General features: G+C 39.6%; 45 protein-coding genes (1 of these 45 running past the window's edge). 33 read left to right on the top strand and 12 right to left on the bottom strand.

Annotated features, from left to right (window positions below):
* The 3 genes from H5232_RS07710 to H5232_RS07700 form a co-directional block, all read left to right on the top strand.
* Positions 1–2,753 carry the 3' portion of a hypothetical protein gene (locus tag H5232_RS07710; RefSeq protein WP_182830739.1) on the top strand. The gene continues 13 nt to the left of window position 1, outside the view, so the window shows 2,753 of its 2,766 coding nt (coding positions 14–2,766); its start codon lies off the left edge, out of view; its stop codon occupies positions 2,751–2,753.
* Positions 2,754–3,305: a hypothetical protein gene (locus H5232_RS07705; protein WP_182830738.1), complete on the top strand. Its 552-nt coding sequence runs from the start codon at positions 2,754–2,756 to the stop codon at positions 3,303–3,305.
* Between the two features lie 251 nt (positions 3,306–3,556).
* Positions 3,557–7,273 (top strand): ATP-binding protein, encoded by a 3,717-nt coding sequence (locus tag H5232_RS07700; RefSeq protein ID WP_182830737.1) that lies wholly within the window; start codon positions 3,557–3,559, stop codon positions 7,271–7,273.
* Between the two features lie 6 nt (positions 7,274–7,279).
* Here the strand turns inward: H5232_RS07700 and dinB (H5232_RS07695) are convergent, their stop codons facing one another.
* The 3 genes from dinB (H5232_RS07695) to H5232_RS07685 all read right to left on the bottom strand — a co-directional run bounded on the left by dinB (H5232_RS07695) (position 7,280) and on the right by H5232_RS07685 (position 10,359).
* Positions 7,280–8,338: a DNA polymerase IV gene (dinB, locus tag H5232_RS07695; RefSeq protein ID WP_182830736.1), complete on the bottom strand. Its 1,059-nt coding sequence runs from the start codon at positions 8,336–8,338 to the stop codon at positions 7,280–7,282.
* 66 nt (positions 8,339–8,404) lie between these two features.
* Positions 8,405–9,838, bottom strand: coding sequence for a DEAD/DEAH box helicase (locus H5232_RS07690; RefSeq protein WP_182830735.1), 1,434 nt, complete (start codon positions 9,836–9,838; stop codon positions 8,405–8,407).
* Positions 9,835–10,359, bottom strand: a complete 525-nt coding sequence (locus tag H5232_RS07685) for a hypothetical protein (RefSeq protein ID WP_064665407.1) — start codon at positions 10,357–10,359, stop codon at positions 9,835–9,837. The genes H5232_RS07690 and H5232_RS07685 overlap by 4 nt, the downstream gene beginning before the upstream one ends.
* 100 nt (positions 10,360–10,459) lie before the next feature.
* Between H5232_RS07685 and H5232_RS07680 the strand changes: the two genes are divergently transcribed.
* The 11 genes from H5232_RS07680 to H5232_RS07630 all read left to right on the top strand — a co-directional run bounded on the left by H5232_RS07680 (position 10,460) and on the right by H5232_RS07630 (position 22,658).
* Positions 10,460–10,696: a helix-turn-helix domain-containing protein gene (locus H5232_RS07680; RefSeq protein ID WP_064665408.1), complete on the top strand. Its 237-nt coding sequence runs from the start codon at positions 10,460–10,462 to the stop codon at positions 10,694–10,696.
* Between the two features lie 152 nt (positions 10,697–10,848).
* Complete coding sequence (locus H5232_RS07675) at positions 10,849–12,315, top strand: N-6 DNA methylase (protein ID WP_182830734.1); 1,467 nt, start codon at positions 10,849–10,851, stop codon at positions 12,313–12,315.
* A complete protein-coding gene (locus tag H5232_RS07670; protein ID WP_259400110.1) occupies positions 12,315–13,529 on the top strand; it encodes a restriction endonuclease subunit S in 1,215 nt (404 codons plus the stop codon). Before H5232_RS07675 ends, H5232_RS07670 begins: the two co-directional genes overlap by 1 nt.
* Positions 13,529–16,033, top strand: a complete 2,505-nt coding sequence (gene hsdR / locus H5232_RS07665; protein WP_182830732.1) for an EcoAI/FtnUII family type I restriction enzme subunit R — start codon at positions 13,529–13,531, stop codon at positions 16,031–16,033. Before H5232_RS07670 ends, hsdR begins: the two co-directional genes overlap by 1 nt.
* 57 nt (positions 16,034–16,090) lie before the next feature.
* Positions 16,091–17,176 carry an ATP-binding protein gene (locus H5232_RS07660; protein WP_182830731.1) on the top strand — a complete coding sequence of 362 codons (1,086 nt, stop codon included), beginning with the start codon at positions 16,091–16,093 and terminating at the stop codon, positions 17,174–17,176.
* A 45-nt stretch (positions 17,177–17,221) separates the two neighbouring features.
* Positions 17,222–17,758, top strand: coding sequence for a DNA-binding protein (locus H5232_RS07655; RefSeq protein ID WP_182830730.1), 537 nt, complete (start codon positions 17,222–17,224; stop codon positions 17,756–17,758).
* Positions 17,759–17,867: 109 nt separating this feature from the next.
* Positions 17,868–18,269, top strand: coding sequence for a TIR domain-containing protein (locus H5232_RS07650; protein ID WP_064665414.1), 402 nt, complete (start codon positions 17,868–17,870; stop codon positions 18,267–18,269).
* Positions 18,211–19,242, top strand: coding sequence for a caspase family protein (locus H5232_RS07645; protein ID WP_220496063.1), 1,032 nt, complete (start codon positions 18,211–18,213; stop codon positions 19,240–19,242). Before H5232_RS07650 ends, H5232_RS07645 begins: the two co-directional genes overlap by 59 nt.
* Positions 19,242–19,730, top strand: coding sequence for a toll/interleukin-1 receptor domain-containing protein (locus H5232_RS07640; RefSeq protein WP_182830729.1), 489 nt, complete (start codon positions 19,242–19,244; stop codon positions 19,728–19,730). Before H5232_RS07645 ends, H5232_RS07640 begins: the two co-directional genes overlap by 1 nt.
* Positions 19,731–19,957: 227 nt before the next feature.
* Entirely contained in the window at positions 19,958–20,959 is a 1,002-nt protein-coding gene (gene dinB / locus H5232_RS07635; protein ID WP_182830741.1) for a DNA polymerase IV, read from the top strand.
* A 175-nt stretch (positions 20,960–21,134) separates the two neighbouring features.
* A complete protein-coding gene (locus H5232_RS07630; RefSeq protein WP_182718306.1) occupies positions 21,135–22,658 on the top strand; it encodes a leucyl aminopeptidase family protein in 1,524 nt (507 codons plus the stop codon).
* A gap of 70 nt (positions 22,659–22,728) precedes the next feature.
* Here the strand turns inward: H5232_RS07630 and H5232_RS07625 are convergent, their stop codons facing one another.
* Complete coding sequence (locus tag H5232_RS07625; protein ID WP_182830728.1) at positions 22,729–24,366, bottom strand: methyl-accepting chemotaxis protein; 1,638 nt, start codon at positions 24,364–24,366, stop codon at positions 22,729–22,731.
* A gap of 188 nt (positions 24,367–24,554) precedes the next feature.
* A complete protein-coding gene (locus H5232_RS07620; RefSeq protein WP_182767647.1) occupies positions 24,555–26,780 on the bottom strand; it encodes a S9 family peptidase in 2,226 nt (741 codons plus the stop codon).
* Between the two features lie 116 nt (positions 26,781–26,896).
* Between H5232_RS07620 and H5232_RS07615 the strand changes: the two genes are divergently transcribed.
* Together H5232_RS07615 and H5232_RS07610 are read left to right on the top strand one after the other, a co-directional pair.
* Complete coding sequence (locus H5232_RS07615) at positions 26,897–27,292, top strand: HIT domain-containing protein (protein WP_182718309.1); 396 nt, start codon at positions 26,897–26,899, stop codon at positions 27,290–27,292.
* A gap of 135 nt (positions 27,293–27,427) precedes the next feature.
* Positions 27,428–28,171, top strand: coding sequence for an ABC transporter substrate-binding protein (locus H5232_RS07610; protein ID WP_182767646.1), 744 nt, complete (start codon positions 27,428–27,430; stop codon positions 28,169–28,171).
* A gap of 67 nt (positions 28,172–28,238) precedes the next feature.
* Here the strand turns inward: H5232_RS07610 and H5232_RS07605 are convergent, their stop codons facing one another.
* Positions 28,239–29,939: a dipeptidyl-peptidase 3 family protein gene (locus H5232_RS07605; RefSeq protein WP_182830727.1), complete on the bottom strand. Its 1,701-nt coding sequence runs from the start codon at positions 29,937–29,939 to the stop codon at positions 28,239–28,241.
* Between the two features lie 283 nt (positions 29,940–30,222).
* Between H5232_RS07605 and H5232_RS07600 the strand changes: the two genes are divergently transcribed.
* Positions 30,223–31,062: an HDOD domain-containing protein gene (locus H5232_RS07600; RefSeq protein ID WP_149981203.1), complete on the top strand. Its 840-nt coding sequence runs from the start codon at positions 30,223–30,225 to the stop codon at positions 31,060–31,062.
* A 66-nt stretch (positions 31,063–31,128) separates the two neighbouring features.
* Here H5232_RS07600 and rdgC read toward each other — a convergent pair whose 3' ends face one another.
* Positions 31,129–32,040 carry a recombination-associated protein RdgC gene (rdgC, locus tag H5232_RS07595; RefSeq protein ID WP_145241151.1) on the bottom strand — a complete coding sequence of 304 codons (912 nt, stop codon included), beginning with the start codon at positions 32,038–32,040 and terminating at the stop codon, positions 31,129–31,131.
* Positions 32,041–32,162: 122 nt separating this feature from the next.
* Entirely contained in the window at positions 32,163–33,926 is a 1,764-nt protein-coding gene (locus tag H5232_RS07590; RefSeq protein ID WP_182718311.1) for a HAMP domain-containing sensor histidine kinase, read from the bottom strand.
* Between the two features lie 281 nt (positions 33,927–34,207).
* Between H5232_RS07590 and H5232_RS07585 the strand changes: the two genes are divergently transcribed.
* The 14 genes from H5232_RS07585 (at position 34,208) to H5232_RS07520 (ending at position 50,564) form a co-directional block, all read left to right on the top strand.
* A complete protein-coding gene (locus H5232_RS07585; RefSeq protein WP_179959161.1) occupies positions 34,208–34,573 on the top strand; it encodes a response regulator in 366 nt (121 codons plus the stop codon).
* A gap of 230 nt (positions 34,574–34,803) precedes the next feature.
* The gene (gene thrA / locus H5232_RS07580; RefSeq protein ID WP_182739783.1) at positions 34,804–37,221 is read left to right on the top strand and encodes a bifunctional aspartate kinase/homoserine dehydrogenase I; all 2,418 of its coding nucleotides are present in this window, start codon (positions 34,804–34,806) and stop codon (positions 37,219–37,221) included.
* Positions 37,222–37,230: 9 nt separating this feature from the next.
* Complete coding sequence (gene thrB / locus H5232_RS07575; protein ID WP_182718313.1) at positions 37,231–38,157, top strand: homoserine kinase; 927 nt, start codon at positions 37,231–37,233, stop codon at positions 38,155–38,157.
* A gap of 18 nt (positions 38,158–38,175) precedes the next feature.
* A complete protein-coding gene (gene thrC / locus H5232_RS07570; protein WP_182718314.1) occupies positions 38,176–39,459 on the top strand; it encodes a threonine synthase in 1,284 nt (427 codons plus the stop codon).
* A gap of 735 nt (positions 39,460–40,194) precedes the next feature.
* On the top strand, positions 40,195–41,451 hold the full coding sequence (glyA, locus tag H5232_RS07565) for a serine hydroxymethyltransferase (protein ID WP_145241140.1): 1,257 nt from the start codon (positions 40,195–40,197) through the stop codon (positions 41,449–41,451).
* Between the two features lie 102 nt (positions 41,452–41,553).
* The gene (nrdR, locus tag H5232_RS07560; protein WP_016708083.1) at positions 41,554–42,003 is read left to right on the top strand and encodes a transcriptional regulator NrdR; all 450 of its coding nucleotides are present in this window, start codon (positions 41,554–41,556) and stop codon (positions 42,001–42,003) included.
* A 1-nt stretch (position 42,004) separates the two neighbouring features.
* A complete protein-coding gene (gene ribD / locus H5232_RS07555) occupies positions 42,005–43,147 on the top strand; it encodes a bifunctional diaminohydroxyphosphoribosylaminopyrimidine deaminase/5-amino-6-(5-phosphoribosylamino)uracil reductase RibD (RefSeq protein WP_182718315.1) in 1,143 nt (380 codons plus the stop codon).
* Between the two features lie 12 nt (positions 43,148–43,159).
* Positions 43,160–43,813 carry a riboflavin synthase gene (locus tag H5232_RS07550; protein ID WP_182718316.1) on the top strand — a complete coding sequence of 218 codons (654 nt, stop codon included), beginning with the start codon at positions 43,160–43,162 and terminating at the stop codon, positions 43,811–43,813.
* A gap of 29 nt (positions 43,814–43,842) precedes the next feature.
* Positions 43,843–44,955, top strand: a complete 1,113-nt coding sequence (gene ribBA / locus H5232_RS07545) for a bifunctional 3,4-dihydroxy-2-butanone-4-phosphate synthase/GTP cyclohydrolase II (protein ID WP_145241135.1) — start codon at positions 43,843–43,845, stop codon at positions 44,953–44,955.
* Between the two features lie 101 nt (positions 44,956–45,056).
* Positions 45,057–45,521: a 6,7-dimethyl-8-ribityllumazine synthase gene (gene ribE / locus H5232_RS07540; protein ID WP_145241133.1), complete on the top strand. Its 465-nt coding sequence runs from the start codon at positions 45,057–45,059 to the stop codon at positions 45,519–45,521.
* Positions 45,522–45,536: 15 nt separating this feature from the next.
* Positions 45,537–45,947 carry a transcription antitermination factor NusB gene (gene nusB / locus H5232_RS07535; protein WP_182830726.1) on the top strand — a complete coding sequence of 137 codons (411 nt, stop codon included), beginning with the start codon at positions 45,537–45,539 and terminating at the stop codon, positions 45,945–45,947.
* Positions 45,948–45,991: 44 nt separating this feature from the next.
* Positions 45,992–46,966 (top strand): thiamine-phosphate kinase, encoded by a 975-nt coding sequence (thiL, locus tag H5232_RS07530; RefSeq protein WP_149981196.1) that lies wholly within the window; start codon positions 45,992–45,994, stop codon positions 46,964–46,966.
* On the top strand, positions 46,963–47,448 hold the full coding sequence (locus tag H5232_RS07525) for a phosphatidylglycerophosphatase A (protein ID WP_145241127.1): 486 nt from the start codon (positions 46,963–46,965) through the stop codon (positions 47,446–47,448). Before thiL ends, H5232_RS07525 begins: the two co-directional genes overlap by 4 nt.
* Before the next feature lie 29 nt (positions 47,449–47,477).
* Positions 47,478–50,564 carry a ligand-binding sensor domain-containing diguanylate cyclase gene (locus H5232_RS07520; protein ID WP_149981195.1) on the top strand — a complete coding sequence of 1,029 codons (3,087 nt, stop codon included), beginning with the start codon at positions 47,478–47,480 and terminating at the stop codon, positions 50,562–50,564.
* 124 nt (positions 50,565–50,688) lie between these two features.
* Here H5232_RS07520 and H5232_RS07515 read toward each other — a convergent pair whose 3' ends face one another.
* The 4 genes from H5232_RS07515 to H5232_RS07500 form a co-directional block, all read right to left on the bottom strand.
* Positions 50,689–52,851, bottom strand: a complete 2,163-nt coding sequence (locus H5232_RS07515; protein WP_179959160.1) for a hypothetical protein — start codon at positions 52,849–52,851, stop codon at positions 50,689–50,691.
* Between the two features lie 396 nt (positions 52,852–53,247).
* The gene (gene dxs, locus H5232_RS07510; protein ID WP_145241123.1) at positions 53,248–55,113 is read right to left on the bottom strand and encodes a 1-deoxy-D-xylulose-5-phosphate synthase; all 1,866 of its coding nucleotides are present in this window, start codon (positions 55,111–55,113) and stop codon (positions 53,248–53,250) included.
* Positions 55,114–55,218: 105 nt separating this feature from the next.
* Entirely contained in the window at positions 55,219–56,106 is an 888-nt protein-coding gene (gene ispA / locus H5232_RS07505; RefSeq protein WP_182718318.1) for a (2E,6E)-farnesyl diphosphate synthase, read from the bottom strand.
* A 3-nt stretch (positions 56,107–56,109) separates the two neighbouring features.
* Positions 56,110–56,352, bottom strand: coding sequence for an exodeoxyribonuclease VII small subunit (locus H5232_RS07500; protein WP_145241119.1), 243 nt, complete (start codon positions 56,350–56,352; stop codon positions 56,110–56,112).
* Positions 56,353–56,653: 301 nt separating this feature from the next.
* Between H5232_RS07500 and pomA the strand changes: the two genes are divergently transcribed.
* Together pomA and H5232_RS07490 are read left to right on the top strand one after the other, a co-directional pair.
* Positions 56,654–57,421 carry a flagellar motor protein PomA gene (gene pomA / locus H5232_RS07495; RefSeq protein ID WP_145241117.1) on the top strand — a complete coding sequence of 256 codons (768 nt, stop codon included), beginning with the start codon at positions 56,654–56,656 and terminating at the stop codon, positions 57,419–57,421.
* 2 nt (positions 57,422–57,423) lie between these two features.
* Positions 57,424–57,671 (top strand): flagellar motor protein MotB (locus tag H5232_RS07490; RefSeq protein ID WP_310736865.1); only part of this gene is annotated, 248 nt, incomplete at its 3' end.

Here is a 57,671-nt window from a genome sequence, read left to right as displayed (position 1 = left end):
TTAGCACATTCGAGTTAAAAAGCTTTTGGGAAAACCAAAATGAAAAGCTAATGGCTCATCCCGATTTTTTGAAATCTGAAGGAGACCTTTTTGATTCAATTCTTGTTTTCAGGAATACCAAAGGCACAAGGCGATTAGATTTTTCAATATTTCATAAAGACCATACAAAGCTTGAGGAATCAGCTAAATTAACCTTAAAAGGTCAGTTCTACTCACTTACATCTGAAGAGTATGCAAAGTTATTCTTTTTACATGGCTTATCTACTAATTCATCCCAAGGAGCTTTTGCAATATATCAAATGGTGATACACCTTTTTGCTTTCTTAAACTTCAATGGATGTAAGAGTTTATCAGCCAGCAATATAGAAGATTTCCATACAAGCTTCTTGACCCAATCAGTGGGTGATAAAGGTTTTTTTAATCGCTTATCAGCGCCTTCCTATAAAGGGACATATAATAATGCGAATATTATAAATATAAGAAATAAACTGCAGTTAACAGGAATAACAGGACTGTTAAGTCATGATCTAACCCCTAAAGCATTTAGAGACTCTCTAGATGATGCTTGTAAATCACTTCTAAACATTAGTTTTAACCAATACAAACTAGGAGGAAGTTACAACTTTTTGGGCTTGGAAATGGGACAATATTATATTGACTATATGAGGCAAGTTTATGAAGAAGACTATTTTTATACTTTAATTTGCCATGAAGTCATAGACACAATTGCAGCTAAGTTCAAATTCAAAAATGCAGGGCATGGAACTAGAAGTTACTGGAGTCGCGTGATACTTGAGACAATTCAAGGCACATTTATACCTAATGTTCATGAAAAAGAAAGCCATTGGCGCACTAGAGGGAAGGTGCATATCGCAACAGCAGAAGAGCTATTTAAACAATATAACTTACATGTAGAAAGAGCCTTATCTTTAAGTGACAGTTGTATCAGTGCGTTGGTAAAGTCACTAGGGCTTGAATTACGATTTGATGCTGTAGAAATAATTCGCATTTTAATGCTTCAAAAGTTTTATCCTTTTCAATCCCATAAATCTCCTGCTCAAGTATGGGAGGGATATCTTCAATCATTAGATAAGACATTTATAGATAGTAAGCACTTATCAGATTTATTGGTTGAAGGTGTTTATCAGAAGATGGCTGAAATAGTCATCGCTCGTAAGCTCAATATAAGTGCATTTCAAAAGTCATTAAGATCTTGGGCCACAGAGTTAATGGGTGGATCTCTTGGGAAAAATATAACTGTTCTAACTGTTGAAATGGACCGCGTAACTCATGCAATGAGTACATTAGTTGTTTCATGGCTAGGTTACAGAGCAAGTGAATTTGGCTTCCCTTTAACAGCAATACATGTTGAACCTAATAACGATATATTGGATAACTCTCATGTTCCCTTTAGGTTTAAGTTAAAATGGGTTGTCCCTAAAACTCATGACAAGTTAAAAGTCGAAAGAGAAATTACATCTCAATGTTATCAGATAGCAGCTCAGCTTAACCATCTATTTAGACCATCTGCCAGTGAACCCTGCTTGTATAGGTTTACAGGCGGAAACCAAAGTTTGAATACTCCAAATGAATCTGAACATATTATTGAATATAGAGTCAAGGCTAATTGGGATAACTTTGTTCAAAGATACAAGCCATTCAAAGAGGTTACGCTCCTAGAAGAGTTATTAAGCAAACAATACCTGTCGGAAAAACAGGCAAAAGAATTAGAGGTGTTAATAAGTAAATATGATATTACAGGCTCAAAGGCGCAGAAATTATTAGAAACATATCGAGAAGTTAATAGAGATCTAACAAAGCTACAATGTAGTTCATTTGCCGGAAATAAACCCCAGAAAAGATTTAAAGAGTCGTTAATCGAGTTTAATAAAACTGGAAAAATATCAAACTTTGAACATAGTTTGGTAGTTGAAAAGTACCTTTCTGAAGAAACTAAAGAGTGGTTAAAAGCAGACTGTATTACTTTAGATCAAAAGGCAATGATGGATATCTCAAATGAATTAAAGCAAGATGTTAGATACCCAACAGCACATGCCTTTCGTCATATTTGGGCTGAAGCGGTTTTAACTCGTTATCAAGGGGACGTCGCTGCTGTTATTAGACATCAGTTTTGTCACTTAGATGAATCCTTTTTTATGGCTTACCTTCGTAACAAAGAACCCCAATTGTTGATGAAATCAGCTCGAATTAAAGTACTTAATTCTATTGTAGATACATTATTAATTGATTCGGAAAAGATCGGTAAGAGCTATTTAGGTGGCTTTTCAAGGTATGTAAGTAAAGCCAAAAGCTTAACAAAGGCAGTCTCACCTAGCGAGATTCTAGAGCTTAGGGAGCGAATAGCTGGGCGGATTATTTCTATTCAGTCATCACATTTCTCAACATGTATTCCCAGAGAGGGAGCAGAGAGTCGAGCAAAGTGTGCTGAATTTGGAGATATGGCACCTCATAATGCAAAACCTGAATTTTGCTTAAACTGTTCAAATGCGGTCATTACAAGCGAAAATTTAAGAGGGATTTGGTTAACTATACAGCCTTTTGTTAAAGAAGCTTTAGATGAAAATATTCCGGGGGTTGTGATAGAGCATCATATGCCCTTATTACGTTCAGGTTATAAAAGAATAAAACAACTTGAGAATTCAGATAACCAAAACAACGTATTGAAAATTTTAAATATGATAGAAAAGGCAATTTCTAATATTGAACAAAATGTTTATAAAATGGAGGTTTAGATGTCGAATGAATTAGATGAGCTGATGACTGATGACTTTCTTTCCGGCTTAGATAGCCCAAACAAAAATAATGAAGGATTGTTAGATAAGCCATCGTGGGTCAGAGGTGATACTGTACATACAACATTTAAAGCTTGGAGAGCGATTTTAGATCTCCAAGAGATAAAAGAAAAAAGTATTAAAAATTATGGAAAAGTAGCTGACAGAAAAACACCGAAGTCGTTATATCAAATAAAAAAATCGGAGGTTGCTGAGATAGTTGCCATAAAGTCACAAAGCTTATTTCGTACTTCAGGTTTTAGTGATGATATTCGAGCTTTTTTTGATGATGTTAACTCGGAACTACTAGACCTATTTGAAATAGAACAAAACAAGCAAAGATTACGAAGAAAAAGATCAGGTGTCCGGAGTAAATGTAAACCTGAGTTAGTTGATGATATGCAGGTATTAAGAGAAAAGGTTGAAGAGCTTGAAAGTCAAACAGTTAAGGACACGTTAGACCTTATGCTACAGAGAATGCCATTAGATCTTAGGCGAAGGTTGAGTATGTAATCTAAGTTAATCCGACCGCTCTATATTTACCATAATTATCCAATAACAATATATCTTGTTATTTAATCTAAAATCGGTAAGTCATAAATAACATTGCCTAAAGAAAGTTATTAAACAGAGGTACATAAGAAGTAACTCTATTAGCGAATTAAAATATATTAAATTCAAGAGGGTTGTGTAAAATGAGCTCATAGTCATATTGTTAAATGATCTACTATCATAGCTATTTCAGCTTGTATTAAGGACCAAGGATGTCAATTGAAATCATAGGACAAGAAAAGTATAACTTCCAAGACCTTGTTTGTGTATATATTTTGCTAATACATCAAGGCCTTCCAGTCGCTTCATTTTTGGTCGAGCCTGAAAATGGTGAAGATGCAGAAATTCACTTCCAAAATGGACTTAAGATAGAGGTACAAGTAAAAGGTGCTGAGCAACCTGTTACTCTAAAATCAATTGCACAAATGCTATCTCATTTTCAAAATAAGACAGATTTGAATTGTCTTTTAGAAAGAATACACAGTGAGAATAAAAATGTCTTATTTGTAATGACAGGTAGGTGTGATGATAAAGCTAAAGCCTTTCTTAAGCCTCTTCAAACTAATATTTGTGATTACACAGAAACTAAACTTCCTAAAAAATATCAAGACGAACTAAAAAAAAGTTTTTTTGAATTACCTTGGAAGGAAACCAACTTGTTTCAAAAGCGAAAGAAACGCTTTGAAGAGTTTGTAAATAAAGAGGGTTGCTTTAGCTCTGCTTTTGAGAGAATACATATTTGTGAAAACATAAAAATAGAGGAATTAAAGCACCTTATTACGAGTGAGCTGCAGTCTAATTTTTATGTTTCACCAGACAGAACTTACAATGCTATTAAAAGGCTGACTGATTTAGTCGTTAAAGGAAAAAGAAGTGGTTGTATTTTTAATAGTTTTTCTCGTGAGTTAGCTCACTTATCTGGCAATTCATTATTCCCAGATAATTATGTTAAAAGATCCGATGAGGCTTACCTCCTACAAGAAGTAAGAGATAAAAATGTTTTGTTGCTATCTGGCACTCCTCGCTCAGGAAAAACGACGACTGCAAAATATATAGCTTCCAAATTGCAGAGGATGGGTGTCGACTCTAAAATAGTTGCTTCTATCGTTGATGCTGAACGCTTGTTATTGGATCCCTCTAGCCACACTAAGTTAGTGATTCTTGATGACCCTTTTGAACAAACTCAAAACATTTCTCAAGACTGGCATAGGCTTTGTTTGTTGCTCGAAAAAGCTAATGGCAGTAGAAAGCTTATTGTGTCTCAGCCACAGGAAAAAATTCTTGAATATAACACGACGGACTCTTTAAAGCGTTGTTCAATAAGTGGGTATTGTTGGTATGATATTAGTGACTTGAAATTTGTTTTTTTAAAAGATCTTTGGTTACAACTATGCCTAAGGCACTCTATTAGTGAACAAATTAAAAGCATTATTTTAAACTACCTGAGTAAACATCTCATAGAACCTGGCTGTTTAACTCACTTAGCTTCAAACATTAATTCATTTTCTGGAGATATGAATGAAGATGATTTAATGAGATTTGCTAGGCAAGATGCTTCTAAATTTTATGGGATTTTAAAAAGTAAAGACTTAGATACGCTCACTTTTATTTTATCAATTTCTACAACTCCTCTAACAGGAATTACAGAACTTGATTTGGCTTTTTTATTAAGTAGTGATGAAGAGCTTCCCTCTCAGAATCAAACTTATGGTGAAGTTATATCACTTGGTGATGATGGTAAATTTGAACCGCCAAGATACTCTGTACATCATGAGGTTGTTGATTTATATGAGGGAAAAATCAACTCTCTCGACGAGATGAATGTGATCTTTATTGATGAGGAGGATGTCTTTAACTTTTCACACTCATTCTATCGAAGCGCTGCAGAGCAGTACATCTTCTCTTTTAAAAAAAGAAAGGCTAAAAAAGTCTTGAATTACATCAATAAAGGATTGTTTTGCGCAAACCCCAGAGTTGCTAGCTCTGTAGCGAGTAACCTAGGTTGGATAATAAGCGAACTAAGTAAGCTTGGTTTTAGTAAAGAGATCTTTCAGTTAACTTATGAAGGTCTTGGTTCCCGATATCCTGCTGTCCAAGATATATGCTTTGCTCATTTAGTTGATAATATCAAATCTCTCCCCGAAGAACTCGGTGAACTACAAACATTGGTTAGTAAAGTAACTTATGAAGATTACAATCAGCTCTACTGGCAGGAGGAGCATGCGGTTTGGGGACCTTATCGATTTATGCAACATCATCGTTTGGTTGACAATATAGAAGACTTCGCACACAGTTTTAGCGAAAAAGAAGACGTATATTATCCACCGGAAATTATATTTTCGATTATAGATTATTTCAGCACGGACCCAAAAAAGTATAATTTAAATTCACTTCATAAGTTTATGACATATCCTGAGGCAATTATTCGTTCAAAAGCAATTTCTGTTTGGATGAGAACCAAGGATATTTGTCAAAAATCATCACAATTGATTTTTTCTCACAAGCACCCTAGAACTAGTGTTGAGATATTAAAGGGGGCTTTTGGAATATGGAAAAATCTCAAGGAAGATGAGAAGTCAGTATTAACTAATGGTCTATCTCAAGTAGCCTCAACTCCTGAATCTGCAATAAGCATGCTGAGTATTTTAGCAAAGGCTTATAGATATGATTCATCTGATACTTCTTCTTGGGAGTTATTTTCCAAAGTGTTACCTAGCGTTTTGGTGCACTTGCCAACGGAAGCAAGACTTAATGGTTCAAGTCTCTACACATCGATTAGTGACTCAATAGGAAAGGTTGATGGAATTTATAGTATTAATATATGCAAGGCATGGTTAAATCAGCTTGAAAGGCGTCTTTCTATTGGTATGTTGCCTGGAGACTACGAATTAGGTGTTGCAGACATCATCATTCAAGCAACGGTTCAAGAACCTCAGTTACGAGAAGGTTTGGTACAAGATATTTTTGAAATTAATAGCTTGCCATTACAATTAGTTTCTTTCAAAGACTTAATTTACTCTTGGAAAGTACTTAGTAAAAATGAGAAGAACCTTCTTTTAAATTTGGCTTTAGAGTCAGAGAAAAAAGATTGGTTTGTATCCACGCTACTCACTTTCAAAGACATGCCTTCAGAATATTATGATTTGATTGAAACTGTAAAATTTTTTAGTGACAACTCAGTTAAAGAAATAAAGAATAATTTACCTTTTGCTATTTTACAAAAAGCGGTTCAAATCCATTGTGGAGATCCTCAGCCATTATGGGGGATAGGGTTGCATCATCACGACTCTAAAAAAATGAACAGTCTTATCTGGGAAATTGCTAGTGATTTAGAGCATCCTTTATGCGATATTTGTTGGCAAGAAATAACCTTAAGCGGTTCAAGGGATGATGAGATTGCGATGTTGATCTCCACTAAATCTGTAGAGGATATTGATGTTATATTGAATCTTTTACTTAAAAAAAAGCTGAATTGTGTTGGGGACTTCATGCCACAATCATGGGCAGCATTATTTTCTCTGGCTAAAAGTGAAGAAAAGAAGGAAACTATAGTAGATAAGCTGGACGAATTCTTACCTATTATTTTAGAGGATATATCAGACCTCTCGCTTTGGATTGAGGATAAAGAATTATGGCCACTATTCCTTACAAAGTTAAAACTAGATTATCAATATATACATCTATTGAAATATTCAAAAGATATTGAACAAGAAAATATAATACAGTTTTTTCAAATTTTATGTGGTGATGCTCTTCCTAGGTTGCATGGTACATGCGGTCGATTAATTGAATATTTTAATAGGTTAGGGCTGGAAGAACCGAATGCTTTGATTGACTTGTTGCAGGAGCACAGAGAAAAAATAATATACTCGAAGTCTCATGACATGAGCTTTTCAATCCCTGCATTAGAAAATTGGTCAGATTCATAGTGTACTCTACCAATCAAATGAAATTTGCTCTGTTTCACTTTTATTAGGTGTAAGCCCTATGTGGATACCAAGTAGGCGTACTTTTTTGCCATTTCCTCGCGCAAAGGCTTCAACTAATAATTCAGATAAAATGGCCAAGTTAATTTTATCTGTTGAAAACTCTTTAGTTGTTTGATGGAAATCAGAGAACTTAACTTTAACGCCAATCTTGCTGATACCTCTATCTAACAAGTGTTTTTCGGCTCTTTTTTGAAGCTCTGGGAGTAATTTATTTTTGAGAATATCATCAAGAATAGATAGGTCTAATATATCTTCAGGGAAAGTTCTTTCAACGCCTACCGACTTTCTTTCTCTACTGACCATAATTGGTCTATCGTCACTTCCACTGCATCGGTCCCATAACAATCGACCAAGCTTTCCATATTTAGAAGTTAAATACTCTAAGCTAGATGCTTTCACGTCTCTACCAAACTTAAGGTTATTAAGAAGTAGCTTTTCATTAGTTACTTTACCAACACCAGGGATTTTTTTTAACTCCATATTATCGATAAAAGAATCTACATCTTTAGGGGGAATGACATAAACACCATTTGGTTTATTTAAGTCAGAGGCTACTTTAGCTAAAAACTTTATTGGTGCAACGCCAGCAGAAGCTGTGAGATTTAATTCTTTATGGATAGAGCGACATATATCTTGTGCGATTAGCGTGGCTGAACCGCTAAAGAGCTTACAATCAGTAACGTCCAAGTATGCTTCATCTAAGCTTAGGGGCTCAATAATGTCTGTATATCGTTCGAAAATCTCTCTAATTTGAGAGCTTACCGATTTATATACTTCCATTCTGCCCGGAACCAAAATTAAGTCAGGGCATTTTCGCAGTGCTACACTTGTCGGCATTGCACTTCTTACACCATATCGCCTCGCTATATAATTACTAGTAGAGAGCACGCCTCTAGAGCTCCTGCTACCACCAACTGCAACGGGCTTATTCGCTAGCTTTGGGTTGTCTCTAATTTCTACAGACACATAAAATGCGTCCATATCTACATGAATTATTTTTCGCATATTTAATAATAAAAAATGAAGCCTGTATAAAAATACAGTGTTTTTTTGCAGAGATCAATTAACAGTCTATCTCAATTCACTTAACCCCAAAGCAATAGCCTCTTGCTGAAAGCGGCCTGATATATTAATTATTCGCTCATAGGCACCGGTTAAAAAATGCTCCTCAGTCGCTTCAGGCCTATTGCTCATAACTGGCTGATCAAAAAAGTCAGCAAAGTTATCTAAATCAAACTGAGCTTTGGAAGGTTTTTTATTTTTCTTATTAAAAGTCATTTTACTTAAATCTTTACCTTCTGTAGGCTCTTTAGCAGTAGCTTTCATCTTTTCAAACTTAACTACATCAGCTTCAAAAGGAACATCTTGATTAACTCTATACGCATACTCTAAAAGCTTAGGTTCGGCGGGCATGTACATAATAGCTTCTTGGTTTTTAGAGTTTGTTACCCTCAGTATACGGCCCAATATTTGCCTAAAATTCATTTCTGTTTTTATGTTTGTAAGGTGGCAGCAAACCTGCAAGCGAGGGATGTTTGTGCCTTCGCTAATCATACCAACAGAAATAATCCACTTAGTTTGTGCATACCTAAACTGCTGAATAATACTTGTAGGTTCATTTTCTCGGTAGGTTACAACAATGCTATCCTCTTCAAAGTAAGTTTGCATTAACATAGAGATTTGATGGGCGTGCTCAACAGACGATGCAACAATCAACCCCGCTGCATCGGGGTTTTTCACTCTTATTGAAGTCAGCTTTTTTTGAGCTGAAGAAATCATGTATTTTATTACCGCTTCATTTTCAATAATTTCTTGATAAGAAACGCCAGAGTCGTTTAATAACGTTTTAAAGCAGTTAAATGTTTTGGTTTCAGCGTCATCTACAACTGTAATGCGGCTATTATCAACAGCTACTATTTGTGGAACCCGACAAACATTATCTCCAATAGCCTCAGAAAGCCCATAAACGTAATCACACGCTATTTTATTGTTAGGCTGTTGATACGATGAAAGAACAATAGGAGCAGCATCAGAGCGCCAAGGAGTGCCTGTTAAGGCTAATGTGTACTGTGCTTTATTTTGAATGTTAAGTATTATCTGCTCACCCCATGCATTGGCATTGTCAATATTAGAGCCTGCACAATGATGAATTTCATCAAATATTACAAAAACACGATATCGTTCAAATAGTTGCCAAAAGTGCACATCTAAATACTGTAAGCTTTGATAGGTTAAAGCTCTACCTTTAGCGCCAATAAACCCATCAAATCGTTCATTCGTTTTTAGCTGTAAGCTTTCCTTAAAGTCTTGGGAAACAATAGACGACGGTGAAAAACAAATGATTAAATCGACCATATTGCTTTTTAATAACTGGTTAGCTAATTCTGAAGCCATCAAAGTTTTACCCGCCCCAGGAGTTGCCAAGGCTAAAAAGTGGCTATTGCCGTTCTGATATTGTGTAAGCGCAAAATTAATACATTCGGCTTGCCATAGTCTTAGTTTCATATTTTTTCTAATGCTTCGTTTTGCTTCAGTAAGCCTTCAATCGCTCTAATCTTGCCAAGTATTCTGGTATTGTTGTCTCTTGCTTTGTTGTATTGTGGCTGTAGTTCATCTACCAGTTCGGGTGACTCCAAATAGAGCTCTTTATACGCCTCTGATTCCCCCATATTCAATAATAACTCGGCTTTGTAATGGTTTAACTTACTAAGTAACAGCGCATGTTTATCATTTTCTTTTTCTGTGATTGAAATAGGTATTGAACTAGCTAAGTGAGTAATTACCTCAACATCAAAGCTCTCTGTTTTATTGAATCGCGTAAATCCTTTTTTATTTGATACCACTTTTTTCAGCCAGCCTTTTTTAACAAGCTTGAGCAGTTCTGCGTATATACTTCGCCTAACTGCGGTAGGTATCAACGAAGCATCACTTTTTAATGTTAAGTACGCCGAGCGTACATCACTTGTTGTAAAGTTATCAAAATTTGGTGCAACAATAATTTGAGCTACGAGAGGGTCAAATTTCAAAGTAAATCCTAATGAACTTCTTATAATAATGGGTATTATAGGGCGTGGTAGTTAAGCGCTCAACATGAAAATCTAATCATTTTGCCTTGAGGAAAATCAGGTGAGTGATTTAGTTAAAAATTTTGGTGAAAAACTACGAGAAAAACGTAAAGAAGCCGGCTATTCGCAAGAAGGTTTTGCCGCCTATGTAGGTATAGAACGCGGTAATTACGGAAAAATGGAAAGAGGTAATGTTAACATTAAGCTCGAAACTCTCTACAAGTTAGTGAATGCATTAAATTGCGAGTTTGAAGAGATACTACCGGCAAGACAAAAATATAAAATTGATCTAGGTTAGCTAAAAAACTTTCGGGTATTAATTTTTTATCAATTATTTAAATATTTAGGGTATATTAATCACCATTACCTTAGGAATAACTATTAGCTACAGAGTTGTTTTTAATAAAATAAATCATCTTTAACTCTCTGGCTAACAAGGACTTAACTTATATGTTTGAACAAACTTTTAAAAACATCGACGACATTTTTCATAAAGACGCAGGCTGTTCCAGCGAACTAGACTACACCGAGCAATCGTCGTGGATGCTATTTTTAAAATACCTTGATGACTTAGAGTTCACTAAGTCTCAAGAAGCCGAATTAATGGCAGAAGATTACCAATACATTATTGAAGAAAAATACCGTTGGAGTTCGTGGGCAGCGCCTAAAACTGCTAATGGTGAGTTTGATCACGACAACGCCTTAACTGGCAGCGATTTAATGGATTTCGTTGATGGCGAGTTATTCCCTTACCTTAAAGGTTTTAAGCTGCGTGCTAAAAGCCCTGACACTATTGAATACAAAATTGGTGAGATTTTTAGCGAAATCAAAAACAAAATTCAAAGTGGTTATTCACTGCGTGATGCACTAGAGAAAGTAGATGAACTGCGTTTTCGCTCACAAGAAGAAAAGCACGAGCTTTCCCATCTTTATGAAACAAAAATTAAAAGCATGGGTAACGCTGGCCGTAATGGCGGTGAATACTACACACCACGCCCATTAATTCGCGCCATGATCGACGTATTACAGCCACAAATTGGCGAAACGATTTACGACGGTGCCGCAGGTTCGGCAGGTTTCTTATGTGAAGCATACGACTACCTTCGCCAAGGTGGTGCCAGCAACAAGCAGCTTTCAACCAGCGACTTAAAAACCCTGCAAGAAAACACCTTTTACGCCAAAGAGAAAAAATCTTTAGCGTACGTTATCGCCATTATGAACATGATTTTGCATGGCATTGAAGCACCTAACGTTATTCACACCAATACACTGGGCGAAAACCTACAAGACATTACCCCAAGCAACCAGCACGACATTGTATTAGCTAACCCGCCGTTTGGTGGTAAAGAGCGTAAAGAAGTACAGCAAAACTTCTCGATTAAAACCGGTGAAACCGCCTTCTTGTTTTTACAGCACTTTATTAAAATGCTCAAGCCTGGTGGTCGTGCCGCTATTGTTATTAAAAACACCTTTTTATCGAATACCGATAACGCCGCTATTGCCTTACGCAAAGAGCTATTAGAAAACTGCAACTTACACACCGTACTCGATTGCCCCGGCAAAACCTTTTTAGGTGCAGGGGTAAAAACCGTGGTGTTGTTTTTCACCAAAGGCGAGCCAACTCAAAAAACATGGTTCTATCAGCTAGACCCTGGCCGCAGCTTGGGTAAAACCAACCCGCTCAACGACAACGACTTAAAAGAATTTATCGAGTTACAAAAAGGCTTTGAAGAAAGTGCTAAGTCTTGGTCATTGGCAACGTCTGAACTAAATGATGCAACACGGGATTTATCGGTAAAAAACCCGAATCAACTGGAAGAAGCCCCACTGCGTGAGCCACAAGCCATTATTGAAGAAATCATCGCGTTGGATAAAGAAAGCGAAGCAATTTTGGGTGAAATTCAGGAGTTGTTGTGATGGAAGTGCTGTCGATTGGTGATGTTTGTGATTTTTCGAGAGGGCTAACATACAAAAAAGCTGATGAAGTTTCTGCATCTTGTAATGCTGTTTTAAGAGCAAACAATATAACCTTAGAAACCGGAAAAATAAACTTTAATGATATTAAATATATTTCTGATGAAATATCTATCCCTAAGTCTAAAAAAGTAAAGAAAGGGTCGCTGTTAATATGTACTGCGAGCGGAAGCAAGAAGCACTTAGGAAAAATTGGTTTAGTCGAATCAGATATAGATTTCGCCTATGGTGGGTTTATGGGTATGCTCACACCAAAGGGTAATATTGATTCAAAATATTTATATTGGCTTTCTCAATCTAAAGCATACTTTGATTTTATACAGGGGCTCACTGATGGGGCCAATATTAATAACCTGAAATTTAGTCAGCTGAAGAACTTTCCAGTACCTGTATTTTCATTGGATGAACAAAAACGTATCGTCGTCATTCTCGATCAAGCCTTTGCCGATATCGAGCAAGCCCGCGCCAAGACCGAGCAAAACCTCAAAAACGCCCGCGAGCTGTTTGAAAGCTACTTGCAGCAAGTATTTAGCCAGCGTGGTGATGATTGGGGAGTTAAGAAAATTGCTGAAATCGCTGAAGCATGTTTGGGAAAAATGCTTGATAAAAAGAAAAATAAAGGCAATCCAAAGCCATATTTAAGAAATCAAAATGTTCAGTGGTTTAATATAAATACAGATGATCTTCTTGAAATGCGTTTTGAGGATAGTGAGTATGAAAGATATGCTATTAAAAAAGGAGACTTGGTAATTTGTGAAGGTGGTTATCCAGGGCGTGGAGCTATCTGGGAGCAAGATGAAGATATCTTTTTCCAAAAAGCCTTGCATAGAATACGTTGCCATAATCCACTCTATAATCACTGGATTTTATACTATTTATATCTGAGCGATTGTAATGGCACTCTAAAAAACAGTTTTACTGGGGCTGGTATCCAACACTTTACAGGGAAGTCTCTAAAGCAATTAGCCTTGCCGATTCCACCGGTTGAATTAACCGAGAAGTTTGTGCGCAATTTTGATGAGTTGTTTAATCGCGTAATAAGCTTAGAAAATGTATATCATAATAAATTGGAGTCAATTGACCAACTTAAAAAATCCATTTTACAAAAAGCCTTTTCAGGTGAATTGACCAAAGAAAAAGAAGGAGCTGTGGCCTAATGTCTCAAGCAAGGACGCGTAATGAAGCCGACACCAGAGCGGATTTAATCGACCCTAAATTAGTCGCTGCCGGTTGGGGTGAAGTCGATAACAGTTTTATTCGTCGTGAACTGATTTGCCCTGGTCAAATTATGGCCGGTGGTAAACGCGCTAATAAAGTCCCGTGTGATTATGTGCTGGTGTACAAAGGCCGTAAGCTTGCCGCAGTCGAGGCCAAAAAAGAAAGCCTGACTTATAGCGAAGGTGTACGCCAAGCAAAAGATTACGCAAAGCGCTTACAATGTCGTATTGCGTATGCCACTAACGGCCATGAGATTTACCAGATTGATATGCTCACCGGTGTTGAGACGCTGGTAAATGAATACCTGTCACCGCAAGCGCTTTGGGATTTAACCTTTGAGCAAAAAGGCGATACACCAGAAGCTGATTATACGACTGCTTGGCGTGATGCGTTTTCTAACATCCCCTTTGAAGCCAAAGGTGATTGGGCACCGCGTTATTATCAAGAAAACGCCATTCACAATGCGCTTGAAGCCATTGCCCAAGGCGAACCTCGAATTTTGCTAACGCTTGCTACAGGTACAGGTAAAACCTGTATTAGCTTTCAAACCGCGTGGAAGTTATTTCAAACCAGATGGAGTTTAACCGCGCAGAAAGATATAAACCTTGCTAAAAAGCGCCCACGTATTTTGTTTTTGGCCGACCGTAATATTTTAGCCAACCAAGCGTTTAACGATTTTGGCTCATTTGGTGAAGACGCCATTGTACGTATTACCCCTGATGATATTCGCAAACGAGGCGGCGTGCCTAAAAATGGCAGTGTGTTTTTTACTATTTTTCATACGCTTATGTGCGGGCCTAAAACCGAATTAAAAGAAGCCACGACAGAAGAAGACGAAAATGCGCCAATAAAAAAGGCAGAAAACCCGTATTACGAGCAATACCCAGCTGATTTTTTTGATTTGATTATTATTGATGAATGTCACCGTGGTGGCGCAAATGATGAAAGTGCATGGCGTGATATTCTTAATTACTTTGCCCCCGCTGTACAGCTAGGCTTAACCGCCACACCGAAGCGTACCGATAACGCTGATACCTATGGTTACTTTGGCGAACCCGTTTACAGCTATACCCTGAAAGAAGGCATTAACGATGGTTTTTTAACGCCATTTAAAGTGTTACCGATTGTTGGCACTATGGATGAGTACAAGTATATCGAGGGGGATGGTGTTGTTGTAAAAGGCGACCCTGAGCCTGGTAAACTGTATAAAGAAGGTGACTTTAACCGCATTATTACCATACCTCAGCGCGAAGAACGCCGTGTACACTATTGGATGGATCGCTTTAATCCTAAAGAAAAAACCATCGTGTTTTGTGCAACACAAGTTCATGCCGGTATGGTGCGCGATTTTATTAATCAGTACGCAGTTAAAAAAGGCTGGACCACCAACACTAACTATTGTGTTCGTGTTACTGCTAACGATGGTGTAGCGGGTGAAAATGACTTAAAAATCTTTTGTGATAATGAAAAAACCATTCCGACAATTTTAACCACATCACGCAAACTCTCTACTGGTGTAGATGCACGTAATGTACGCAATATTGTGCTTATGCGACCTTGTAACAATATGATTGAGTTCAAGCAGATCATAGGCCGAGGCACCCGCACATACGATGGCAAAGACTACTTTACCATTTACGACTTCGTAAAAGCGCACCATAACTTTGCTGACCCAGCTTGGGATGGTGAGCCAATACCCAGCGAAGTATGCCCAGAGTGCGGCACAACCCCATGCCAATGTGAAGACACTGGCGGCGAAGGTGCCGGTGAAAAGAAACCGTGTAAGGTGTGTGAGCAAAAACCATGTGTTTGCGAAAAGCCAGAGCCTGAAAGCTGTGATAAATGTGGCGAAAGGCCATGTGTATGCGAGAAGCTAGAGATTATGTTATCCGATGGCCGCTCAAGGCAGATAAAACACATCTCGTCAGCGATGTATTGGGCGGGCGACAAGCCAATTACTGCCAAAGAGTTCATTGAGCGCATGTTTGATGACCTACCACGCTTTTTTGAAAACGAAGATCAGTTACGCGAAATTTGGAGCGACCCAACCACGCGTGAAAAGCTATTACAAGATTTAGCCGAAGCAGGCTACGACAGTGATAAACTCGATAGTATGAAAGCCGTGATCGATGCACAAGACAGTGACGTTTACGATGTATTGTCTTATGTCGCCTATGCCGCAGAAGCAAAAACACGCAGCGATAGAGCGCAACAAGCTAAGCCTAAAATCCACTCAGCCTTTACTGATTACAAACAACAAGAGTTTATCGACTTTATATTAAGTAAATATATTGAAGATGGCGTGCAAGAGCTTGCACCTAAAAAAATGCGCAGCTTAGTAGAGCTTAAATACAACACAATTAACGACGCCGCCATTGAGTTTGGATCACCGGCAGCTATACGCGACACGTTTATTGGTTTTCAGAAGTATTTATATGAATAAGAAAGAATCATTTGGAAAAAGCTTATTGAATTTTTTAGTCGCTGGTAGTGGGGTTGTATGAAAGCGAAAATAATTGAGTTGCTTACTAATAATCCAGGGTTAAAAGGTAAAGAGATAGCTAGAAAACTAAGCCTTGAAAAAAAGAGCGTAAACTCTTTCTTATACCATGACAAAAGCGGTACTTTTATTGAACGAAAAAATGAATGGTTTTTAGCTAATATAGGTGTCGTACTTCGATTTGAAAAGAGTGGTTGGCTAACTACTTGTGACTTTGAAGCACTTCTCAAAGAAGGAAGTGATGTTTGGTGTGACTCTGTAGAAACTGTAAGGTTTGAGTTTTATAATTGCTCAATACTATTAGGTGCTATTTCCAGGCTATTATCTTTAGTTAATCAGTTAGCATCTATAGGTAAGCACGTTACTCTTGATTTTACTGGGTGCACTAAGTCATTTTCATATTTGTGTAGAATTGGATTATTTGAAACTTTTCATGAGTCAGTAACTGTACTTCCTGAGAGAAAAGATAGTTCTTCTCATTATGGTAGTAATAAGAAAGTAATGGAATTCGTTTTAATACCAGCTGAAACACAGCAAACGAACTTACCTGTAAAGCTAAAAAACTCGTTTATCGAATTAGCGGGTGAGCAGCATTCAAATGCGGCATTTGGTTTTATAGCTGAATTTATTAACAATATTATTGAGCACTCACAAACTCCAACCCCAGGAGTGGCAGCACTTCAAGTCTATGGTAAAAGTAAAAATAGGACGAAAGTTCAGACTGTTTTTTCTGATAGCGGGAAAGGTATCATTGGTACGTTGAGGCCTGTTTTAGCCAAACGATACCCTCAATTACATAATAAGTATCCTCCGAATAAGGAAAATTCAGACATCCATTTATTAAATGAGGTTCTGCAGTCTGGCGGTGTAAGTGGTGCCAATGATGCTAATTATTTAGGCCGAGGTTTAGGACTTAAACTTAGTGCGAAACAAGCTGCAAAGTTTGATGCAACAATTTGTGTAAGACAAGAAACATTTGAACTTACGTTAAAATATGTCGATGGTAGGCTTGATGAATCCAGTTATAGCTCAGATCTCAAAAAAATATCTGGAACCCATATATGTTTTGACTTTTTTCTGCGTTAGTATGCTAGAATCTCGTTAAATAAATATAATTAATCAGAACGAATTATGTTGATAAAATTATTAGATATAACAGCCGATGCTCTCCCCAATGGGAATGTTAAGGGTAAAGATGTATATTCTAAACTACATAAAATGATTGAGTCCAGACAAGAGTTTGATACATTTGGGGTTTCACTAAAAGGTATTGAAGCTACCGACGCTTCTTTTCCGAGAGAAAGTGTTATGGCTTTAGCAAAGCACTACAGAGGAGAAAAGTTTATCTACCTCACAGATCTTCAGGATGAGGATTTAATTGATAATTGGACTTATGGTGCTATTGCCAAAAACCAACCTATGACTGTTTGGAATCATAAAAAGGTATTTTTCATAGGGCCTGATATGGCTAAATCTGTTAAAGAACTGACAGATTTTTTAATAATTAAGCAAAAAGTAACAACTAATCAAGTTTCTACTCATTTTGATATTACAACGCAAAACGCAAGCACTCGCCTCAAAAATATTTTCAAATTGGGCTATGCCAAAAGAGTTGAAGAAATAGCTGAATCTGGTGGTAAAGAGTTTGTCTATAAATTAATTAAATAAATCTGGTTAAAAAACTTTATTTAATCAGATTTGTGAGTTAACCTTATTCTATTAACCAAATCCCTAAGGTCTGGTTAAAAAAATATTATTAATCAGAACGAGGTTCCAAATGAAAACTTACCACTTATTTATTTCCCATTCATGGAATTATGGACATCAATACAGCAGCTTAACTACCTTACTTAGAAATAGAGCGCTTTTTAACTTTAGGAATTATTCTGTTCCTGAATCAAATCCTATTATTGGAGCAAGAACCGATAAGCAGCTTGAGGCGGCTATTGAGAATAAAGTTAAAGCTAGTTCAGTAGTAATAATAATGACGGGCGTGTACTCAACTTATAGTAAATGGATAAATAAAGAAATCGCTATAGCTAAACGTTTAGGAAAACCAATTTTAGCTGTAAAACCATATGGTGCAACGAATATGTCTTCAGTAGTTAGAGGTGCAGCAGATGAAATATGTAACTGGTCGACTGAAAGCGTTATTTCAGCAATTCGTCGTTTGGCTTAAGGGAGATAAAAAAATGAGAAAAGCTCTTTTTATAGGTGTAAACGACTATACCTTCATTAACCCATTAAGTGGCTGCAATAATGATGCAATAGAGATGGCTTCTGTTTTAACAAGACATGCATCAGGTACTCCTAATTTTCACAGTAAAACTTTTACTACTGCAGAAGATAATCTTAGTAGGCATACCTTAGAAACGTCAATTCAAGAGCTATTTTCAGGTTCTAGCGATGTTGCATTACTCTATTTTGCTGGTCATGGTTGCTTCGATACAAATCTTCATGAAGGAATGATTCTGCCCCAAGACTATAGAAATGCAAGCGACGGTATTCGTGTAAGTGACATTCTTACTTGGGCTAGTAATGCAACTGAGATAAAAAATAAAATTATTATTCTTGACTGCTGTGAAGCTGGCGGAGCTGGAGAAAGTAAGCAATTGAAAGGTGGCTCAAGCATAATTAGTGATGGTATTACTATCTTAACGGCATGTAGAAAAGATGAGTATGCACAAGAGTGTGCCGGACATGGCGTTTTCACTAGACTGTTACTTCAAGCATTGCACGGGGGGGCTGTTAATGTTCTTGGTCACGTTACCCCCGGTAGCTTATATTCTTTTGTTGATAATGCACTTGGTCCTTGGGAACAACGACCTGTTTTTAAAACAAATGTTTCTGAGTTTATTTCTTTAAAAGAGCACACACCACTTGTACCTTTAGAAACACTGAGAAGATTACCTGAATGGTTTCCTGAAGCTGAGTCTGTATTCGCTTTGACACCAGCTTATGAGCCTGAGCACCCTGACTTTGATCCTAAGTTGGGAGAAGTCTTTTCTCAACTGCAGCAATGTAATAGGCATAGTTTAATAGAGCCTGTCGATGCTGAGCATATGTACTTTGCAGCCATAAACTCTAAGGGATGTCGTTTGACTGCTCTAGGATCTTATTACCGTGAATTAGCAAAGAAAGGACATTTTTAATGAGTGTATTTATTAGTTATAAACATTTAGATCGTGATTTAGCTATGCAAATTGATCGTCGATTGAAGCTTGATAACATTACTACTTACTTAGATGTTCTAGATGCCGAATCTCAATCGACAGTGGATATAACAACAGTTATTACAAAGAATATAGCAAAGTGTACTCACTTAATTGCTGTAGTATCGAAAGAGACAGCTACATCTTGGTGGGTCCCTTTTGAAATCGGTGAGGCAACAATATCAGCTAAACGGATTGCTTCTTATCGTTCTAGCTTTAGCTCACTACCGGAATATTTAGAAATGTGGCCGAAAATGGATAGTATGCAACACTTGGATTTGTTTATTGAAACATACAAAAATGAGCAGCGAGAATCAGCTTATAACCGAAATATATTTGAGTCTGTAGGGTCTGTAGGGTCTGTAGGAGTTAAATCTGCAAGCGACTTCCATAGTACTTTAAAAGCTAAAATTCGCCGTGGGTATTAAATTATTTGAACACTACATTTGTGCCAGTTGTTGGAAATAGCTGGCATAAATAATAGTTGTGATCTATTTATCTCCCGAGAAATAATTTTTAATTTTATTAGAAATTAATGTAGGTAATTTTTGGAGTTTTATTTGTATATATAATGATATTAGTATCAATTGATTGTCATATTTTTTCTGGTTGGCTTACATTTTACACGCGAAGTTTTACAGGCGCAGCGGTCGAAATGCGCGATAACCCCGCGCTTGCTAATGTACCTTTGGCAATTGGTGGCAATAGTCGCCGTGGAGTGCTCTCTACAGCAAATTACATCGCCCGCGAATACGGTGTGCGATCTGCGATGTCTAACTACCGTGCTAAACAATTATGCCCAGATTTAGTGATTGTACCAGGGCGTATGCAAGTTTATAAACAAGCCTCTTCGCAAATTCGTGCTGTATTTAAGCACTATACCGATCTTATAGAGCCTCTTTCTTTAGATGAAGCTTACCTTGATGTGACTGACAGTAATGCATGCCATGGTAGTGCGACCTTAATGGCAGAGCAGATCCGCGCCGATATTTTTGCAGCCACCGGTTTAACTGCTTCGGCTGGAATTGCGCCGATAAAATTTATTGCCAAAATTGCCAGTGATGAAAATAAACCGAATGGTCAATTTGTAGTATTGCCTGAGCAAGTGGATGACTTTTTAGCGCAATTACCTTTGGGTAAAATACCCGGGGTCGGTAAGGTTACCCTTGAAAAACTCAATTTAAAAGGCTTATACACCGGTGCTGATGTGCGCGCTAAAGGGGTTAATTGGATGCAGCAACACGTTGGTAACTTTGGGGTCTCGCTGTATCAAAAATGTGCCGGTTTACATATTGGTAAAGTATCCACAGAACGTACCCGTAAATCGCTCAGTGTTGAGCATACCTACGAATATAATAAAACCAGCTTACAAGCGTGTTTAGATCAATTGCCAATATTATTGGCTGAGCTTCAACGTCGATTAACAAAGCAGCAATTAGAGCAACGTATAAATAAACTCAGTGTCAAAGTGAAGTTTGCTAATTTTGTGGTTACATCGGCCGATCAAACTTGCCACCGACTTGATGAAACTATCTTGGCTGAGCTGCTGAGCAAAGCATATCAACGTGGCTTGCAGCAGCCAGTGCGGTTACTCGGTGTAGGGGTCGGTGTTAAAAATGAACCGCAGCAACATGTACAGCTGAGTATATTAGACTAAGATACTGCGCGCTATTTGCTTCAATCAACGATAAGTGGGCAGTGAGTAACTGCTTTATTTTACACTGTAACTCCAAGTTGCCAGCGTTATGTTAGCTCGTCGTACATTGCTGGCAATAGCTATTTAAATCAATGATAATAAGCTCCTACGTTTTTTGACAACAGGACCTTTTTTTATGGCATATCCTCACGCAGTTGCAGCCCCGCAATTAGATAACGCAAAACATGATGCGCTTATTATTATTGCCGATAATTTTTCTGAGTTAGACGATCCGAATCTAAGCCAAGCTATTAAAGCGCAAATGGCGGTTGATGCACGTATTGGTAAGCAAGTCACGCTGCTTGTTGTTGATTCTAAACGGGTGATTTTAGCGCCGACAGGTCCATTAAATCGTGATTATGACGATGTACGTCGTTATTTTGATGCAGCTAAATTGGCTATTAATGAAGCTAAAGCATCAGGCAGTACAAAACCTGCTATTTACTTACCACAAGCAAGCCAAGATAGCCGTTATCAGTATGCCTTAGAAGTTGCTTATCTTGGTGCTTGCCAAGCGTTGTGGCAGCCGCTTGAGGCGCGCGAGTTTCATGGCGAAAGCATTGAACCGATCACTCAAATAGCCTTGTTTGGTGCTAATGAGCAAACAATTAAAGCAGTGAATGCCATTGCCGCAGGGCAGTATGCTGCTCGTGATTTATGTGGCACTGAGCCTGAGCGTATGGCGCCACCACGTTTTGCTGATTACTGTGTGGATTTATTTAAAGGCAGCAAGGTCAATGTTGCAGTGATTGCAGATATTGCCACGATTGATAAAGAGTACCCGATGATGAGTACCGTAGCTCGCGCTTCATATGCGGTTGAGCGTCATCACCCTCGGGTTGTAAAACTTGAATATGTACCAGAGGGCGAAGTAACACGTACCTTAATGTTTGTCGGTAAAGGCTTAGTATATGACACCGGTGGTGCCGATTTGAAAGTGGGCGGGCATATGGCCGGTATGAGCCGTGATAAAGGCGGCGCAGCCTCTGTTGCTGGTTTTATGAAATCAGTGGCAGACTTTCAACCACAAGGCGTTAAAGTTATTGCATACTTAGCGGTAGTTCGTAACTCAATTGGTTCTGATTGTTTTGTACCAGATGAAATTATTACTAGCCGTGAGGGCGTACGTGTTCGCATCGGTAATACGGATGCAGAAGGGCGCTTAGCTATGGGGGATTTACTCAGCGAGATGAAAGATTTAGCAAAAGGAGAAGTTAATCCTGAAATCTTTACGGTCGCAACCTTAACCGGACATGCAGCTCGTGCAATGGGACCTTACAGTGCATACGTTGAAAATGGCCCTGCACGTGCGGCTAATATTTCTCGTAAGCTGGCTGACAGTGGTGACTTATGGGCTGATGGTGCAGAAGTTTCTCGCAGCCGTCGCGAAGACTATGATTTTATTAAACCGCGTACTTTAGCTGATGACGTATTATCAAGTAACAATGCAGCATCAGCAGTTACCGCACGTGGTCATCAGTTCCCTATGGCATTTTTAGCTATTGTTGGTGGCCTTGATAAGCATGGTTGTGAGTCAGCACAGCCTTTACCTTATGTGCATATGGATATTGCCGGTAGTGGTGTTGAAGGTGGTGATTGGCAGCACGGTAAACCAACTGCAGCAGGCCTAAGCAGTTTATTTGCTCGTTACTGCTTATAATAAGCAGTATTAAATACAACAGCCCCGTTATATAAAATGACGGGGCTTTTTTGTAATTTGTTTTTGTTAATTAATCTAATTTAAAGCGATTAACCACATCAGTTAGCTGTTGGCTACTGTGTTTAAGATTATCGCTCGCACCAGAAAGTTGTGATGTATTGGCCAGAGACTGTTCGGTTGATTGCGATAGTTCATTAATTCGCAAATTGACTTCATCCGCAGCACTTGATTGTTGCTCAGTCGCACGGGCTATTTGACCATTCATATCGGTGATCACTGACACCAGACGTTCAATTTCAGTTAATGAGGTATTGGCAGATCCGGCTTGTTGTACTGTGCTGGTGGATAATTGTTGGCTAGCTGTTACCGCCTCTACGGCCGCCTTTGCGCCTTTTTGTAATTTGGCTATCATCGCCTGAATTTCGTCTGTACTCTTGCCTGTGCGACTTGCAAGAGTGCGTACTTCATCAGCTACAACGGCAAACCCCCGGCCTTGTTCGCCAGCACGTGCCGCTTCGATTGCAGCATTGAGTGCCAGTAAATTGGTTTGCTCCGCAATACCGCGTATCACGTCTAGTACCGATCCTATATTATTACTTTCTTGAGCTAAATCAGCGGTAACTTGACTCACAATCTCAATATTTTTGGACAGTGTTTCTATGGCTTGGATTGTTTTAGCAACGACTTCTTTACCTTCAGATGCATTCACCGCGGCTTGGTTAGCGGCTTGTTCAGCCGCTTCGGCATTGCGACTTACATCATGAATTTGGTGGGTCATTTGCTCCATTGCTGCAGCGACTTGCGTTGAGCTATCGTTTTGCAGTTCAATAAAAGAATGATTGGTTTTACTCGCATCATCCACTGTTTGGGCATGCTGGTTAACATCATTGGCATTATTTGCCACTTGTTTAAGTGACTCACGCATTTTGGTAGTAAATAAATTAAAGTGGCGAGATAACCGTGATACCTCATCATTACCATTTTCATCTAAGGTTTGGGTTAAATCCCCTTCACCTTGAGAGATACTTTTCATCATATTTGCAGCAAGCCGAGTTGGTAATAAAATACTTCTGGCGATTAAGTAACTTAAACTAATTAATAGCAAAATAATCACTGCGGCATTGAGAATAACTAAATTCCGTAAGCTGGCAAAAGCCTCATCAATAGTATCAATATAGACACCTGAACCGACTATCCATTGCCATGGGGTAAAACCTTTCACATAGGCTATTTTATCAACTGGCTGATCTTTGCCTGGTTTAGGCCATTTGTAAGGGATAAAACCTTCACCACTTTGCTTAACTATTTTAACCATTTCAACAAATAACGGTACGCCATCGGGGTCTTTACTGTTGCTGAGTGATTTACCGTTTAACTCTGGTTTAAAAGGGTGCATAACCATGGCTGGCTGAAAATCATTGATCCAGAAGTAATTGTCATTGTCATAGCGAATACTAGCTATCGTAGTTAGTGCACCTTGTTGGGCTTGTTGCTCGGTGAGTTCGCCGCTTTGTTGAAATGAATGATAATGGGTAATAACACTATAAGCAGCTTCAACCAGATTTTTTGTTTTCGTATATTGGCCTGCTTTGAGTGAACTATATTGCTGAGTTAAACTGGTAATACTTAAAAAAAGTAAACCAACAACGACCAAACTTACCAAGATAGCTAAGCGCTGAAAAATAGTAAAACGGCGTAGGTACGACATAAAAAATCCTTTAGAAGTGCTCGCAGTAGGCGCGCATATATTAAGCGTAGTAAATATTACTTTAAAATCTAGTTAACTGTCCCTTGTTTTGGTCTAAATTATTTTAAATAAATAGGATTATCATTAAGTCAAAAAAAAGGCCGATTTTTCAATCAGCCTTTAGTCTAACTTGGGGAGTCAATACTGACTTACTCTACATCAAAATGACGATTAAAGAAGTTAGTGATTGTTTGATGCAAGTGAGTTTGCACTTGTTTACCCCGTAAGCTGTGCTTGGAACCTGGGTAAGTCATCATTTCAAATTGCTTTTCGTTATCTTGCAATTGTTTGAATAACTTAGTGGCATGGGTAAACAATACGTTATCGTCGGCCATACCATGGTAGATCATTAATGGCCCTTTCAAGCCATCTGCGTATGGAAATACCGCACTGTCTGCATAGCCTTTGGCATTTGTATCAGGATGTCCTAAATAACGCTCGGTATAGTGAGTATCATACAGTGCCCAATCAGTCACTGGCGCTCCAGATACGCCTGCTTGAAAATAATCACCAGCTTTAAACATGGTCATTAATGCCATATAGCCACCGTAACTGTGACCATAAATACCAATGCGTTGTGGGTCAACATAATCAAGCGTACGTAAAAATTCGACACCTTTGATTTGATCAGCCACTTCAACCACACCTAAATGTTTGTAAATGGCATCTTCAAATTTTTTACCACGATTATACGAACCACGGTTATCTAATTGGAACACTACATAACCTTGCTGTGCCATATATTGGAAATATAAGTTCTTGCTGCGCCAACTATTGGTTACGCGTTGTGCGTGTGGGCCGCCATAGACATTGACAAGAACAGGGTGTTTTTTACCATCATTTACCGTTGCAGGTTTAAATAAACGATAGTGCATCACTTGACCATCATCAGCAGTCAAAGTGCCATATTCAGGCTCTGCTAGATCAGCAAGATAAGGGGTCAGAGGATGGTTTTCATCAAGTTTGTTTTGCTCTAACCAAGTAACAAATTCACCGTTTACTTTACGCAGTGCCGCTGAGTTTGGTTTGTTGACCGATGAACTGTTATCAATAAAAGTTTTACTGTCTTTTGCCATTACCACATTGTGATAAGCACCTTGCTCCGTGATACGTTTAATATCGCCCTTTTTAAACAGTGGAACACTGTATAGCTGGCTTTCCAAAGGCGTGTCTTTGCGTCCGGCAAAGTAGACAATGCCTTTTTTCTCATCAATACCTTTTAAGCTATCAACCACCCAGTCACCATCGGTGATCTGACGCACTAACTTACCATTGGTACGATATAGATATAAATGCTTAAAGCCATTGCGCTCAGAGGCCCAAACAAAATGTTTTTTGTCTTTCAAAAACTGTAGATCAAAATGTAAGTTGATCCAGCTATCACTAGTTTCTGTTAAGGCGACTTTTTGCTCTGTTGTTTCGCTGTTATAAAAGCGCAATTCTAAGTTGTGCTGTGAGCGGTTTTGCCACTGATATGATAGGGTTTTGTCATCTTCTAACCATTTTGCACGGGCAATGTAAATGTCTTCGTCTTTACCTAGATCAATCCAATCAGTTTTTTGATTATCGAGCTTAACCACACCAAGTTGAATTTTTACATTATTAGTGCCGGTAAATGGGTAGCGTTGGTTAAACAGTTTCACTTCATCAGCGTAAATTTCATTGCGGATAGCTTCTTTAACTGGGCTTTCGTCAATGCGAGTAAAGGCTATTTTTGATTCATCACCAGACCACCAATAACCTGTCATTCGGCCCATTTCTTCTTGCGCGACAAACTCCGCCATGGCGTTTTTGATCACACCGCCGCCATCTTTACTCAGCTGAATTTCTTTACCTGATTTAAGATTTAGCGCATAAAGATTTTGTTCACGGACAAACGAGACAAAGTTTCCTTTTGGTGAAAAGCGTGCGTCGGTTTCAAATGCCTCAGTATCGGTCAGTTTACGGCTTTTTCCTGCTCCTAGCTCGTAATAATAGAGGTCACCATTAAGTGGAAATAACAAGGCTTTACCGTCTTTAGACCATTTGTATTCTAAAATACCTTTACCAAAAATACGTTGGCGCTCACGGCGTGCTTTTTCTTCGTCAGAGAGGTTTTCGGGGCCTGAAAAAAGTTTGGCAGAGTCGACTAAAATACGATTTTTGTTATCTTTTAAATTATATTCCCACAAATCATAACGGTTGTAATCGTCGCTTTTACCTTGCAGGTAGGTAACTCGGCTACCGTCTGGTGAAAACTTAAGCTGTACAGGTGCTTTACCCGCTAAACTTGGATCATCAAAAATACGTTCTAAAGTAAGAGGCTTCGCTTGCACTGTGATGGCTGTTGCCACCAAAGGTAGCAAGTATGAGAGGTGTTTAATTTTTTTTAACACGTGTTTACCTTCGCTCGAATAAAAACTGCAACGATGGTAAAGCCAAGCGTGGGCAACTGCAACTAAATGCTATAAAGTAGCGAAAATGTAATGCACTTAATTTGTAAGGAATAAAAATGACCGTTGAATTCTCTTTAGCTCCAGAACTTGTACGTGATTGTATTGAACTGGCCGATTGGCCATTATGCAAAGTGTTACTTATGAATGATAGTCAATACCCGTGGTTTATTTTAGTGCCTCGTAAAGCTAATTTAAAAGAGAGCATTGATCTAAGCGAGTCTGAACAGGTATTGCTAATGCAAGAGTCAGCGAAGTTAAGTCGGCTACTCAAAGAGGTACTTAACCCAGATAAACTTAATGTCGCAGCGCTTGGTAACATGGTTCCACAGTTACATATTCATCATATTGCTCGCTATAAAACCGATGTCGCATGGCCTGCGCCAGTATGGGGTAAATATCCCGCAGTGCCTTATAGTGAAGAGCAATTGGCACGTTTAAAAACACATTTTTAATCGTGGTTGAGTGTTTACATAATAGAGTTTGATCACAGTATTATGATTTTTCGTTGGGTAAAAATAGACTATGCTTAGGGTCACTAAATCGTGGCTGTTTATTACACTCAGTATATAGGGATTGCAAACTAACTGATGAAAGCTTTTGTATTGTTTACCTTGCTAAGTGTATTTTCGCATCACAGTGCTGCAAATACATTTTACTTTGTTGGTACCACCTTTCCGTCGGTACTTGAAAAAAATGAACAAGGTCAAATAGAAGGCTTAGGCGCCGACATCGCAGGTGAAATTTGCCTGCGTTTAGGTTGCCAAATTAAAATTGATATTTTGCCTTTTAAACGGGCGCTAAAAATGGTTGAGCTTGGTAAGGCTGATGCATTTATAGGTCCTTATAAGTCGGCTATTAGAGAGCAGTATATGGTTTATAGTGAGGCTGCTTTCTATCAAGACCCGCTGGTTTTTTATGTCAAAAATAGTAATGAATTTCAGTGGCATAATAATTTAGAGACATTAAAAGAGTTATCGATAGGGTTAACCCGAGGTTGGAACTATAGTGACGATTTTGAGCGATATAAAAGTCAGTTAGAAATTTCTGAAGTGGGCACTGTTGAAGCCAGTTTTTTGCAATTAATTCATGACCGTGTCGATATTATAGTGACTCATCCAAGAGCCGCACAGCCCGTTATTAAGCAGTTAAGTTTAGCCAATCAAGTGAAACAGTTACAGCCGCCATTAATTGTTAATAAAGGCTACTTTGGTTTTTCAAAAAAACGTAATTTAAATGAGTTTATTACCTTATTCGATAAAGAATTAAATAATATGATTGCTAATGGTGAAGTAAAAAAAATGAGTGAAAAATATGGTTTAGCATTCCCGTAATAGCAATATTGAATTAAAAAAGGCGTTTTAGGTGAGCCCCTAAAACGCCTTTTTAGTATTAATTATATTACTCTAAACCTAACTCTTTCTTACCTTGTTTAAAGGTGACATCTACAGGGATATTAGCTTGGCTTAGTTTTTCTAAATCTTTAGCAAGTTCCACTTTGATATCACCATGTGTGGCAATCAGTTGATCAACTTTCTCATAATCACCATCACCTTGTAAGGTTAAGATCAAACCAGATAGCTTGGCCATTGCTTGGCCCATTTTTTCCATATTTACGCTGTAAAGGCCTTGCTCATTTTTAGAGAATGCACCTTCTTCTGCGAAAAAGTTAAAGCGGATCATATTTGCTTTACCATGGGCACTTGATGCGCCAAAACGCACTGAGCGGAAAATACCGGCCATAAAAGTGATGTAATAATCTTCAAGTGTTCCCTCAGTGATCTCACCTTTTTTGAGTAACTGCTCAACCATGTACAAGCCTAAGATATCGGCTTTGCCTTCTTCTAAAGCACTGGCATGTTCTTGTAAAGACTGACGAACAGTGCCTTTACCTGTGATAGTATTTTTGATCCCTAAACCATGAGCGACTTCGTGGAACATGGTATTGGCAAAAAATGCATCGAAAGTAATGTGTTTACGTTGCTCAGGAACAATTAACTGCTCAGCGATTGGCACCAATATTTTATCAAACTTAGCGCGCATAGCATTTTTCAGTTGTAAACGGCGAGTGCCTTTTTCAAGTTGTACTTGTTCGTCATTTGGTAAGTTAATGGCAATGGTTTTACTGCCAGCATTAGAATGACCTGCGTAGTAAACAACATCATATGCATTTAAGTCCGCATCAGAGCCAGGCACTTCTTGTTTGTATTTGGCATCAACAGGGAGGCCTTTTTGTAGCTCTGGTAAAAATGCTGCAAATTTTGCAAGACGCTCTGACCATGCTAAATCTTTCACTAAGACATACGATTCGAAGGCTGCGCGAGAGCCGAACAATTGATCTTCATAGGTTTCGATTGGACCAATAACGATATCGATCGGGTTGTTCTTCATGTCCATCCAAGCAAAGTCTGATGCTTGATAATCATCGTTTTGTAGTGCATCTGCACGTAAGTTCAGGTAACTAGCAAACTCTTTATCATCGGCAAGCTTGCTCGCCTCACGTAATAAGTTAGCTGCTTTTTCAAGCGCTTTAGCATATTCAACCGAATAGGCAACGCTATACAGCTTGCCTTGTTCATCTCGCTTAATGACTGAATACAGACCATTTTTATCTGCTACGTCAGCCTTGTTTAGCTCTTCTTTAGAGATATCGGCTGGATAAAATTGAGCTCCGGCTGTTTTATCTTCATAGCCTGACAAAAAGACTTGATCGCCATTTAATCTATCCCATGGTCCATAGTTAATATCGGCAAATTTTTGTACTTTAGGATCATTGATTTTGGCTAAAAATGCCGCTTTATCTTCACCAAATGCTTGGCGCCAGAATAGATCATCCATAATTTTAGACGCATCAATAAGTTTTGCTATTAACGCTTTTTGGTTGTCGCTTAAATGTGATAAATCAGTGGTTAAACTAAAATCGGTATAGATATCAAGGCGACTAGTGTCAGCGTTAATAAGTTGTGGGCCGCTATCTTGTACTTGCTTTGTAGGGGCTGCAGCAGCATTTGACGCTTTAGGTGCGCTGGCTTGATCTGAACATGCACTAAGAAAAACGGCACCGGTAAGAATAAGTGCTTGGCTAATTTTATTGAGAGTCATTATATTGCCTGTTAAAAAGTAAGTTTAATTATAGATACCCTTGAGAGGGTATTTCGCTTCCTTGTTATGCCAGCATTAAAGCAAATCTTATGCGCAAATAGCAAGTTTCCTGTGTTGTGATGGTCTAAGCGAAGGGATATAAACTGTAGTAGAAAAATAAACTAACATAATTTCTATAATTTCCTTAACTTTAGCGGTAACTTAGACAATACTGTATCTATAAGAAATAAACATTCCATGGTTTGGATGTATTAAAAAATCAATACAAAAGGATGGCACATTTATGTCAACAGAAAACGCACTACTGACCATTTTGGTTGATCGTATTAATAATGACACGTTAGTTTTACCAACCTTGCCTGAGGTTGCGGTTCGTGTACGTCAAGCTGCCGATAATCCAGATGTAAATTTAGCGCAAATGGCTGATGTGATCTCTCATGATCCGGCATTAGCAGCACGGATGATAAAAGTCGCAAATAGTGCTTTTATGGGGCGCACAGTTAAAGTTTCTAATATAAATCAAGCGGTAACGAGAATTGGTCTGCGTCAGATCAAAAATATCGCAACAGCAATGGCGATGGAGCAACTATTTGTTTCAAATAATGAGCTGATCAAAGGTTATATGGATAAGGCGTGGCAGAAAACTTTAAAAGTAGCATGTCACTCAATTACTGTGATGGAGTTTTTCCTTAAGAAAAACAAGCAGACCTCATTGAATCGTGACACCATTACACTCGCATCATTGGTTTATAACATTGGTGTATTGCCTATTTTGACGGAAGCGGAACGTCACCCAGAAGTATTTGCCAATCCAAGCTTTTTAGCGCATGCGATTCAAAAGCTTAGCGGTAAAGTAGGGGGAGCCATCATGCGCGCTTGGGAGTTTACTGATGAATTTGTTGAAGTAGCAGAAAGCTGGGCCAATCCTAACTATCGTCCAGAACATATTAGCTATGTTGATTTCATTCGTATCGGTGCGATTATGGAAGGTATTTTACAAGTATCTGATAAGTCAGCGGCATTACAAACTTACATTGATAAAGGTGTGATCCCATCACTGGATATTTTCTCAAGTGATGAATACAACGATATGCTTGATGATGTGAAATCAGTATTTAATTAAGCTAAGTCGTCAGTTAAAAAAAGCGCCAATAGGGCGCTTTTTTAGTATTTAAAACTTAGTCAAAATTTAGGCTAAATCTTCAACGTCACCTAAACCAGCCGTAAGTTCTTCTAGCATTAGCTTAATTTCTTCAGAAGCGAGAATAAAGTCAGCATCAAGTTTGACTAACATATCTTCTTTAGGGATGTCGGCGTTTTCTTCTTTTAATGTTTCAGAGTAGCTTAAGCGCTTAATAGAGCCATCATTTTGCAGCATGAACTTCAGGCGCTCTTGCCAATCTAGTGCAAGTTTAGTTACGCGTTTACCGCTTTCAAGGTGCGATTTAACTTCATCACAAGCTAAATCATGGCCTTTAAGCTTAACTTGAGCACCGCTATCGTCTGCTTCTTCAAGCTCTGCGTCAGAGCCTATAGCAAAGCCTTCAGGTGTACTGAAGTTAGTTAACCAGTCCGTTAAAAACACATCTAAATCATAGTTTGCAAATGCAGGAACTACCGGCAATGTACCCAATGATTTGCGCAGTAGTGCCAGTAACTCTTCTGCTTTATTAAAACTACCACTGTTAACGACTACCCAGCCATTTTCTTGGTCAATAAAGGCAAACTGTAAACTCGACTTTTTAAAGGCTTGCGGTAATAAGCTATGGAGGATATTTTCTTTGAGCTCGTCTTTTTCTTTTTTCTTAACAGGGCGATTTTCTTCGGCTTCGATAAGTTCTATTTTTTCAGCAACCATGTCGTTGATAACGGATGCAGGAAGTACTTTTTCTTCACGTTTAGCACAAACCAAAATACTCTTTTGTGAGAAATGAGAAAGGGTATCACCATGTTTACCAAAGGCTTTGGTCCAGCCAAATGTACTTAAATCTTGACTACCGCAAGGGCGAAATAAATCTTGCTCTAAGGCTTTCTCAAAGTCTTCTTGGGTGTACGACACGTCTTGCTTAAAGCGGTAACAAATAAGGTTACTAAACCACATAGGGAGATTGATCCATTCGGTAAATTTGCCCAATCATAACAATAAAAAGCTGATGCGCAAATGACTGATTGGCCAAACGTTTAGCAATTAAGCAAAGTGTTAGGCAAACAGTCTCGGCGCATTTAGTTATTAAATATAGACAAAGGTTTTGGCATGTCTTTAGGGAAACTAATATGATAATGCAAGCCGTTCCCCGGTGAGCTTGTCGCATCGATTTCGCCGCTCAAGGTTTGCTTAACCAAATTGAAAGTAATGTGTGTGCCCAGACCACTGCCGCCTTGATCGCGTTTAGTCGTAAAAAATGGGTCAAATAGTTTTTCAAGTTGCTGTTCGGTAACGCCATTACCATTATCTTTAAAGTCGATAATTACTTGGTCATCTTCATCTTTAATAGCAATGTCTATAATGCCATTGCTGACACCATCAAAGCCGTGGATCAATGAATTCATAATCAAGTTGGTAAATATTTGACTGATAGCACCAGCAGGTAGATTTAAGGTTAAGTCTACCGGGCAATCTAAATTTATATGATGGCTGGTATTTTTTATCTTAGGGTGTAACGAACGAATAATTTCACCAAGGTATTCTTTTAGGTTGATTGTGCGCACGGCTTCACTGGCTTGATCAACCGCAATTTGCTTAAAGCTGGCAACCAGCTCTGAAGCACGGTCTAGGTTAGTGGTTAATAGGCTAGTACTTTGTTTGGCATCATTGATAAACTCTTCAAGTGCTTTAGGCGAGAGTGTTTTATCTTTGTAAGCATTTTCAATTTGTATTAGGCGCTCTTGCAAAAAGGATGAGGCTGTAACTCCAATACCGACCGGGGTATTTATATCGTGGGTAATACCGGCGACTAAACCACCTAAAGCAGCCATTTTTTCTGAGCTGACTAAACGCTCTTGCGCCATATTGAGTTCATCAACATAGCGTTGCATTTCAGTTTGTTTGGTGAGCAGCTCTTGTTCAGTATGGCGACGCAAATCAACTTCTTCGGTGAGCGTTAGTTTTTGTTTTTCCAACTCGTATTTTTGTTGCTGTAAATCCATCATAGCTTGACTTAAATTTGATGTTTTACGTGCCACTTCTTGTTCAAGTTGTAGATTTTGCTGATCGAGCTTTTCGTTACTTATTATTAATGCTTTTTGAGTTTGTTCAAGCTCTTTGCGGTATTGCACAACTTTATCGATCAACTTATTGAATGATTGCTCCATTACTTTTAATTCGTTGTGCTCAGTTGTTTCAATTTCGATATGTTGACCTTCGAGGTCATCTAATTGAAGATCTTCAATTTGCTCTGTTAGTTGTGCTAGAGGTTCTGTGAGTAGTTTTCTAAATGCCATTAAGAATAAGATGATTAAAAATGTAGTTTTGATCATCGCATTGCCAATTAAAAAATAAATTGAGATCATAATGCGACTAAATACCACTTCTCGGCTCGAAAATAGCGTGACATCACCAACTTGGGTGGCGCGGCCAGAAAATTCAAAGATCAATGGAAAGGTATAACCGAATAAGCCAGATGGAGTATCTTCGATAATGGCTTCTTCTTGTACTAATTGTTGGCTGTATAGCTCGCGAATATCGAGTGAGCGACCTAATTGTGAGATTATTTCGCCGCTATCGTCACGCACAATAATACCTTCAATCATTGGAATTGCTAATAAGCCTTCTGCTGTGGTGATGGTTTGTTTAGTGTTTAGCTCCCAAATAGCACGGGTTAAACTACGACTAAATGTTTTTTGTAAGGTCGTCAGTTCGTCACGTATATAATCTTTCGTGTTTACATATTCTGCAATAACTTGCCCGCACGTGACTACAAAAGTTAATAAAAAGTAGACGGATAACACGCTGGTAAGTAGCTTTTTTGATAGGCTTTTTTGTAGCATCGGTGGCCTATAGCTCCTTTATTTTTTTCACAAAGCTTAATTAATACCCTAGCAACGAGTACACTCAGTACTAAAGTTAGCTAATAAATGTTTAAAAATAAATAAAATAATCTTATTTAACAGTACAAACATTGTTAATTTTCTTTTTTCAGCAAAAACTTAAGCTTATCGCTGTTAAATTTTTGTGTTATAAAATCACAACAGTATTATAACATTATTATTTACTGAGTGATTTGTTGTCTACTCAGTAATCTATTATACGTATTTTAGTTGTCTATATTATGAATTTTTCCGTACTGGTGTGTGATGATTCAACAGTAGCACGCAAACAAGTTATACGCTGTTTAAATGAGTGTATCGCAGCAGATATTATGCAAGCAAAAAATGGCCGTGAAGCGTTGGAGTTAATGCATATACATAACTTCGATTTACTGTGTCTTGACTTAACTATGCCCGAAGTCGATGGAGTACAAGTTCTTGAGAGTATTAAAGCACAAAAGATTGAATGCTTTGTGCTGGTTATCTCGGCAGATATTCAACTTGAAATGAAACAACGTGTCGCTAAGTTGGGAGCTATAGCCTTCGTTGATAAGCCGATAGATAAAACAAGATTAAATGAAATACTGCATAAATTCGGCATTCATTAGATTTCTTTATAATCAAAAAGCATAATTTATCTTTTTATTTGGGGTTGACAGAATAGGCCTGTTTAAGGCAGTCTAAGGGTTATGAAAACAAATAATCACGCATTGACCATTATTATTACAACCACCATTCTTACTGGATAGTGGCATAGGTCGGTGCAACAAATTTAAAGGCCTGTGTTCACAACGAACACAGGCCTTTTTTCGTTTTATGGGATGAGGAAACATAAAAAATGCGAGTATTAAAATTTGGTGGGTCGTCACTTGCTGACTTTGCCTGCCTACAACAGGTAGCACAGTTAGTTAAAGCACAATTAAAAGACGAAATGTTATTGGTGCTATCCGCTCCAGGTGGCATGACCGATTCATTGGTTGCACTGGCAAGCGCTGCTGAACAAGGACTTGATTATGATACACAGTGGCACGCATTAATTGAGCGTTGCCAAAGCTTAAAAGCAGCCGTAGAAGCTGAATATGGTAGTGTTCAAAACTGGCCTGATTTAAACGAACTGCAAAATAAGCTAGCGGGTGTCAAACTCATCCAATGTTGTCCAGATCAAGTGCGTGCTTATGTTATTAGTTTTGGTGAGCGCATCAGTGTATCACTGATGCAGTGTTTATTAAGCTCACATAACGCCCACTACCTCGAAGCAACCGATTGCATTGTATCAACTAATGGTCATATTGATGCGGAAGCTGATCTAGTGGCGAGTAAAATTCGTTTTCAAACGGCTTTAAAAGCTAATCCTGCGACTATTTATATTATGCCTGGCTTTACAGCTAGCAACGAACAAGGCCAGCTAACTACACTGGGACGTAATGGCTCAGATTATTCAGCCGCAATTGCAGCAGCGTGTTTAGAAGCGCAAGTATGTCAAATTTGGACTGACGTTGATGGTGTGTACAGTGCTGATCCGCGTTATATCAAAAAAGCCACTAAAGTTGATTTTTTATCATATAAAGAAGCGATGGAGCTTTCTTACTTTGGTGCCAAAGTTCTCCATCCTAAAACAATTCTACCGTGCGCTAAAGCTGGCGTGCCGTGTGAAATTAAAAATACCCATAATCCGGATGCACAAGGATCACTGATCAGTAATGATAATGTGTCATCGGAGCCGGTAAAAGCGTTATCTAGTTTACAAAATCTTGCGATGCTAACGGTTTCAGGCCCCGGCATGAAAGGTAAAGTAGGCATGGCATCAAAAGTTTTTAATGCCCTTGCTCACGATAATGTTTCGATTGTACTGATCACTCAATCGTCATGTGAATTTAGTATCAGCTTCTGTGTCCATGAATCAGATTTGCCATTGGCTCTTGAGGCATTGCAAACTGCGTTTGAGCTTGAATCACAGGCGGGACTAATTGAACCTGTACAGGTGCAGCGTAATTTAGCAATCGTTACTTTAGTGGGTGATAATATGCGCGCTCATAAAGGCTTAGCTGCTAAATTTTTCGCATCACTCGCCCAAGCACAAGTTAACATTGTCGCTATTGCCCAGGATTCAACTGAAAGTGCAATTTCAGCAGTGATTGACGGCGAGCTGTGTAATGATGCTGTAAAAGTGTGTCACGAAAATTTCTTCACTCATATCCCATCAATTGATGTATTTTTATTAGGCTGTGGTTTAGTTGGCCAAGAACTTATTAAGCAGTTAGAGCGTCAGCAAGCATGGCTTGAAAAACGTAATATCAAACTAAACTTATATGGTGTTGCTAATTCACGTCAATTACATCTTGATAGCGAAGGAATTGCTTTTGACGATTGGCAGCAAAAGTTGGCAGCATCAGAACAACCGTTTGACCTCAAACTGGTTGAACAATTTGTTAGGCAAAATCATTTAATCAATCCAGTGCTGGTTGATTGTACGTCTTCAGATGCTTTAGCGGCTCAGTATGTAGACTTTTTGAATGCCGGTTTCCACGTTGTGGCTGCAAATAAAAAAGCCAATACAAGTTCATATGCTTATTACCAAGATTTAATTACAGCAACGCAAAAAAATAATCGTAAGTTTTTATACGAAACAAATGTCGGTGCAGGTCTTCCAGTAATCGATAACTTACAGTCACTGTTTGGTGCTGGCGATGAGTTACTTGAATTTAGCGGAATTTTATCCGGTTCATTGTCATATATGTTTGGCGCATTGCAAGATGGTTTATCACTGTCTGAGGCAACCATTAAAGCAAAAGAGAGTGGTTTTACTGAGCCAGATCCACGTGATGATTTATCGGGCACTGATGTCGCGCGTAAGTTATTAATTATTGCCCGCGAAGCAGGTATGAAATTAGAGTTGAGCGATATCGAAGTTGAATCAGTGCTTCCTTCGGGCTTTGCCCAAGGTGATAACGTTGACGAATTTATGGCTAAATTGCCAAGTTTAGATGCTGCGTTTAATGACCGTATTCAAAGTGCCGCAAGTGAAGGCAAAGTGTTGCGTTATGTCGGTACTATCAAACAAGGCCACTGCAAAGTAGGTATTGAAGCGGTAGATGAAAAGCATGCTCTGGCTGTTATTCGTGATGGCGAAAATGCCTTAGCAATTTTGAGTGCATACTATCAACCACGTCCATTTGTTATTCGTGGTTATGGTGCCGGCTCAGCAGTGACTGCGGCCGGTGTATTTGCTGACATCTTAAAAACGTTATCGCGCTAGGAGAGTATAATGATCGAAGTATATGCTCCAGCCTCAATCGGTAATTTTGCAGTTGGTTTTGATGCCTTAGGTGCTGCGCTTGCTCCTATTGATGGCACGTTATTAGGTGATGTTGTTGCGGTAAGTCCTAGCGAGCTTGACGAATTTATATGCTCTGGCGATTACGCAGATAAACTACCAAGCGATGCCAGTGAAAATTTAGCGTATCAGTGTTTAGTGCATTTTCGTGAACATGTAGCGCCAACCATGCCAAGCGTTAAACTGGAATTAAAAAAGAACTTACCAATTGGCTCGGGTCTTGGTTCAAGTGCTTGCTCTGTAGTAGCCACATTTGCGGCGCTGGATCAGTTTGCAGGTACTGCACTGAGCCAAGTGCAGTTAATTGAATTAATGGCTGATTTTGAAGCGATTGTCAGTGGCGGTCGTCATTACGACAATATCACTCCGTGTTACTTGGGTGGTTTGCAGCTTACTGGTGATTTAATTCCAAATAAATCAATTGCTTTACCGGTTGATGAGCGTTGGTATTACGTAGCGGCTTTTCCTGGTTTTTCACTTAATACCGCCAAAGCGCGTTCAGTGTTACCAAAACAGCTAAGTATGCATGCGAGCGTTGAATTTGCGCAGCGCTTATCAGCGTTTAGTACTTTATTGTTAACTAGCCGATTTGATGAAGCACTCTCTATCATGAGTGATGAAATAGCGGAGCCGCATCGTGCGCCACTGATCAATGGTTTTAGTGAAGCTAAAGCGGCGCTGCCAGAGTTTGGTGCTGAGATTGTCAGTATCTCAGGTGCTGGTCCTACATTATTTACCGTGTGCAAAACGCTTGAAGCTGCACAGCAATGCGCACAGTGGCTTGAACAAAACTATATTAATGAGCAAGGCTTCTGCCACATTTGTAAACTCGATAACGCCGGCACGCGTCAGCTATAAGAATTTAAGGAACTAATAATGCAATTACATAATTTAAAAGATGATTCTCAAAAAGTGTCGTTTGTTGAAGCGGTTAAAACAGGTTTAGGACGTAATCAAGGAGTATTTTTCCCTGAATCGCTCGCGCCTTTAGCTGATGTTGATAGTTTACTCGATATGGACTTTGTTACTCGTAGCAGTAAGATTTTATCGCATTTGATTGGTGATGAATTACCTGCTGATACGGTTGCACAAATGGTGCAAAATGCCTTTAACTTTCCGGTTAAATTAGTTGAAGTTGAAGACAATATTTATTGTTTAGAGTTGTTCCATGGGCCAACGCTTGCATTCAAAGACTTTGGCGGTCGCTTTATGGCTGAGTGCTTGGCACAATTTAGCCAAGGTGAAAAAACCACAATACTCACAGCAACCTCAGGGGACACTGGGGCAGCTGTTGCGCATGCGTTCTATAACAAGCCAAATATTGATGTGGTTATCCTGTATCCAAAAGGTAAAATCTCATTAGCACAGCAAAAATTGTTTACTACTTTGGGTAATAATATCCATTGCTACGCTGTAGATGGTAGCTTTGATGATTGCCAAGCGATGGTTAAAAATGCCTTTTTAGATGATGAAGTTAAATCTCGCTTAGGTTTAAATTCAGCTAATTCTATCAATATAAGTCGCCTTGTTGCACAAGTATGTTATTACTTTGAAGCAATAGCGCAATTACCAAAAGAGCAGCGCGCCAAAGCACATATCTCAATACCTAGTGGTAACTTTGGTAATGTATGTGCGGCGATGATCGGTGCGGTGATTGGTTTACCGGTCGCTAAACTTAGCGCTACAACCAATCAAAATGACACTGTACCGCGCTTTATCCTTGATAAAAACTGGGCGCCTAATGCCACAATCGAGTCATTGTCTAATGCCATGGATGTGAGTAAACCTAATAATTGGCCACGTGTACAAACCATGCTTGATAACAAATGGTTTAGTTATGATGATTTTTATTCAACTAGTGTTGATGAAAATGATACCCAAGCAGTGATGAAAAAAATTCATCAAACAGGCTATGTTGCTGAACCACATACAGCGATTGCTTATCAGGGCCTAAAAGCTAACTTAGCAACTGATTCTGCTGGTATTTTTCTGGCAACAGCGCATCCGGCTAAGTTTAAAGAAAGTGTTGAAGAGATTTTAAATATTGAACTTGAAATGCCAAAACCACTAGCTGATGCATTAGCTAAACCATGCTTAGCCGAAGATATCGCAGATGATTACGATATCCTGCGTGAAATATTATTAGCTAAACTAGGTTAGTTTTTACCCGCTCAGTAAAACTAAAAATAAACGGCATATGTGAAAGCAATGTCGTTTTTTATTGCTTTAAATTGTACTTAATAGCAGTAATGGAAAATTAAACTATTGAACGTGAACGGCGGTTTAGAACTCGTAAACAAAAAATTAAAATGGCTATAAGGCAGATCATAATCCCTGCAAGTATAACTAATTCATTCGCTACCCAATGGATTAGGAGTAATCCGCACATAAATAAAATAAATGGTTTAAATTCATAATAATAAAAGTGTTTGTTAACTTTAATGCGATTTACTTTATGATCTTTACGCCGTGAATTTGAGCGTAATCGCCAAATGTTGGCACCATTGAAGAATAAAAAAATACCAATGGCTGTTGGTAAAACAGTGCTGAAAAGTAAAATGCAAAGTCCGCCAACAATGACATAACAATAAGGAATTGATTCGTAGATAGGTTTAGCTAGCATAGTAAATTAGTTCATCATCCATGATTACATTGGTATCATAATAGTGTAAACAATCGCGAATGCAACAGATTAAGGTATAAATAATGTAAATGTTATTTGCTTTTATTCATTAAAATTTCTGATGCTTTAATAAAAAAATATCATTACAAAAACACTGTGAATTAAATTCAATCCCTGTTTAAATATGTTCATCTTTACACCATAGGCAAATTGACGTTTTCAGCGTATAATTCAGCCTTCAAAATACCATACACGTTGCCCTAGGAGCCCCCATGTTAGAACGTAGCATGAATATTTCGGATTTCGATCCAGAGTTATTTGAAGCAATCACTAAAGAGACTGCTCGCCAAGAAGAACACATCGAGCTTATCGCATCTGAGAACTACTGTAGCCCACGCGTACTAGAAGCGCAGGGTTCACAGCTAACAAACAAATATGCTGAAGGTTATCCGGGCAAGCGTTACTACGGTGGTTGTGAGCATGTTGACGTGGTTGAACAACTAGCGATTGACCGTGCAAACGAATTGTTTGGCTCAGATTATGCTAACGTTCAGCCTCACGCAGGTTCACAAGCAAATGCTGCTGTGTTCTTAGCTTTATTAGATGCTGGCGATACAGTGTTAGGTATGAGCTTAGCTCATGGTGGTCACTTAACGCATGGTTCACATGTAAGCTTCTCTGGTAAGCTTTATAACGCAATCCAATACGGACTTGACGAAGCGACTGGCGAGATTGATTACGCACAAGTTGAAGCACTTGCACTTGAGCACAAACCAAAAATGATCATCGGTGGTTTCTCAGCATACTCAGGTATTGTTGATTGGGCTAAATTCCGTGAAATCGCTGACAAAGTAGGCGCTTACTTGTTTGTTGATATGGCTCACGTTGCAGGCCTTATTGCTGCTGGTGTTTACCCAAGCCCAGTACCACATGCACATGTTGTTACTACAACTACGCATAAGACATTAGCCGGCCCACGTGGTGGTTTGATTATTTCTGCTTGTGGCGACGAAGCTATTTATAAAAAGCTTAACAGTGCAGTATTCCCTGGTGGCCAAGGTGGTCCTTTATGTCACATTATCGCTGCCAAAGCAGTGGCATTTAAAGAAGCACTACAACCAGAGTTTAAAGTATACCAAACTCAAGTTGTGAAAAATGCTAAAGCTATGGTTGCAGTAATGCAAGAGCGCGGTTATAAGATCGTATCTGATAAAACAGAAAACCACTTGTTCTTACTTGATCTAATTGATAAAGACATCACTGGTAAAGACGCAGATGCGGCTTTAGGTAATGCTAATATCACCGTAAATAAAAACTCAGTACCAAATGACCCACGTTCACCGTTTGTAACGTCTGGTTTACGTATTGGTTCACCGGCAATCACACGCCGTGGTTTTAAAGAAGCTGAGTCTAAAGAGCTTGCTGGCTGGATCTGTGACGTACTAGACAACATCAACGATGAGTCAGTACAAGCACAAGTAAAAGAGAAAGTTAAAGCAATCTGTAAAAAATTACCTGTTTACGCTTAATTGAGTTACAAACAGTAATTTAGATCACAATAGCCTAGTTTTTTGCTATTATAAAGGCCGCCTAAAAGCGGCCTTTTTTGTTTTTAACGGAAGCTGATACCTATGCATTGTCCATTTTGCACCGCAAAAGATACCAAAGTGATTGACTCGCGTTTAGTGGGAGGTGGCCACCAAGTAAGGCGACGCCGTGAATGCAATGAATGTCATGAACGCTTTACTACCTTTGAAGGTGCAGAGCTTGTAATGCCTCGGGTGATCAAACAAGACGGTAGCCGTGAACCTTTCAATGAAGATAAACTCCTTAATGGTCTACATCGTGCATTAGAAAAACGCCCCGTCAGTACCGAGCAAGTTGATGAAGTGGTCAATATTATTAAATCGCAATTACGTGCCACCGGCGAGCGTGAGATTTCCAGTCACCTGATTGGCGAATGCATTATGGAAGCGTTGAAAAAACTTGATAAAGTCGCTTACGTCAGATTTGCATCGGTATACCGTTCATTCGAAGATATTCGTGAATTTGGTGAAGAAATTGCCCGTTTGGGAGAGTGATATGAACCAATATCAGTTTAGCGAACAAGATTTCTTTTATATGACCCGAGCGATTGAGCTTGCCAAACAAGGACGCTTTACTACCACCCCAAACCCAAATGTTGGCTGTGTATTAGTAAAAAATGACGTTATTGTTGGTGAAGGTTTTCATCAAGTTGCCGGCCAAGGCCATGCTGAAGTGAATGCATTAGCAATGGCGGGTAGCCAAGCCTTTGGCGCAACTGCTTATGTCACGCTTGAACCTTGTAGCCATTTTGGTCGCACACCGCCGTGTGCCGAAGGTTTAAAAGCTGCTGGCGTGGTAAAAGTAATTGCTGCTATGGTTGATCCAAACCCGCAGGTAGCCGGTAAAGGTTTAGCTATTTTAGCGGACGCGGGCATTGAGGTTGCGTCAGGTTTGTTAGAACAACAAGCAAGGCTGTTAAACCGTGGCTTTTTAAAGCGCATGGAGCAAGGTATGCCATTTATTACCTGCAAAATGGCCGCAAGCCTTGATGGTAAAACGGCACTTAAAAACGGTCAAAGTAAATGGATAACGGGCCCTAAGGCTCGCCAAGATGTGCAACTACAGCGCGCACAAAGCTGCGCTATTTTAACCGGTGCGGACACAGTATTAGTTGATAATGCAAAACTCAATGTTCGTGTTGAAGAGCTGCCAGAGCCGTTACCAACGCAATTACCTGTACGCCAACCTGTACGTATTATTATTGATTCACAAAATCGTTTAACACCTGAGCTAGCATTATTTAGCATTGCCAGTGAAGTAATTATTCTTACCACTGAACTTGATAAATCACAGCAATGGCCTCATTACGTAAGCCATATTGTAGTACCAGAAAAAAATAATAAAGTTGATTTAGTGGCTGCCATGAAACTTCTAGCGCAGCAACAGTTTAATCATATTTGGTTAGAGGCAGGGGCAACCTTAGCGGGCCAAATGACTGAATGTAATTTAATTGATGAATATATTGTTTATCTGGCGCCGAAGTTGTTAGGGAATGACGGCAAAAGCTTACTAAACTTTACAGAGCTGACAAGTATGCAGGACGTTGTTAATTTATCAATTAATGAGAGTGTGTGTATCGGTGACGATATTCGTATCACGGCGACACCACGCAAAGCCTCATCTAAACCAAATAACTAAAGAGTAACCACTATGTTTACTGGGATCATCGAAGCGACGGGCACTATTAGCGAGTTACAACAAAAGCAAGGCGATTTAGCTATCCGCATTAAAAGTAATAACCTTGATATGGCCGATGTAAATTTAGGCGATAGCATTGCAACTAATGGGGTTTGCTTAACGGTTGTGGCCAAGCACAGTGATGGATTTAGCGCTGACTTATCAAATGAGACGATCAGTTTAACGGGATTTGCTCACTATAAACAAGGGCAAACTGTAAACCTTGAGAAAGCCATGCAGCCAGTATCTCGTTTAGGTGGTCACTTAGTTTCAGGGCATGTTGATGGCATCGCGACTATTACCGCAATTACGCCTAATGCGCGTGCCGTTGAGTACTGGTTAAGCACCGATGTAGAACTAATGAAATATATTCCTTATAAAGGCTCGGTATGCATTGATGGTATTAGCCTAACAGTAAATGCAGTAGCAGATAATAAATTTAAACTGACAATTGTGCCGCACACTAGTGAGCAAACAACTATTGCTGATTTTAAAGTAGGCACGCAAGTGAACTTAGAAGTAGATCAAATCGCGCGTTATTTAGAGCGTTTGATCAAAGGGGCAGAGCAGCCAGCTAGTTCAGATATTTCGATGAGTTTACTCGCCCAAGCCGGTTTTATTAAATAAACGCACTCCACAACTTACACGAGCAGATTATGAATTTACACAGCGCACAAGAAATTATTGATGACATTAAAGCCGGTAAAATGGTTATTTTAATGGATGATGAAGACAGAGAAAATGAAGGCGATTTAATTATCGCAGCCGAGCACATTAGTGCTGAAGCGATCAATTTTATGGCCACTCATGGTCGCGGCTTAATTTGCCTAACAATGACTCAAGAGCGCTGTGAGCAACTTGATTTACCATTAATGGTAAAAAACAATGGTGCGGCATTTTCGACTAACTTTACGATGTCGATTGAAGCATCGAAAGGTGTGACTACGGGAATTTCTGCTGCAGATCGCGCTCGTACTGTGCAAGCTGCGATTGCCAAAGGTGCTGTACCAAGTGATATCGTTCAACCTGGGCATATCTTTCCTATTATGGCACAACCAGGTGGCGTATTAACGCGTGCCGGTCACACTGAAGCCGGTTGTGATTTAGCCCGCTTAGCCGGTTTAGAGCCTTCATCAGTAATTGTGGAAATTCTTAATGCTGATGGCACCATGGCGCGTCGTCCTGATTTAGAAGTATTTGCTGAGCAACATAATATCAAAATTGGCACTATTGCTGATTTAATTGAATACCGTAACATGAATGAAACCACCATTGAGCAAGTGGCAAAATGTAAGTTGCCAACCGTACATGGTGAGTTTGATTTAGTTACTTATAAAGATACCATTGACGGCCAGTTACATTATGCGCTGTTAAATGGTGAGGTTAAAACGAATGAACCAACCTTAGTACGGGTTCATTTAAAAAGTACCTTCAATGATATTTTGTTATCTGATCGCAGTGCCGATAGAAGCTGGGGCTTGTCAGATGCGATGGCTTATATTGCAAAGCATCAAGGTGTGTTAGTTATTCTAGGTAAGCAAGAATGCACCGAAGAACTAGAAGCGACAGTCAAAGCGTTTGCTGCAGAAGATGCTGGTGAGACGGTCGCGCATCGTAAATTCCAAGGTACTTCACGCACCGTAGGCGTAGGGTCACAAATTTTAGCTGACTTGGGCATTGAAAAAATGCGTTTGATGAGCTTGCCTAAAAAGTACCATGCGTTATCGGGCTTTCACTTAGAAGTGGTTGACTACGTAGAGCCACAATAAGCACAACGCTTAAACTAGGCTATTATTTTATTTATATGGTATGATACGCAGCAATTTTTGCGCAATCGCAACCGCTTGAACTTATTTTTTAGGGTTATCGAATGAAAATTATTGAAGGTAATAAATACGCTCCTGGCAAGAAATTCGCTATCGTTATTTCTCGTTTTAATGACTTTATTGGTAGCAGCCTATTAGCTGGTGCTGTTGATGAATTAAAACGTACTGGTGGTGTATCTGATGATGATATTACCGTAGTTTATGTACCAGGTGCGGTAGAATTACCTTTAGCGGCGAAACGCGTTGCAGCAAAAAAAGAGTATGATGCAATCATCGCTTTAGGCGTTGTGATCAGAGGTGGTACACCACATTTTGATCTTGTCGCTGGCGAATCAAATAAAGGCTTAGCGCAAGTGTCGCTTGAGTATGATATCCCGATTGCATTTGGCGTATTAACCACTGAAAGCATTGAGCAAGCGATTGAACGCGCTGGCACTAAAATGGGCAACAAAGGCGGCGAAGCTGCTTTAGGCGCACTTGAAATGGTTAATGTGTTAGATAAAATTTAAGTTTAAGGAATTTTTGTGAAACCAGCAGCAAGACGTAAAGCACGTATCTTAGCACTTCAAGCCGTTTATTCTTGGCAATTAAGTGGCAATGCCATTGCCGATATCGAACAACAAATGTTGATCGAAAACGATGTGACTAAAATTGATGTTGAATACTTTAAAGATCTTTCGCGTGGTGTTGCTATAAATCATAAGCAACTAGACGATGCAGTATCGCCACATTTAACTCGTCCATTTAACGAGTTAGACCAAGTTGAACGCGCTATTTTACGTTTAAGCAGCTATGAGCTGAAATTCCGTGAAGATGTACCTTATAAAGTTGCTATCAACGAAGGTATTGAGCTTGCTAAGATATTTGGCGCTGAAGACAGCCATAAATTTGTTAATGGTGTACTTGATAAAGCGGTAAAGCATTTACGTAAGTAATGCGACCGTAAAAGGAGAGCCGGCATAGGCCGGCTTTTTTGTGTATGAAGGAATTTGAATTAATAAATCGCTACTTTAAAGGTCGTGGCATAACTCGTCGCGATGTTAATTTAGGGATTGGTGACGATTGTGCATTGGTTACTGTTCCTGAAAATTGTCAGTTAGCGATTACCACCGATACACTGGTAGCAGGCGTACACTTTTTTGATGACATCGATCCGCGTGCATTAGGCCATCGTGCCCTGGCCGTAAACTTAAGTGATTTAGCTGCTATGGGGGCTGAGCCTACGTGGGTTTCGGTTGCTTTAACGTTGCCAAATATTGATGTTGAGTGGCTGGAAGAATTCACCGAAGGCATGCATGAAATCGCAGAGTATTTTAATGTGCAAATCATTGGTGGCGATACCACGCAAGGGCCGTTAACAATTACTATTTGTGCTAAAGGTACAGTGCCTGCAGGTAAAGCACTGCGCCGAAGCGGTGCTAAAGTAGGTGACTGGGTTTATGTTACAGGGCCGCTAGGTGATGCCGGGCTTGCGATTGAAGCTCGTAAGCAAGAGATTAAGATTGCTCCAGAGCACTTAAGGTACGTTAATCAACGATTTGATTACCCAACTCCGCGTGTTGCTGCGGGGCAAGTATTACGCGGTTTAGCATCATCAGCGATTGATATCTCAGATGGTCTATTGGCAGATCTTGGGCATATTTTAGCTCTGTCGCAAGTTAGCGCTTGTATTGATGTGAATAAAATACCAACCTCGGATGCATTGCGTGCTACTTTAGAACGAGATCAACAACTGCCGTTTATCCTCAATTATGGCGATGACTATGAGTTGTTATTTACGGTACCTGATAGCAATAAAAGTATGCTGGAAATGAAATTGCGCCAGTATGGTGTAGATGCAGCCTGCATTGGACAAATAAAAAGTGGTGAAGGCGAGGTTGAGCTGATGCTCGATGGCGAAAAATTAGCATATGATGATGCTGGTTTTGAACACTTCACCAAGGAGTCGGTTTGAATAAACCTGCATTATTTAATTTAAAGCGCCCTCATCAATTTTTTGGTTTGGGCTTTGGTTTAGGGTTAGCGCCTAAAGCGCCGGGTACGTTTGGTACCTTTGCTGCGCTACCGTTTATTTTTACTACTATGTATTTCCCGCTGTGGTTACAAATTGTATTTGCGGTAGTTATTAGTATTTTTGGTATATGGGCATGTGGCAAAACCGCTGATGATCTGGGAGTACATGATCATCCCGCGATTGTATGGGATGAAGTTGCCGGATTTTACATTACCATGATCGGAGCTGCATTAAGTTGGCAGTCTTTGTTAGTGGGTTTTTTGTTATTTCGTTTTTTTGATATCGCTAAACCAGGTCCTATTCGCTTTCTTGATAAGCGGGTTCATGGTGGTGTAGGTATTATGGCGGATGATGTTTTAGCTGGTATATTTTCTTTAATTTGTGTTCAGGCATTGTTTAAAATGGGTTATTTGCCCTTTTAACCTTAGTTTTGCAACGAGGTATTGACGTTATGATGCGATTTTTATTGGTTATTATTGTGCTGTTCTGCAGTATGCCAAGTAAGGCGTCAATTACCGACTATGTTGTAAAACAATGGAATATGCAAAATGGCTTACCATCGCAGTCACTTAAAAGTGTCGTGCAAGATAAGCAAGGCTATATGTGGCTGGGAACTCAGTTTGGCCTCAGTCGCTTTGATGGCAATACATTCACTAATTACAACACCTTAAATAGTAATTTCTTACCCAGTAACGGCATTAATAAATTACTAGTCGATAGCGAAGGCTATTTATGGATTGGTACTAAAGATGGTATTGTGGTCATCGATCCCACCACTATGGCAGCGCAAGAGTTTAGTGTAAAAGGCCCTGTACGCGATGTTATCGAAGATGCGAAAGGCAGTATTTGGATAGCAGCGAATGGCCTGTACTTTGTATCTCGCAATCAGATCAATGTCAGCGCAGTGCATGACTTACTAGTCCCTGTAATGAGTGCCAGTTCAGTAAAGCAGATTGTTGGTACTGTCAGTCAGCTGGCATTATCGCCAGAAGGGATCTGGCTGGTGAATGAACGATACTTGCTACGGTTAACTAATTCCTCCTCTGATTTTGCAAAATTACGCTTAGAACTAACTGCTAAGGTATCTATACCTGAGCGTTTAGCACAAACGATTATTCACGATTTAGCATGGCTGGAAGGCAACTTATATTTAGCGTCAGAGCTCGGTGCTTACTTTTTAGATTTAGACGACGAGTTAAGGCCCTTTCCACTGCCCAATGCGAATAACTCAGCGGTTTATAAATTTATGAGTGACTCAAATGGAGCACTGTGGATTTCGACCTATGGGCGCTTACTGTTTCGAGACAACTCCGGCGATTGGCAATGGGTTGAACCGAGCCAACTTGACCAAAGTATTTGGTTTGCTGATTTATATCGCGATAATGATAATAATATTTGGCTTGCGAGTTTTAGTGAAGGATTATGGCTTGCGCACGAAGGCCGAATAGAACGTCACTCAGCTATATCACAAATGACCGAAGCGGTTATGGCCATTAGCCAAGCGCCCGATGGGAGATTGTGGGTCGCTAACCGCAGTGGTGTAGGCTACTTTGATTTAGATAAAAACTTTATCAATCAAATCCCAAGTAATCAATACGGACGTGCAGCCGTGCATGATTTACAGTTTGATGGCTCACGTTTATATATCGCCACTGGACGTGGTGTGTATATTTATGAAAACAACACCTTGTTCACTGTCCCTGGACGCGCTTTAAAAGATAACCCGGTGTTTGCGATTAGTCGCTCCAGCAAAGGAGGCTTTTGGCTTGGTACTGGCCGGGGTATGTATCGGCTTAGTTACGGTGGTTTAACCCCATTTGCTTATAACGCATTTTTAGGCAGTAAGTTTATTACTTATGTCGTTGATGAAGCTAATTTTGGTTTAATTGGCACTAGCAAAGGCGCTTACTACTTTACCGATCGTGGTATTGAAAAAATTGGCGATCAAACGAGTCTTGAAGGTGCTTATGTTACAAGCATCTTAAACATTGATGGAGTTGGTATATTAATCGGCTCATTAAATGATGGTTTATTTTATCGAAGCACACAAGGGCATTGGCGTCAGTTAGATGCTACCAATGGCTTACCTTACGGTTCTATTTTTAGTTTACGTTATGATGAAAAGCTCAAGCGCATATGGGTTAGTACCATGAAAGGTGTCTACCGAATGCCGGTTGAACAGTTTAGTACCGATATTGAAAGCTTAAAAGTAGAGCAGGTTATTTCGTCATACGATCGTCAACTTGACGGTAAGGCCAGCCAGTGTTGTACCGGCCTTGGCCATGACGCTGTGGCGGAGTTAGGTAATTCAATGTGGTATCCGAGCCTACAGGGGGTCGTGGAGATCCCTAAGGATATTGAGCTGTTTGGCGTTAAACCATTACAGCCAAAGGTTGAGAGTTTAAATACTGGGATACGTAAACTTGCAACAGCTGCATTAGGGCGTAATCCTGAATTAGAAATCGATGAACGTGATATCACCCTTAAATATACAGCGATAGACTATTATGCACCGACCAGTATTGAGTTTCGCTATCGTTTAACTGGTTTAGACAGCGATTGGCGTTATGCTAATACCCGTCGTGAAGCTATTTATACCAATTTACCGCCTGGTGCATTTTTGTTTCAACTTGAGGCTAAACGACAAGGTGAAGGCTGGCAGAAGGCGCAACGTACGGAATATTCATTTGTGGTACCAAGACGGTTTGATGAAACAATTTATTTTCGGTTGTTGATCACTGGTAGTTTTATTTTATTATTTTATTTAGTGTTTTGGGTATTTAGAAAGCAAGAGCGTCGTAAGCAAACCGCGCTTGAAAGTCTGATCACGGAGCGCACCGGGGAGCTGCGACAAGCTAATGATAAGCTAAATCAAGTTAACTCACAGCTAAAGCTTATGAGTCACTCAGATGAGCTTACTGGGCTGAGAAGTCGTCGCTTCTTATTTGATCAACTACCAAAAGATATAGAGCACTTTCAGCGTAACTCACAATCATTACAAGCGCAGGGAAAATCCTTGGTGTTGCTAATCATTAATTTTGATAATTTTAGCCGCATTAATGACGCTTATGGACCGATTGGTGGTGATAGTTGTTTGCAGCAAATGGCTGCATTGCTTAACTCTCGTACCCAAGGATCTGATTATGTTGCCCGTTGGAGTGGTGATGAATTCTTGTTACTGCTACGTGACTTTAAACGCACTGCAATCGATAGTTATGTTGCGCAGCTGTGTAAAGTAATTGCTGATCACACATTTAAGTTGCCCAGTGGTGACAGTATAAACTTGACTGCATCGATTGGCTTTTCATTTTACCCATTACCATTATTAGGTGGTCAGGTTATTGGTTGGGAAACCTCTGTCAACTTAGCGGATATCGCGCTACATCAAGTTAAAAAGCGCGGTGGCGATGGTGTTGCAAACATCACCTTTGATGAACAATTAGATGCCTTTGAGTTTGAGCAAACCAACAATGTTGAGCAACAACTGAGTGTATTACAAGCTAATGGTTTAGCAGATATCAAAGTGTGGATGCGCTAATTGGCTAATTATGCGTTTGCTTATTCTAAGACTGCTGTTAGTTAAAGATAAGAAATGCCTTAACTCGAAAAGTTAAGGCATTGGGAGGCCAACTAAAGGCAGTTAATTTGACTGTCCTTGATGGTTAGCGATTTAGCCAGCTTGGTAAAATAGCAACAGACTCAGGAGCTGTGAATGAGTAGCTTACGCTGGCTGCAATATCACCGCTGGGGCTATTGAGAATATTATCAAACCGCATGACTAAGCCATTTGATTTTTCGGCTACGTATAAATGATTGCCGGTAAACATAATATCGACAGGATTACCGAGCATGGTTGCAGGTCCGGCGATATTGACACTGACATTGTTCAAACCTGATCCGGTTCCTGCATTATTTAATACAAACAATTTACCATCAGTGGCGTCAGCGGCACTGCCTACATCTGAGACAATTAATGAGTCACTTAGTGGATCGTAATCAATGCCATGTATATTGGTAGGGGCTGGGAATGCGACTCCTGCTGTTGCGGGTGTAATTAAGCGATCTTCCCCGGTTACAGTGCTCATACCCGCCATTAGCTTGCTTTTAACTTCATCAAAAACAGCAATAGTCCCATTGGTTAATGCCACAAATGCTCTATCAGTAGTGACATCATAGTCAACATCCCATGGACGTGCACCACCGCTTGCTGTGAGCGTCAAAAGGGGCGTTACATCACCCGTAGTACATGTTGAGAATATTAATATTCCCGGTGTTGTGGCATTGTTTTCAGCGACAAAAATCATCCCACTGTCTGATGCTACATCAATACCTTTTGGCGAGATTAGGCCGGTATTACTGCCGCTGATGATAGAATCTTGGCTTAGTGTAAATACCTCGCCATCACGGTGCATCGCGACTTTATTGGAAATAACAATTCCACCTACAGAGGTTGTGCTGTTATCAAAGCTCGCATAGCTGTTACCGGCTTTATCAAAGGCAACACTTTCGATTGTTTGACTTGCATTATAACTGCCAATTTCACTTGTTAACTGTGCATTTAGACGTGAAATTTGTCCTGTTGTAGGGCCTGCCGCGCTTGGATTACTACTTACAGCAATACCCATCAATGGCATATTAGTCATATAACTGTCAGATACATCAGGCATATCATTATGCATCACTGTTGCGGTTATTGACTCTGGCTTAATCGTTGCGGTGACGCTATCTGGACTAATGTCACCACTGACGCCATTAAAGATATTGCTAAATACCAGAATTGCATCATTAGATTTTTCTGCAACGCGTAAGTCGCTACCAGTCAGGCTGATATCCACAGGGTTACCAAGCATAGTAGCAGGGCCAGCGATACTGCGAGCAACCGTGGTATTGCCAGTAGCAAGGGATGCGTTGTTGATCACAAATAATGCGCCGTCGGTTGCATCACTGGCACTGCCGACGTCAGAAAGTACTAATTTATTTGTATCAGCATCATAAACGATACCATGAATATTAACGGAAACTTTGTTACCGCTTGCATCACTGGGTGTGATTGTACGAGTTGCCATAGCGGTAAAGCCACCATCTACATAATTATCGTATACTGCAACATCACCATTAGTGAGTGCCACATATAAGCGATCGTTTATATCATCGTATGTTACATCCCACGGTTTTGCGTCTGTAACTGTACTAGCTAAAGGCGCTGCATTTCCTGCGGCGGTAGCACCAAAGACAGTGATCTGCATGGCATTAAAGTCAGCGGCAAAAATGAGTCCGCGCTTATTTGATATATGAATACCTTTGGGATTGACTAACGTAGTGTTGCTGCCGGTAATGGTACGATCACGATTACTGTCAAACATACCCCCATCGGCACGGCTTAATACTTGGCAAACGGTGCTAAGAGCGCCATTACCAGAATCGCTGGCTTGAATTAAATTACCTAAGCTATCAAATGCAACACCTTCATTTGCACCACTATTAAATGTTTTTAACTTTGCAGCATTTTGATTAATCAAATCAACGGTGCCTGCATTATCAGCACCATTATTAGCCAAAATAAAAGTTGCTGCTGCAAATCCTGGAGTACCATCTGATCCATTCGTGCCATCGCTACCATTTGTCCCATCAGCGCCATTACTACCATCGACGCCGTCCATGCCCATTTCACCTTGCGGGCCTACAGCGCCATCTTTTCCATCATCGCCACTACAGCCGGTTAAGCCAATCAAAATTGCTAGAGTAAGCGCAGACAAACAAAGTTTACTGGTCATTAATTGTGCGTGAATAGATTTGGTGCTTTCGCCTGATTTTAACGTTTTCATAACTTGTACCTTCTTAAATATTCCATCAAATGTGAACATACAAAGAGCTTGGCTTAAAACAGCTTATACCAATCGTGTTAAGTTGTTAGTCATTTATAGCGACGGATAAATAGAGTGATAACAAGGCATAAATTTTTATATGTAGTTGTTCTACATGAAAAATTCATAACGCCGTTAGCGCTTTATTTAGCACGCTAGAAAGGCTAAATATTTAAGTCGATTGGTATTATATAAAAGCGTGAACACTTTGCTCACGAGCTAACCTCAGTGAATAAACGTGGCAGGGAAATAATTGGATGCAAGAAAGTTGAAAAAAAGTGAGATTTTTTTAAATGTTTGAAAATAAATAACAAAGGAGCCTACGCTCCTTTGTTATTTTATTAACTTAAACTTTGGTTACTTAGTAATAAAGTTTTTTATGCTATCGAGTATACCTTGTGAGCCTAAGCCCATTTCATCATGCATTTGTTCTTGCGTGCCATGCTTGATGAACTCATCAGGAATACCTAAATTAAGGATGCTTACTGTTGCTTTTATAGCTGCTAAATATTCATTAACAGCAGAGCCTGCACCACCAACAATCGCGTTATCTTCAAGGGTTACAATGACGTCATGATCGGCTAATAAAGTGTCGATTAGTGCGCTATCAAGAGGTTTAACAAAACGCATATCAACGAGGCTAGCATTTAATTCATTGACTGCCAGTTGAGCGTTTTCAAGTAAAGTACCAAAGGATAAAACTGCGATTTTAGCGCCTTGTTTAATCACACGACCTTTACCAATTTCAAGCTCAGTCATTTGCTCGCAGATTTCAGTTGTGCCAGCACTACCACGAGGATAACGAACTGCAACAGGGCTGTTACAACGATAACCAGTGTACAGCATTTGCCGACATTCATTAGTATCACTCGGTGCCATGATAATCATATTGGGGATACAACGGATAAAGCTTAAATCGTATGCGCCTTGATGAGTTTCGCCATCAGCACCAACAATACCAGCACGGTCAATTGCAAATAACACGGGTAAGTTTTGCAGAGCAACATCGTGAATAAGCTGATCGTAGGCACGTTGTAAAAAGCTTGAATAAATAGCGACAACTGGTTTTAAGCCTTCGCAGGCAAAACCTGCGGCTAAAGTAACCGCGTGTTGCTCGGCAATGGCAACATCAAAATATTGCTCAGGGTATTCTTTTGAAAAACGCACCATGCCTGAGCCTTCACGCATAGCCGGGGTGATTGCCATAAGCTTTTCATCTTGACTTGCCATGTCACACAACCAATCGCCAAATACTTTAGAAAAAGTCGCAGCGCCTGGTTTTGATTTTGGTAGGCTGGAAATCGCAGGGTCGAACTTAGGTACGCCGTGATAGCCTATTGGATCTGCTTCTGCTGGTTTATAGCCTTTACCTTTCTGGGTTTTGATATGCAGTAACTGCGGCCCTTTTAGGTTACGCATATTGCGCAGTGTATCAACCAACATGTTTACATCATGACCATCAATTGGGCCAATGTAATTTAAGCCTAACTCTTCAAAAAAGGTGCCTGGGATAACCATGCCTTTTAAGTGCTCTTCCATGCGGCTGGCTAATTCTTTTACTGGTGGCACGCCAGATAGCAGCTTTTTACTACCTTCACGAATGTTAGTGTAAAAACTGCCTGATAAGATACGAGCGAAATGATTAGTTAGTGCACCGACATTTTCAGAAATCGACATTTCGTTATCGTTTAATATGATCAGCATGTCAGATTTAACATCACCTAAGTGATTCATTGCTTCAAACGCCATGCCCGCGGTAATCGCACCATCACCAATAACCGCTACTGTTTTTCGTCCTTTGCCTTCTTTTTGCGCCGCAATTGACATGCCTAAAGCAGCAGAAATCGAGGTGCTTGAATGGCCAACACTAAAAGTGTCGTAGTGGCTTTCTTCACGAAATGGAAACGGATGTAAACCGTCTTTTTGGCGGATCGTGTGCATTTGATCACGGCGCCCTGTGAGAATTTTATGTGGGTATGCTTGATGGCCTACATCCCATACTAAGCGATCTTCAGGGGTGTTATATACATAATGAAGCGCTACAGTAAGCTCAACTGTGCCTAAACCTGATGCTAAGTGACCACTACTTTGCGAGACTGAGTTTAGTAAGTAATCACGTAACTCATTACTAAAAGCAGGTAATTTGTCTTGCGCTAAATCACGCAACTGGGCTGGTTCGTCAACCAAACCTAATAATGGATACTTGCTACTATCAAGTGTCATGATTTTTAATACATCCTTCGCTAACCAGAGGTCATTATAGCGTAATATTACTCTGATTCTTTAGTTATTTTGTACATCATTACTTGCTCAAGCTAGAGCCTAGAATTAATAATCGCGTTCAACAATATATTTTGCCAAGTTTTCTAGCTCAGAAGTGTCAGCATCTATTGCTGCTAACGCATCGAGTGCGCATTTTAGTAATGATTGTGCTTTTTGTTTTGCACCTGTAAGCCCAAGTAGAGCAGGGTAGGTCGCTTTATTTGCTGCAACATCGGAGCCTTGTGGTTTACCTAAGACTTGGGTATCACCTTCGATATCAAGAATATCGTCTTGCACCTGAAAAGCCAGCCCAATTGCATCACCAAACTGTTTTAATTGTAATAATGTTTGTTGATTTGTATCAGCTGCGCATAATGCACCTAAAGTAATTGCACAATTTAACAAAGCACCTGTTTTTAATTTATGGATACGTTCGAGCTCAGCTAAATTGACTAATTTGTCAGTCGCTGCAATATCCAGTGCTTGACCACCGACCATACCTTCAATACCCGATGCTTTGGCAAGTGCTGCAATCATTTTTAACTGTTGCTGTGCAGGAACGTTAAATGAATGGTTAGCAATTAAATCAAACGCTAATGTTTGCAGCGCATCACCGGCTAAAATAGCATGAGCTTCGCCATAGACAATATGGCAAGTCGGTCTACCACGTCGCAGGTCGTCGTCATCCATCGCGGGTAAATCATCATGAACTAACGAATAACTATGAATACATTCAATAGCAGCAGCCAACACGTCTAAATCTTGTTTATTTGCGCCAAGCATTTTTCCCGTGGCATACACTAAAAATGGTCGTAATCGTTTACCGCCATTTAAAACGCTGTAGTGGGTGGCTTGTTTGATGCTGTGCTCGGTATCGAGCGGTTGCTCAAAATACCGATTGAGAGTGGCTTCAACATCTTGTTGAGCACATTTTATTTGCTCTGTTATTAACACCCGTTATTCCAAATCATTATCAAAGTTAGTAAGTGGTGACTGACTATCACTACCCATTAAAATAGCTACTTTTTGTTCAGCTTGTTGTAACTTACTTGAAGATGCGCCGGCTAAAGCAATACCGCGTTCAAACTGTTTTAATGATTGCTCAAGGGAAAGCTCTCCTTGCTCCATTTCTGTGACGATTAAGGATAATTCATCAAGCGCTTGCTCGAAGCTTAGGTTCTCTGGTTTTTTCGTCGCCATACTGATTTAACTTAGATGATAGAAATGTGAGGCCAATTTTAGGGGGAATGCTAAACTAGGTCAAAGGGTGATGCATTTTTTTTGAATAATTAATTGTTTTCTTGCCACTTTTAATTATTTATACCTTTACTTAAGCCTTGCAGGTTATCAATGGTAGCTTAAAATGCTAAACAGGGTTGAAAACTTTCATTTCATTTTTTTCATTAAATGGTTTAAGTAATTCAATAGATTGCCGATAAGCTGTTAATAATAAAAATTTGTTGCTGGTAGCAACAAAGCATCGATTCCTCTGGAGGGGTAAGTGGATTTAGCAACCATTATAGGTATTCTCGGAGCTATTGGTCTTATTGCTATGTCAATGGTACTAAGTAGTGGCGGCGAAGTGGCTATGTTTTATAACACGCCATCGGTGGTTATTGTTTTCGGTGGTTCGATTTTTATAGTGTTATCAAACTATACGATGAGTCAATTCCTCGGTATCGGTAAAGTCGCGGCTAAAGCCTTCATGTTCAAAATAGAGTCACCTGAAGAGCTTATCGAAAAAGCAGTTGAACTTGCAGACTCGGCCCGTAAAGGCGGATTTTTAGCACTAGAGGAAGCAGAAATACCCAATGCGTTTATGCGTAAAGGGGTTGATATGCTTGTTGATGGTCATGACGCTGATGTTGTTCGTGCCACCTTGCAAAAAGATATTTCTCTTACTTCTACTCGTCATGAATCGGGGGCCGGTTTGTTTAAAGCGCTTGCCGATATTGCGCCTGCGATGGGTATGATCGGTACTTTGATTGGTCTAGTTGCGATGTTGTCGAATATGGATGACCCTAAAGCGATTGGTCCTGCGATGGCGGTAGCGCTTTTAACAACATTATATGGTGCGTTTTTAGCAAACGTGGTGGCAATTCCTATCCAAGTAAAATTGGAATTGCGTAAAGACGAAGAAGCAATGAATCAGCGGCTAATTTTAGATGCGGTATTAGGTATACAAGATGGCCAAAATCCAAAAGTCATCGAAGGTATTTTGAAAAACTACCTCGCTGAATCAAAACGAAAAGTGGATACTGAGGAGTAAGCATGTCAGATCAAGAGTGCAAGTGTCCACCACCCGGGTTACCAGCATGGATGGGTACCTTCGCGGATTTGATGTCACTATTGATGTGCTTCTTTGTACTTTTACTCGCGTTTTCAGAAATGGATGTACTTAAATTTAAACAAATCGCAGGCTCAATGGAGTTTGCCTTTGGGGTACAAAATAAAATAGAAGTAAAAGATATTCCCAAAGGAACATCAGTTATCGCGATGGAGTTCACCCCAGGGAAACC

It is taken from the genome of Pseudoalteromonas sp. SG41-5 (assembly GCF_014164495.1).
GTDB classification, from domain to species: domain Bacteria; phylum Pseudomonadota; class Gammaproteobacteria; order Enterobacterales; family Alteromonadaceae; genus Pseudoalteromonas; species Pseudoalteromonas rhizosphaerae.
This window is presented reverse-complemented; position numbering and strand designations above follow the sequence as displayed.

Bases quoted from the DNA above. Each gene is read 5' to 3' on its own strand.
- H5232_RS07615 (WP_182718309.1), top strand. From the start codon at position 26,897: ATGACCGTTGAATTCTCTTTAGCTCCAGAACTTGTACGTGATTGTATT.
- H5232_RS07650 (WP_064665414.1), top strand. From the start codon at position 17,868: ATGAAAACTTACCACTTATTTATTTCCCATTCATGGAATTATGGACAT.
- thiL (WP_149981196.1), top strand. From the start codon at position 45,992: ATGAAGGAATTTGAATTAATAAATCGCTACTTTAAAGGTCGTGGCATA.
- dxs (WP_145241123.1), bottom strand. From the start codon at position 55,113: ATGACACTTGATAGTAGCAAGTATCCATTATTAGGTTTGGTTGACGAA.
- H5232_RS07590 (WP_182718311.1), bottom strand. From the start codon at position 33,926: ATGCTACAAAAAAGCCTATCAAAAAAGCTACTTACCAGCGTGTTATCC.
- thrA (WP_182739783.1), top strand. From the start codon at position 34,804: ATGCGAGTATTAAAATTTGGTGGGTCGTCACTTGCTGACTTTGCCTGC.
- ribBA (WP_145241135.1), top strand. From the start codon at position 43,843: ATGAATTTACACAGCGCACAAGAAATTATTGATGACATTAAAGCCGGT.
- H5232_RS07655 (WP_182830730.1), top strand. From the start codon at position 17,222: ATGTTGATAAAATTATTAGATATAACAGCCGATGCTCTCCCCAATGGG.
- H5232_RS07630 (WP_182718306.1), top strand. From the start codon at position 21,135: ATGGCATATCCTCACGCAGTTGCAGCCCCGCAATTAGATAACGCAAAA.
- dinB (WP_182830736.1), bottom strand. From the start codon at position 8,338: ATGCGAAAAATAATTCATGTAGATATGGACGCATTTTATGTGTCTGTA.
- H5232_RS07625 (WP_182830728.1), bottom strand. From the start codon at position 24,366: ATGTCGTACCTACGCCGTTTTACTATTTTTCAGCGCTTAGCTATCTTG.
- H5232_RS07610 (WP_182767646.1), top strand. From the start codon at position 27,428: ATGAAAGCTTTTGTATTGTTTACCTTGCTAAGTGTATTTTCGCATCAC.
- H5232_RS07700 (WP_182830737.1), top strand. From the start codon at position 3,557: ATGTCAATTGAAATCATAGGACAAGAAAAGTATAACTTCCAAGACCTT.
- glyA (WP_145241140.1), top strand. From the start codon at position 40,195: ATGTTAGAACGTAGCATGAATATTTCGGATTTCGATCCAGAGTTATTT.
- H5232_RS07585 (WP_179959161.1), top strand. From the start codon at position 34,208: ATGAATTTTTCCGTACTGGTGTGTGATGATTCAACAGTAGCACGCAAA.
- thrC (WP_182718314.1), top strand. From the start codon at position 38,176: ATGCAATTACATAATTTAAAAGATGATTCTCAAAAAGTGTCGTTTGTT.
- H5232_RS07600 (WP_149981203.1), top strand. From the start codon at position 30,223: ATGTCAACAGAAAACGCACTACTGACCATTTTGGTTGATCGTATTAAT.
- H5232_RS07520 (WP_149981195.1), top strand. From the start codon at position 47,478: ATGATGCGATTTTTATTGGTTATTATTGTGCTGTTCTGCAGTATGCCA.
- H5232_RS07605 (WP_182830727.1), bottom strand. From the start codon at position 29,939: ATGACTCTCAATAAAATTAGCCAAGCACTTATTCTTACCGGTGCCGTT.
- H5232_RS07690 (WP_182830735.1), bottom strand. From the start codon at position 9,838: ATGAAACTAAGACTATGGCAAGCCGAATGTATTAATTTTGCGCTTACA.
- rdgC (WP_145241151.1), bottom strand. From the start codon at position 32,040: ATGTGGTTTAGTAACCTTATTTGTTACCGCTTTAAGCAAGACGTGTCG.
- nrdR (WP_016708083.1), top strand. From the start codon at position 41,554: ATGCATTGTCCATTTTGCACCGCAAAAGATACCAAAGTGATTGACTCG.
- H5232_RS07640 (WP_182830729.1), top strand. From the start codon at position 19,242: ATGAGTGTATTTATTAGTTATAAACATTTAGATCGTGATTTAGCTATG.
- H5232_RS07645 (WP_220496063.1), top strand. From the start codon at position 18,211: ATGAAATATGTAACTGGTCGACTGAAAGCGTTATTTCAGCAATTCGTC.
- H5232_RS07660 (WP_182830731.1), top strand. From the start codon at position 16,091: ATGAAAGCGAAAATAATTGAGTTGCTTACTAATAATCCAGGGTTAAAA.
- H5232_RS07670 (WP_259400110.1), top strand. From the start codon at position 12,315: ATGGAAGTGCTGTCGATTGGTGATGTTTGTGATTTTTCGAGAGGGCTA.
- H5232_RS07515 (WP_179959160.1), bottom strand. From the start codon at position 52,851: ATGAAAACGTTAAAATCAGGCGAAAGCACCAAATCTATTCACGCACAA.
- thrB (WP_182718313.1), top strand. From the start codon at position 37,231: ATGATCGAAGTATATGCTCCAGCCTCAATCGGTAATTTTGCAGTTGGT.
- H5232_RS07500 (WP_145241119.1), bottom strand. From the start codon at position 56,352: ATGGCGACGAAAAAACCAGAGAACCTAAGCTTCGAGCAAGCGCTTGAT.
- ribD (WP_182718315.1), top strand. From the start codon at position 42,005: ATGAACCAATATCAGTTTAGCGAACAAGATTTCTTTTATATGACCCGA.
- hsdR (WP_182830732.1), top strand. From the start codon at position 13,529: ATGTCTCAAGCAAGGACGCGTAATGAAGCCGACACCAGAGCGGATTTA.
- dinB (WP_182830741.1), top strand. From the start codon at position 19,958: ATGCGCGATAACCCCGCGCTTGCTAATGTACCTTTGGCAATTGGTGGC.
- H5232_RS07705 (WP_182830738.1), top strand. From the start codon at position 2,754: ATGTCGAATGAATTAGATGAGCTGATGACTGATGACTTTCTTTCCGGC.
- ribE (WP_145241133.1), top strand. From the start codon at position 45,057: ATGAAAATTATTGAAGGTAATAAATACGCTCCTGGCAAGAAATTCGCT.
- H5232_RS07550 (WP_182718316.1), top strand. From the start codon at position 43,160: ATGTTTACTGGGATCATCGAAGCGACGGGCACTATTAGCGAGTTACAA.
- H5232_RS07675 (WP_182830734.1), top strand. From the start codon at position 10,849: ATGTTTGAACAAACTTTTAAAAACATCGACGACATTTTTCATAAAGAC.